Origin of the sequence: Rhodococcus sp. B50, from assembly GCF_013602415.1 — a bacterium.
Lineage (GTDB): Bacteria > Actinomycetota > Actinomycetes > Mycobacteriales > Mycobacteriaceae > Rhodococcus.
On the sequence record NZ_WPAG02000002.1, the window covers coordinates 1,552,666 to 1,609,465 of the forward strand.

General features: G+C 68.3%; 53 protein-coding genes and 6 tRNA genes (2 of these 59 running past the window's edge). 26 read left to right on the forward strand and 33 right to left on the reverse strand.

Going from position 1 to position 56,800, the window contains the following annotated elements:
• The 8 genes from GON09_RS07465 to GON09_RS07500 all read right to left on the reverse strand — a co-directional run.
• Positions 1-564 carry the 5' portion of an NUDIX hydrolase gene (locus GON09_RS07465; RefSeq protein WP_213931255.1) on the reverse strand. The gene continues 495 nt to the left of window position 1, outside the view, so 564 of the gene's 1,059 nt are visible here — the first part of the coding sequence; the start codon lies at positions 562-564; its stop codon lies beyond the left edge, outside the window.
• Positions 561-1,688 carry a glycosyltransferase family 4 protein gene (locus tag GON09_RS07470; RefSeq protein ID WP_213931256.1) on the reverse strand — a complete coding sequence of 376 codons (1,128 nt, stop codon included), beginning with the start codon at positions 1,686-1,688 and terminating at the stop codon, positions 561-563. Before GON09_RS07470 ends, GON09_RS07465 begins: the two co-directional genes overlap by 4 nt.
• Positions 1,689-2,591 carry a phosphatidylinositol mannoside acyltransferase gene (locus GON09_RS07475; protein ID WP_213931257.1) on the reverse strand — a complete coding sequence of 301 codons (903 nt, stop codon included), beginning with the start codon at positions 2,589-2,591 and terminating at the stop codon, positions 1,689-1,691. It abuts the gene before it with no gap.
• Positions 2,588-3,259: a phosphatidylinositol phosphate synthase gene (gene pgsA / locus GON09_RS07480; RefSeq protein WP_213931258.1), complete on the reverse strand. Its 672-nt coding sequence runs from the start codon at positions 3,257-3,259 to the stop codon at positions 2,588-2,590. Before pgsA ends, GON09_RS07475 begins: the two co-directional genes overlap by 4 nt.
• Before the next feature lie 145 nt (positions 3,260-3,404).
• Complete coding sequence (locus GON09_RS07485; RefSeq protein WP_213934335.1) at positions 3,405-3,926, reverse strand: HIT family protein; 522 nt, start codon at positions 3,924-3,926, stop codon at positions 3,405-3,407.
• 59 nt (positions 3,927-3,985) lie between these two features.
• Positions 3,986-6,052, reverse strand: a complete 2,067-nt coding sequence (gene thrS, locus GON09_RS07490; RefSeq protein WP_213931259.1) for a threonine--tRNA ligase — start codon at positions 6,050-6,052, stop codon at positions 3,986-3,988.
• Between the two features lie 142 nt (positions 6,053-6,194).
• The gene (locus GON09_RS07495; protein ID WP_213931260.1) at positions 6,195-6,809 is read right to left on the reverse strand and encodes a DUF742 domain-containing protein; all 615 of its coding nucleotides are present in this window, start codon (positions 6,807-6,809) and stop codon (positions 6,195-6,197) included.
• Between the two features lie 243 nt (positions 6,810-7,052).
• Positions 7,053-7,124, reverse strand: a tRNA-Val gene (locus tag GON09_RS07500).
• 354 nt (positions 7,125-7,478) lie between these two features.
• On the opposite strand from GON09_RS07500, the gene GON09_RS07505 reads away from it, so the two are divergent.
• The 5 genes from GON09_RS07505 to GON09_RS07525 all read left to right on the forward strand — a co-directional run bounded on the left by GON09_RS07505 (position 7,479) and on the right by GON09_RS07525 (position 7,941).
• Positions 7,479-7,551: transfer RNA gene (locus GON09_RS07505), tRNA-Gly, on the forward strand.
• A gap of 25 nt (positions 7,552-7,576) precedes the next feature.
• Positions 7,577-7,647, forward strand: a tRNA-Cys gene (locus GON09_RS07510).
• Between the two features lies 1 nt (position 7,648).
• Positions 7,649-7,723 (forward strand) — tRNA-Val (locus tag GON09_RS07515).
• Positions 7,724-7,773: 50 nt separating this feature from the next.
• Positions 7,774-7,849 (forward strand) — tRNA-Gly (locus GON09_RS07520).
• Positions 7,850-7,869: 20 nt separating this feature from the next.
• Positions 7,870-7,941: transfer RNA gene (locus tag GON09_RS07525), tRNA-Val, on the forward strand.
• Positions 7,942-8,046: 105 nt separating this feature from the next.
• Here the strand turns inward: GON09_RS07525 and GON09_RS07530 are convergent.
• Positions 8,047-8,544, reverse strand: a complete 498-nt coding sequence (locus tag GON09_RS07530) for a 2-isopropylmalate synthase (RefSeq protein WP_213931261.1) — start codon at positions 8,542-8,544, stop codon at positions 8,047-8,049.
• Positions 8,545-8,921: 377 nt separating this feature from the next.
• Between GON09_RS07530 and GON09_RS07535 the strand changes: the two genes are divergently transcribed.
• Positions 8,922-9,473 (forward strand): GNAT family N-acetyltransferase, encoded by a 552-nt coding sequence (locus GON09_RS07535; RefSeq protein WP_213931262.1) that lies wholly within the window; start codon positions 8,922-8,924, stop codon positions 9,471-9,473.
• Positions 9,474-9,517: 44 nt separating this feature from the next.
• Here the strand turns inward: GON09_RS07535 and zapE are convergent, their stop codons facing one another.
• Positions 9,518-10,531, reverse strand: coding sequence for a cell division protein ZapE (zapE, locus tag GON09_RS07540; RefSeq protein ID WP_213931263.1), 1,014 nt, complete (start codon positions 10,529-10,531; stop codon positions 9,518-9,520).
• A 164-nt stretch (positions 10,532-10,695) separates the two neighbouring features.
• Here zapE and GON09_RS07545 point away from each other — a divergent pair, with 164 nt between their 5' ends.
• From GON09_RS07545 to msrB, 3 genes are all read left to right on the forward strand, one after another.
• A complete protein-coding gene (locus GON09_RS07545) occupies positions 10,696-12,255 on the forward strand; it encodes an alpha/beta fold hydrolase (protein ID WP_244865433.1) in 1,560 nt (519 codons plus the stop codon).
• Positions 12,256-12,355: 100 nt separating this feature from the next.
• Entirely contained in the window at positions 12,356-13,591 is a 1,236-nt protein-coding gene (locus GON09_RS07550; RefSeq protein WP_213931264.1) for a glycosyltransferase family 87 protein, read from the forward strand.
• 57 nt (positions 13,592-13,648) lie between these two features.
• Positions 13,649-14,077 (forward strand): peptide-methionine (R)-S-oxide reductase MsrB, encoded by a 429-nt coding sequence (msrB, locus tag GON09_RS07555; RefSeq protein WP_213931265.1) that lies wholly within the window; start codon positions 13,649-13,651, stop codon positions 14,075-14,077.
• On the opposite strand, the gene GON09_RS07560 is transcribed toward msrB, so the two are convergent.
• The gene (locus GON09_RS07560) at positions 14,040-14,765 is read right to left on the reverse strand and encodes an HAD family hydrolase (RefSeq protein WP_213931266.1); all 726 of its coding nucleotides are present in this window, start codon (positions 14,763-14,765) and stop codon (positions 14,040-14,042) included. The genes msrB and GON09_RS07560 overlap by 38 nt on opposite strands.
• Before the next feature lie 103 nt (positions 14,766-14,868).
• Between GON09_RS07560 and GON09_RS07565 the strand changes: the two genes are divergently transcribed.
• Positions 14,869-15,837, forward strand: a complete 969-nt coding sequence (locus GON09_RS07565) for an L-lactate dehydrogenase (protein WP_213931267.1) — start codon at positions 14,869-14,871, stop codon at positions 15,835-15,837.
• Between the two features lie 19 nt (positions 15,838-15,856).
• Here the strand turns inward: GON09_RS07565 and GON09_RS07570 are convergent, their stop codons facing one another.
• Genes GON09_RS07570 through hemE form a run of 4 tightly spaced genes read right to left on the reverse strand, consistent with a single transcriptional unit; the run spans position 15,857 to position 21,351 of the window.
• Positions 15,857-18,142 carry a molybdopterin-dependent oxidoreductase gene (locus tag GON09_RS07570; protein WP_213934337.1) on the reverse strand — a complete coding sequence of 762 codons (2,286 nt, stop codon included), beginning with the start codon at positions 18,140-18,142 and terminating at the stop codon, positions 15,857-15,859.
• A 55-nt stretch (positions 18,143-18,197) separates the two neighbouring features.
• Positions 18,198-18,893, reverse strand: coding sequence for a hydrogen peroxide-dependent heme synthase (hemQ, locus tag GON09_RS07575; RefSeq protein WP_213931268.1), 696 nt, complete (start codon positions 18,891-18,893; stop codon positions 18,198-18,200).
• 5 nt (positions 18,894-18,898) lie between these two features.
• On the reverse strand, positions 18,899-20,257 hold the full coding sequence (locus GON09_RS07580; protein ID WP_213931269.1) for a protoporphyrinogen oxidase: 1,359 nt from the start codon (positions 20,255-20,257) through the stop codon (positions 18,899-18,901).
• Complete coding sequence (gene hemE, locus GON09_RS07585) at positions 20,254-21,351, reverse strand: uroporphyrinogen decarboxylase (protein ID WP_213931270.1); 1,098 nt, start codon at positions 21,349-21,351, stop codon at positions 20,254-20,256. Before hemE ends, GON09_RS07580 begins: the two co-directional genes overlap by 4 nt.
• Before the next feature lie 170 nt (positions 21,352-21,521).
• Here hemE and GON09_RS07590 point away from each other — a divergent pair, with 170 nt between their 5' ends.
• The 3 genes from GON09_RS07590 (at position 21,522) to GON09_RS07600 (ending at position 24,907) form a co-directional block, all read left to right on the forward strand.
• Positions 21,522-22,097, forward strand: coding sequence for a DUF3000 domain-containing protein (locus tag GON09_RS07590; protein ID WP_213931271.1), 576 nt, complete (start codon positions 21,522-21,524; stop codon positions 22,095-22,097).
• A 50-nt stretch (positions 22,098-22,147) separates the two neighbouring features.
• A complete protein-coding gene (locus GON09_RS07595) occupies positions 22,148-23,560 on the forward strand; it encodes a WS/DGAT/MGAT family O-acyltransferase (protein WP_213931272.1) in 1,413 nt (470 codons plus the stop codon).
• 93 nt (positions 23,561-23,653) lie between these two features.
• A complete protein-coding gene (locus tag GON09_RS07600; protein WP_213931273.1) occupies positions 23,654-24,907 on the forward strand; it encodes an HRDC domain-containing protein in 1,254 nt (417 codons plus the stop codon).
• Positions 24,908-24,922: 15 nt separating this feature from the next.
• Here GON09_RS07600 and GON09_RS07605 read toward each other — a convergent pair whose 3' ends face one another.
• A complete protein-coding gene (locus tag GON09_RS07605; protein WP_213931274.1) occupies positions 24,923-25,723 on the reverse strand; it encodes an oxygenase MpaB family protein in 801 nt (266 codons plus the stop codon).
• Positions 25,724-25,972: 249 nt separating this feature from the next.
• Between GON09_RS07605 and GON09_RS07610 the strand changes: the two genes are divergently transcribed.
• Positions 25,973-27,406, forward strand: a complete 1,434-nt coding sequence (locus GON09_RS07610; RefSeq protein WP_307854337.1) for a sugar porter family MFS transporter — start codon at positions 25,973-25,975, stop codon at positions 27,404-27,406.
• Between the two features lie 73 nt (positions 27,407-27,479).
• Here GON09_RS07610 and dxs read toward each other — a convergent pair whose 3' ends face one another.
• From dxs to GON09_RS07635, 5 genes are all read right to left on the reverse strand, one after another.
• Positions 27,480-29,423 (reverse strand): 1-deoxy-D-xylulose-5-phosphate synthase, encoded by a 1,944-nt coding sequence (gene dxs / locus GON09_RS07615; protein WP_213931276.1) that lies wholly within the window; start codon positions 29,421-29,423, stop codon positions 27,480-27,482.
• Between the two features lie 153 nt (positions 29,424-29,576).
• On the reverse strand, positions 29,577-31,178 hold the full coding sequence (locus GON09_RS07620) for an MDR family MFS transporter (protein ID WP_213931277.1): 1,602 nt from the start codon (positions 31,176-31,178) through the stop codon (positions 29,577-29,579).
• Positions 31,175-31,633 (reverse strand): MarR family winged helix-turn-helix transcriptional regulator, encoded by a 459-nt coding sequence (locus GON09_RS07625; RefSeq protein ID WP_213931278.1) that lies wholly within the window; start codon positions 31,631-31,633, stop codon positions 31,175-31,177. The genes GON09_RS07620 and GON09_RS07625 overlap by 4 nt, the downstream gene beginning before the upstream one ends.
• A gap of 152 nt (positions 31,634-31,785) precedes the next feature.
• The gene (locus GON09_RS07630; RefSeq protein WP_213931279.1) at positions 31,786-33,069 is read right to left on the reverse strand and encodes a class I SAM-dependent RNA methyltransferase; all 1,284 of its coding nucleotides are present in this window, start codon (positions 33,067-33,069) and stop codon (positions 31,786-31,788) included.
• Positions 33,066-35,063 (reverse strand): APC family permease, encoded by a 1,998-nt coding sequence (locus GON09_RS07635; protein WP_213931280.1) that lies wholly within the window; start codon positions 35,061-35,063, stop codon positions 33,066-33,068. Before GON09_RS07635 ends, GON09_RS07630 begins: the two co-directional genes overlap by 4 nt.
• 139 nt (positions 35,064-35,202) lie before the next feature.
• Between GON09_RS07635 and GON09_RS07640 the strand changes: the two genes are divergently transcribed.
• Both GON09_RS07640 and GON09_RS07645 read left to right on the forward strand, forming a co-directional pair.
• A complete protein-coding gene (locus tag GON09_RS07640; protein WP_213931281.1) occupies positions 35,203-35,868 on the forward strand; it encodes a potassium channel family protein in 666 nt (221 codons plus the stop codon).
• A gap of 25 nt (positions 35,869-35,893) precedes the next feature.
• Positions 35,894-36,547 (forward strand): potassium channel family protein, encoded by a 654-nt coding sequence (locus GON09_RS07645; RefSeq protein WP_213931282.1) that lies wholly within the window; start codon positions 35,894-35,896, stop codon positions 36,545-36,547.
• On the opposite strand, the gene GON09_RS07650 is transcribed toward GON09_RS07645, so the two are convergent.
• A complete protein-coding gene (locus GON09_RS07650; protein WP_213931283.1) occupies positions 36,544-37,293 on the reverse strand; it encodes a DUF3159 domain-containing protein in 750 nt (249 codons plus the stop codon). The genes GON09_RS07645 and GON09_RS07650 overlap by 4 nt on opposite strands.
• 99 nt (positions 37,294-37,392) lie before the next feature.
• On the reverse strand, positions 37,393-37,767 hold the full coding sequence (locus GON09_RS07655; RefSeq protein WP_016694463.1) for an OB-fold nucleic acid binding domain-containing protein: 375 nt from the start codon (positions 37,765-37,767) through the stop codon (positions 37,393-37,395).
• A 204-nt stretch (positions 37,768-37,971) separates the two neighbouring features.
• Here GON09_RS07655 and GON09_RS07660 point away from each other — a divergent pair, with 204 nt between their 5' ends.
• Positions 37,972-38,721, forward strand: coding sequence for an alpha/beta hydrolase (locus GON09_RS07660; protein WP_244865435.1), 750 nt, complete (start codon positions 37,972-37,974; stop codon positions 38,719-38,721).
• Here the strand turns inward: GON09_RS07660 and GON09_RS07665 are convergent.
• Together GON09_RS07665 and dut are read right to left on the reverse strand one after the other, a co-directional pair.
• Complete coding sequence (locus GON09_RS07665) at positions 38,718-39,566, reverse strand: DUF3710 domain-containing protein (protein WP_213931284.1); 849 nt, start codon at positions 39,564-39,566, stop codon at positions 38,718-38,720. The genes GON09_RS07660 and GON09_RS07665 overlap by 4 nt on opposite strands.
• Before the next feature lies 1 nt (position 39,567).
• Positions 39,568-40,038, reverse strand: coding sequence for a dUTP diphosphatase (gene dut, locus GON09_RS07670; protein WP_213931285.1), 471 nt, complete (start codon positions 40,036-40,038; stop codon positions 39,568-39,570).
• A 126-nt stretch (positions 40,039-40,164) separates the two neighbouring features.
• Here dut and GON09_RS07675 point away from each other — a divergent pair, with 126 nt between their 5' ends.
• Positions 40,165-40,599, forward strand: coding sequence for a DUF3093 domain-containing protein (locus GON09_RS07675; RefSeq protein WP_213934339.1), 435 nt, complete (start codon positions 40,165-40,167; stop codon positions 40,597-40,599).
• A gap of 140 nt (positions 40,600-40,739) precedes the next feature.
• Here GON09_RS07675 and GON09_RS07680 read toward each other — a convergent pair whose 3' ends face one another.
• The gene (locus GON09_RS07680) at positions 40,740-41,042 is read right to left on the reverse strand and encodes a DUF4193 domain-containing protein (protein WP_006551346.1); all 303 of its coding nucleotides are present in this window, start codon (positions 41,040-41,042) and stop codon (positions 40,740-40,742) included.
• A 361-nt stretch (positions 41,043-41,403) separates the two neighbouring features.
• Between GON09_RS07680 and cei the strand changes: the two genes are divergently transcribed.
• Entirely contained in the window at positions 41,404-42,087 is a 684-nt protein-coding gene (gene cei, locus GON09_RS07685; protein ID WP_213931286.1) for an envelope integrity protein Cei, read from the forward strand.
• 86 nt (positions 42,088-42,173) lie between these two features.
• Here the strand turns inward: cei and GON09_RS07690 are convergent, their stop codons facing one another.
• A complete protein-coding gene (locus GON09_RS07690; RefSeq protein ID WP_244865973.1) occupies positions 42,174-43,067 on the reverse strand; it encodes an inositol monophosphatase family protein in 894 nt (297 codons plus the stop codon).
• A gap of 99 nt (positions 43,068-43,166) precedes the next feature.
• Here GON09_RS07690 and ppgK point away from each other — a divergent pair, with 99 nt between their 5' ends.
• Positions 43,167-43,952 (forward strand): polyphosphate--glucose phosphotransferase, encoded by a 786-nt coding sequence (gene ppgK / locus GON09_RS07695; RefSeq protein WP_213931288.1) that lies wholly within the window; start codon positions 43,167-43,169, stop codon positions 43,950-43,952.
• A gap of 134 nt (positions 43,953-44,086) precedes the next feature.
• On the forward strand, positions 44,087-45,454 hold the full coding sequence (locus tag GON09_RS07700; RefSeq protein WP_213931289.1) for an RNA polymerase sigma factor: 1,368 nt from the start codon (positions 44,087-44,089) through the stop codon (positions 45,452-45,454).
• A 66-nt stretch (positions 45,455-45,520) separates the two neighbouring features.
• Here the strand turns inward: GON09_RS07700 and GON09_RS07705 are convergent, their stop codons facing one another.
• Genes GON09_RS07705 through GON09_RS07715 form a run of 3 tightly spaced genes read right to left on the reverse strand, consistent with a single transcriptional unit; the run spans position 45,521 to position 47,617 of the window.
• Positions 45,521-46,735, reverse strand: coding sequence for a cation:proton antiporter (locus tag GON09_RS07705; RefSeq protein WP_213931290.1), 1,215 nt, complete (start codon positions 46,733-46,735; stop codon positions 45,521-45,523).
• Between the two features lie 9 nt (positions 46,736-46,744).
• Positions 46,745-47,227 carry a cation:proton antiporter regulatory subunit gene (locus GON09_RS07710; RefSeq protein WP_213931291.1) on the reverse strand — a complete coding sequence of 161 codons (483 nt, stop codon included), beginning with the start codon at positions 47,225-47,227 and terminating at the stop codon, positions 46,745-46,747.
• A 9-nt stretch (positions 47,228-47,236) separates the two neighbouring features.
• Complete coding sequence (locus GON09_RS07715; protein WP_213931292.1) at positions 47,237-47,617, reverse strand: DUF952 domain-containing protein; 381 nt, start codon at positions 47,615-47,617, stop codon at positions 47,237-47,239.
• A 258-nt stretch (positions 47,618-47,875) separates the two neighbouring features.
• On the opposite strand from GON09_RS07715, the gene GON09_RS07720 reads away from it, so the two are divergent.
• The gene (locus tag GON09_RS07720; RefSeq protein WP_213931293.1) at positions 47,876-48,070 is read left to right on the forward strand and encodes a DUF7455 domain-containing protein; all 195 of its coding nucleotides are present in this window, start codon (positions 47,876-47,878) and stop codon (positions 48,068-48,070) included.
• 105 nt (positions 48,071-48,175) lie between these two features.
• Here the strand turns inward: GON09_RS07720 and GON09_RS07725 are convergent, their stop codons facing one another.
• Positions 48,176-49,903: a DEAD/DEAH box helicase gene (locus GON09_RS07725; RefSeq protein WP_307854338.1), complete on the reverse strand. Its 1,728-nt coding sequence runs from the start codon at positions 49,901-49,903 to the stop codon at positions 48,176-48,178.
• A gap of 211 nt (positions 49,904-50,114) precedes the next feature.
• Between GON09_RS07725 and GON09_RS07730 the strand changes: the two genes are divergently transcribed.
• Entirely contained in the window at positions 50,115-51,389 is a 1,275-nt protein-coding gene (locus GON09_RS07730) for a YihY/virulence factor BrkB family protein (protein WP_213931294.1), read from the forward strand.
• On the opposite strand, the gene GON09_RS07735 is transcribed toward GON09_RS07730, so the two are convergent.
• Complete coding sequence (locus GON09_RS07735) at positions 51,362-51,598, reverse strand: DUF3039 domain-containing protein (protein ID WP_213931295.1); 237 nt, start codon at positions 51,596-51,598, stop codon at positions 51,362-51,364. The genes GON09_RS07730 and GON09_RS07735 overlap by 28 nt on opposite strands.
• Before the next feature lie 73 nt (positions 51,599-51,671).
• On the opposite strand from GON09_RS07735, the gene GON09_RS07740 reads away from it, so the two are divergent.
• The 3 genes from GON09_RS07740 (at position 51,672) to GON09_RS07750 (ending at position 54,678) form a co-directional block, all read left to right on the forward strand.
• Positions 51,672-52,031: a DUF3099 domain-containing protein gene (locus tag GON09_RS07740; RefSeq protein ID WP_213931296.1), complete on the forward strand. Its 360-nt coding sequence runs from the start codon at positions 51,672-51,674 to the stop codon at positions 52,029-52,031.
• 37 nt (positions 52,032-52,068) lie between these two features.
• The gene (locus tag GON09_RS07745; protein ID WP_213931297.1) at positions 52,069-53,547 is read left to right on the forward strand and encodes a DUF7782 domain-containing protein; all 1,479 of its coding nucleotides are present in this window, start codon (positions 52,069-52,071) and stop codon (positions 53,545-53,547) included.
• A gap of 168 nt (positions 53,548-53,715) precedes the next feature.
• A complete protein-coding gene (locus tag GON09_RS07750) occupies positions 53,716-54,678 on the forward strand; it encodes a sigma-70 family RNA polymerase sigma factor (protein WP_213931298.1) in 963 nt (320 codons plus the stop codon).
• A 102-nt stretch (positions 54,679-54,780) separates the two neighbouring features.
• On the opposite strand, the gene GON09_RS07755 is transcribed toward GON09_RS07750, so the two are convergent.
• Positions 54,781-56,800, reverse strand: partial view of a bifunctional acetate--CoA ligase family protein/GNAT family N-acetyltransferase gene (locus tag GON09_RS07755; RefSeq protein ID WP_213931299.1) — the 3' portion only. Its footprint extends 731 nt past the window's final position; only the last 2,020 of its 2,751 coding nucleotides appear in the window; its start codon lies off the right edge, out of view; the stop codon is at positions 54,781-54,783.

Consider the following 56,800-nt stretch of genomic DNA (forward strand, 5'->3'; position numbering starts at 1 on the left):
CGGAATCGGAGAGGTGCGGGCAGCAGGAACGGGAGTGGGAGCGACGGGAGGTGCGGCCGCGACCGCACCCGCGCGCTCGGCGATCTCGAAGTAGGTGGGCAGCGGAGCCGTGCCCCCGAGATGCAGCCAGCGGACCGGCCTACGGGCACGCAACGCCAAGGTGTCGCGCACCGCGTCGTTGTGGAAGCGGCGGGCGATGAGGACCCGTGCCTCCGCGTCCGCGAGTTCGGCTACGAGCTGGGGCCGCAACCGGCCGGTCTCCAGCCGTGCCAGGGCCGCCGACAACGCATTCTCGGCTTCCTCGCGCCGAGTGCGGTCGGCCCGCTCTGCGGTGTCTGCGAGCAGTGCGAGTGCGCGTCCCTCCGGCACCGGGATGGACGCCGCGATGCTCCGTACGACCACCGCGCGCCGGGCCAGGGAGGCGTCGAGTGCGTGCCAGGACAGATCCGAGCGCACGTGGAGGCGGTCGAGGCGGTTGGCGGTGGAATAGGCCCACACGCCGATCGCCACGACGACAGCGGCCACCAGCGACAGGACCAGGATCGTCACCGCGCTGACGGTCACGACCGGACCTCCCGAACCGGACCGGCCCCGACGGTGACGGTCTCGTAGACCCGCAGGATCTGCTCCGCGACCACCGGCCAGTCGTAGGCCTCGACCACCATGGATCCGAAGTCGACCAGTGCCTGCCGGCGGTCGTCGTCGTCGAGGACCTCGAGGATGCCGCGTGCGAGTGCGTCGGCGTCGCCGACCGGGACGAGGACACCGGCCTGCCCGTCGCGCAGCACCCGGCGGAAGGCGTCGAGCTGGGAGGCGACGACGGCCGTCCCCGCAGCCATTGCCTCGACGAGCACGATGCCGAAGCTCTCACCGCCGAGGTTCGGCGCGCAGTACACGTCGGCGCTGCGCATCGCGGACGCCTTGTCGTCGTCGTCGACCTGCCCGAGGAGGCGCAGGTGCCGGAAGTAGCGTCCGGCTTCCTTCCGCAAGCGGTCCTCGTCGCCCCGGCCGACCACGAGGATCTCGATGTCGGGGTGACGCGCGACGAGTGCGGGCAGCGCGCCGAGCAGAACATCCATGCCCTTGCGGGATTCGTCGTACCGGCCGAGGAACAGCACGGTGCGGCCCGCTCGCGGGTAGCCCGGCAGCAGCGGGGCGTGTCGGAAGAACGGCACGTCGACGCCGTTGGGGATCTCGACCGCGTCGGCACCGAGGGATGTGACCTGCCACCGCCTGGCCAGTTCGGACACCGCGATCCGGCCGCTGATCTTCTCGAGATAGGGCTGCAGGACACCCTGGAAAGTGCTGAGCACGAGCGATTTCGTCGTGGAGGTGTGGAAGGTCGCCACGATCGGTCCTTCCGCCACCTTGAGCGCGAGCATCGACAGGCTCGGCGCGTTCGGTTCGTGGATGTGGAGGACGTCGAAGTCGTTGTCGTTGATCCAGCGGCGGACCCGCGCGTAGGAGACCGGCCCGAAGCTCAGTCGCGCGACGGACCCGTTGTAGGGGATGGCGACGGCGCGGCCCGCGGAGACGACGAAGTCGGGCAGGGCCGTCGTCTCCGACGCGGGTGCCAGCACGCTCACCTCGTGCCCGCGGCCGATGAGGACCTCCGCGAGGTCCACGACATGTGCCTGTACTCCGCCGGGAACGTCGAAGGAGTACGGGCAGACCATCCCGATCCTCACCTACGCCTCCATCCGGGCCCGGCGGGCTTCCGACAGGTCGTCGAGCCACAACGGTTGCAGCATGTGCCAGTCCTCGGGGTGTGCGGTGATGTTCGCGGCGAACCGGTCGGCGAGAACCTGCGTGGCCGCGTCGATCCCGACGCTCGCGTCGATCTCCGGATCCACACGGAACCCCCAGCCGTCCTCGGTGAACCAGCAGTGCACCGGCAGCAACGCCGCGCCGGTGTCGATGGCAAGTTTCGCCGGTCCGGCAGGCATCCGGGTCGGTTCGCCGAAGAAGGTGACCGGGACTCCCTTGCGGGCGAGGTCGCGTTCTCCGAGCAGGCACACGATCCGGTTGTCGCGCAGCCGCGCGGCCAGCTCCCCGAAGGGGGGTGTCTCGCCGCCGCTCGACGGGAAGATCTCGAACCCGAGCCCCTCGCGGTACTCGAGGAAACGCCGGTAGAGGGATTCCGGCTGCAAGCGTTCCGCGACCGTGGTCAATCCGCCGAAGTAGCGGACGCACCACACCCCGGCAAGGTCCCAGTTCCCGCTGTGCGGCAGGGCGAGGATCACGCCGCGACCGGCGGCCAGCGCGGCCTCGATGTGCTCGCGACCCTCGATGGACGCATCGATCGACGCCGCCATCGCGTCGAGATCCATCGACGGCAGGCGGAACGCCTCACGCCAGTAGCGCGCGTAGGACCGCACCGAACTCCGGATCAGCTCGTCGGGCACCTCGTGCGGTTGTACCCCGAGCACCCGTCCGAGATTGCGTCGCAGTTGCTGCGGTCCGCCGCCGCGGCGTGCCGCGAGGTCGGCGCCGGCGTCGAACAACCGTCTCGCGACGCCGTCGGGTAGTGCCCGGACCAGGCGCCAACCGCCCGCGTACGCCAGATCGGACGCGTTCTCGGTGAAGCTCACTGCGCTCCCTCGTTGTCCTGGGGTGCGGTGCCACTGTTCCCGGCCGGTGTGATGGGGAGTAGTTCGCGCGCTCCTGCGGAGTTGCGGACGGCGAGAACCCGCTGGAAGACGGTGATCACCGATCCGACGACGAGCAGCCACATCGCGATGTGGATCGCCCAGTCGAGGCCGAGTCCGGTGAGGCCGGCTCCCACCAGCACGATCACGAGCCGGTCGGGACGCTCGATCAGACCGCCGTCGGCGGACAGTCCGCTCGCCTCGGCACGCGCCTTCGCGTACGAGATGACCTGCGAGGTCACCAAGCAGATCAGGGTGGCGACGAACAGCGGACGGCTCTGCTCGTGATAGACCGCCCACCACGCGAGACCGGCGAAGATCGCGCCGTCGGCGATCCGGTCGCAGGTCGCGTCGAGGACCGCGCCGAACCGGGTCCCACCACCGCGGGCCCGTGCCATCGCGCCGTCGAGCATGTCGAACATCACGAACAGCCAGATGACCATCGCGCCCCAGAACAGGTATCCCATCGGGAACAGGGTCACGGCGGCGGCAACCGTGGCGACGGTGCCGACCAGGGTGACCGCATCCGGAGTCAGGCCGGTACGGATCAGGGCCTTACCGAGCGGCGCGGTGACCTTCGACACCGACGCACGCCCGAAGAAGCTCAGCATCCCGCGACCCCTGTCTTCCTGTCCGACCGTTGTGTCCGGAATCCGATCCTGCCACGAGTCGGGCCGAAGATGCGCGGGTGGCTCGCGGCAGATCTGCGGGCGGCACCGGGCGTGCGCTGCGATCTCGTCGGCTCGGGACGCGCTCTCACTCGTCCCATGCCGAGGCGAGCAGCGCACGGGTGTCGCGCAGCAGCTGCACCATCACCTTCGACCCGCCGAGGACCGTGATGAAGTTGGCGTCGCCGCCCCAGCGCGGCACGACGTGCAGGTGGAGATGCTCGGCCAGCGAGCCTCCTGCCGCGGCACCGAGGTTCAGGCCGACATTGAAGCCGTGCGGACGCGACACCCGCTTGATGACACGAAGCGCACGCTGGGCGAACTGCATGAGCTCGGCGCTCTCGTCGGGCGTCAGGTCCTCGAGATTGGCGACCCGGCGGTACGGCACCACCATCAGGTGTCCGGGGTTGTACGGGTACAGGTTGAGCACCGCGTACACCAGTTCGCCGCGAGCGACGACGAGGCCTTCCTCGTCGGACATCTTCGGGATGTCGGTGAAGGGTTCGTACGGCTCTTCGCGACCGCGCGGGGACTCGGTGATGTACGACATCCGGTGCGGCGACCACAGGCGCTGCAGGTGGTCGGACTCCCCCACACCGCGATCGACCATGGAAGCGGGACTGTCGTCGGTCGCGGGGATGTCGGCCGGCCCCGGAGTGCGGTCGCCTGTCACGACGAGCTGCCTTCCCCACCGGACCCGACGAGCTCGGCGGTGGGCGAGGCATTTTCGCGGCGACGGACCCACTCGGTCACGATCCGCACGGCCTCGTCGACCGGCACGCCGTTGACCTGGGTGCCGTCGCGGAAGCGGAAGCTGACCGCGCCGGCCGCGACGTCGCGCTCGCCGGCGAGCAGCATGAACGGCACCTTCTGCGTGGTGTGGGTGCGGATCTTCTTCTGCATGCGGTCGTCGGAGACGTCGACGTCGGCCCGGATCCCCTGCGCCTTCAGCTTGCCCACGACGTCGAACAAATGGTCTTCGAAGTCGGCGGCGACGGGAATGCCCACGACCTGTACGGGTGAGAGCCACGCCGGGAAGGCACCGGCGTAGTGCTCGGTGAGCACGCCGAAGAACCGCTCGATCGATCCGAAGAGCGCGCGGTGGATCATGACGGGCCGGTGCTTCGCCCCGTCGGTGCCGGTGTACTCGAGTTCGAACCGCTCGGGCAGGTTGAAGTCGAGCTGGATGGTCGACATCTGCCAGTTCCGGCCGAGAGCATCCTTGACCTGCACCGAGATCTTCGGACCGTAGAAGGCGGCGCCGCCCGGATCCGGGACGAGGTGCAGACCGGAGGCCTCGGCGACCTCGCGCAGGGTGTCGGTCGCGACGTCCCACAGCTCGTCGCTGCCGACGAACTTCTTCGGGTTCTTCGTCGACAGTTCGAGGTAGTAGTCGTCGAGCCCGTAGTCCTTCAGCAGGTCGAGGATGAAGTTCAGGACGCTGGTGAGCTCGTCGCGCATCTGCTCCGGGGTGCAGAAGATGTGCGCGTCGTCCTGCGTCATGCCGCGCACCCGGGTGAGCCCGTGGATGACACCGGACTTCTCGTAGCGGTAGACCGAGCCGAATTCGAACATGCGCAGCGGCAGTTCACGATAGGAGCGCCCGCGCGACCGGAAGATCAGGTCGTGCATCGGGCAGTTCATGGGCTTGAGGTAGTAGTCCTGCCCCGGCTTGCGCACGGTGCCGTCCTCATCGAGCTCCTCGTCGATGTGCATCGCGGGGAACATGCCGTCGCGGTACCAGTCGAGGTGGCCGGAGACCTCGTAGAGGTGGCCCTTGGTGATGTGCGGGGAGTACACGAAGTCGTATCCGGCCTCGACATGCCGCTGGCGCGAATAGTTCTCCATCTCCTGGCGGATGATGCCGCCCTTCGGATGGAAGACCGGCAATCCCGAGCCGAGCTCGTCGGGAAACGAGAACAGGTCGAGTTCGGTGCCGAGCTTGCGGTGGTCGCGGCGCTCGGCCTCGGCGAGGAGTTCGAGGTGCTCGTCGAGCGCCTCGGTGGACTCCCAGGCCGTGCCGTAGATGCGCTGCAGGCCCGCGTTGTCCTGGTCGCCGCGCCAGTACGCCGCGGAACTGCGCGTGAGCTTGAACGCCGGGATGAACTTGGTGGTGGGCACGTGCGGGCCGCGGCACAGGTCCTTCCAGACGAGCTCACCCGTGCGGGGGTTGAGATTGTCGTAGATGGTCAGTTCCTTGCCGCCGACCTCCATCACCTCGGGGTCGTCGATGCCCGACTTGTCGTCGATGAGTTCGAGTTTGAAGGGTTCGTCCTTCAGTTCCTCGCGGGCGTCCTCGAGGCTGTCGACGACACGGCGCGAGAAGCGCTGGGCGTCCTTGACGATCTTCTTCATCCGCTTCTCGAGCTTCGCGAGATCCTCCGGCGTGAAGGGACGCTCGACCTGGAAGTCGTAGTAGAAACCGTCGCGGATCGGCGGGCCGATGCCGAGCTTGGCGTCAGGGAACTCCTGCTGGACGGCCTGCGCGAGCACGTGGGCGGCCGAGTGGCGGATGACGCTGCGGCCGTCCTCGGTGTCGGCGCCGACGGCCTCGACCTCGACGTCCGATTCCGGCGTCCAGGAGAGATCGCGCAGCGCGCCTTCGGAGTCGCGGACGACCACGATCGTGTCGGGTCCCTTGGTGGGCAGACCCGCGTCACGGACCGCCGCGCCCGCAGTGGTCCCCGCGGGCACCCGGACGATCGTGGCTGGTTTCGCGGATGCGGGCGTGGTCACTGTGACGGACTCCTCGGCTCGATGCCTGATACGTGGTCGTCGCCGGGCACGTGCTGCGGTCGACGATCGCGAGCACACGGCAACTTCATCATGCTATCGACATCCGCCCGGGCGGCGAACACAGGGAGCCGACCGGAGAAGCTCAGAGGTGGTTCAGACCCGTCAGCACCCGTTCGAGCAGTTCGACGTTCGGTCCCACCTTGTCGGCCGTGCGGTGCACGGTGATCTCACCGGTCGCCGCGAGGTCGCCGACCAGCACCCGAGCGACACCGAGCGGGATCCGGGCGAGTGCCGCGATTTCCATGATCGATCGGGGTTGAGCACACAGCCCCAGGACGAGTCGGTGCTCGTCCATGGCCGGACCGGACTCACTGCCCATCGCGGAGGGGACGGCCGACACGAGCGCTTCGAGAGGTAACTCGACCTCGGCTCGGGTGCGTCCCCCGCTCCGCACGAACGGGCGCACGAACGACGACGTCTCTGGCTGGTTCATGTCCTCGATTCCCACACTGGTCCCGGTGCCCGCATCCCGGCCGGCCGGCTGCGCTGCGTAGGTCTGCTGCGCTGCGTCGGCCGGCTGCGCTGCGGGTCGGTTCACCTCGGTGGCCGCGACCTCGTCGACGACGAGGTCCGGCTCGTGGTGATCCCGTACCGGCACGGCGTGATCCGCCGGCCGCCGACGTCGACGGGACCGGCCGGATCCGAATCTCGCCCCGGTCGCCCCCACGACCGGCCATTCGCTGTCCGCAACGCTCATCCGGACGTGTCCTCCTCGACGACCACGATCCTGCCATCACTACGCGCACTTCGGCCACAAGCACCACAGCTGTGCCCACACGCCACCTGTGGACGAGCCCGACGCGGGCCGGTTGCGGTTCGAAGGAAACATGCGCTCGCGGGCGTCCCGCCCGACCGGGCGCCGCGCACGCGCTCAACGATGTCATCACGGTACGAAAAAAGGCACCCCGACCGGGGTGCCTTTCGTCACTGTCTCTCTCGGTGGTCCCGGCTGGGATCGAACCAGCGACCTCCCCGGTGTGAACGGGACGCTCTTCCACTGAGCCACGGGACCGGGCCGCATCGCAGCGGCTCGAACGAGATGGAACACTAACACGCTCCCGCCATGAAGACGAATCGCCTGGTCGCAGCGTTTCCGGCCGCAACCTCGCGCGCGTGTACGCGAGCGGGATGTCGGCCTCGGAGACCCGAGGTGGCCGAACGGACCACTCCCCGGACCGGGAGACCACAAGTGCCCGACAGCCCTCCCCGACGGCCCCGCGGGGCGCCTCCCGAGGGGACATCAGCCGGTCACCTTCGCGAAATCTGCCGGTTTTCTGCCGTTGACCTGCGGATTTGTGCGTTTCGTAGATGCTCGGCTACTGTTTTGAACCGCACCACGGAGAGCAAGACGCCGAGCGGTGCGAATGCGGATGTAGCGCAGCTGGTAGCGCATCACCTTGCCAAGGTGAGGGTCGCGGGTTCGAATCCCGTCATCCGCTCGAGAGGTTGGACTCGACCTTTTACGGTGGAGTGGCCGAGTGGTGAGGCAACGGCCTGCAAAGCCGTGCACACGGGTTCGATTCCCGTCTCCACCTCGCGCGATTAGCTCAGCGGGAGAGCGCTTCCCTGACACGGAAGAGGTCACTGGTTCAATCCCAGTATCGCGCACCAGGTTCGACCAGCACGTGGGTCGGATCGGTTCACCGAAAGAACGTGCACTTGCGGATGTAGCGCAGCTGGTAGCGCATCACCTTGCCAAGGTGAGGGTCGCGGGTTCGAATCCCGTCATCCGCTCCACTCCGGCGATTACCGTGCCGGCGCGATTAGCTCAGCGGGAGAGCGCTTCCCTGACACGGAAGAGGTCACTGGTTCAATCCCAGTATCGCGCACCGAAGATGAAGGCCCCCTTCGAATTTCGAAGGGGGCCTTCATTCGTTCGTTCCAGGATCCGTGCGATCCGGTGCGGAGGCACTCCCCGCACCGGACCGGACGCGTCATGCGCCGAGCTTGTTGATCCCCGCGATCATCGCCCGCAGCGACGACTCGATGCCGGTCTCGCCCGTGCCCATCACCCATGCCGTGTGCTCGCCGGAACGGCACAGCAGGAAAGTCGCAGACATCTCACCGAGGTCGTGCCGATGGAACGACAGGATCTCGATGTTCAGCCCGAGGTCGTACAGCATCGCGGTCATCGCGGCCATCGGTCCGCAGGTCGTGGCGGATGCGGTGTGGATCGTGTCGCCGATCGCGATGGTCGCCTCGAATGCGCTGCGACCCGCCCCCAGGGCGGTTGCCGACCAGCCACCGAGCCGGACGGGGCCGGGACGGCCGCCGTAGGCGGATTCGAACTCCGCCCAGGTCATGCCGGCGGCTTCCTCGCGCAATCCCCGAGGAAGTGCACGCCCGTATCGGGCGAGGAACGGATCGGTGGCGCCCGCAGCGCCGAAGGGGAACATCGGAGCAGAACCGGAGAAAGAGGTGAAGGCGTTCATCGTTCGTAGTGGTCTTCCACGAGGAGGGAGGACCGACGCGTAGCTCAACGACCCGCAGCGAGGGGTCGGTCCGAATCAGACCCCGCTACGGCGGTGAACTACGAGTACGCGCTTCATAGCCGCGACGGTACAACGCACCGACATTTCGTGCAAGTCGCACGCACGAACCCGTGTGACGCAACCGTGACCGCGGTGGCTGGAACCTGAGGGATCCCTCATGTAGCGTGGATGTTGCCATCCCCCCGATGGTGTCGAACCCCAGCCATGACCCCCCATCCAAGGCTGGGGTTCAGCCATTTTCGGACCTTTTCACCGCATCGCATCGGTACTCGGGGGCGTGTGCCGAATCGTGTCGTCCGAGTGCTTCACTGGTGTGCATGTCCATGCCACCACTCGAAGAAGCGGTCTCCGTCGACGAGGCGGGCATCTGGGATGCCGAAGCGATCGCCCAGGTCGCCGCGGCCACCTTCCCTCTCGCCTGCCCTCCGGACGCCGCCGAGGACGACATCGCCGAGTTCATCGAGCGAACCCTCAGTGCCGAGAAGTTCGCCGAGTACCTGTCGTCGCCCGAACGCATCGTCCTCGAGGCGCGTGCGGGCGGCGAGATCGTCGGTTATCTGATGGCAGTGGACGCCGCACCCGAGGATCCCGAGATCGACGCCGTGATCACGGCGCGGCCGGCGATCGAGATCAGCAAGCTGTACGTGATGCCGGGTCATCACGGTGCCGGAGTGTCCGTGGCGCTCATGGAAGCGATCGTTGCGCGGGCTCGCACGCTCGGTCGGGCCGGACTGTGGCTCGGAGTCAATCAGGAGAACACGCGCGCCCGTCGCTTCTACGAGAAGCAGGGATTCGTGGCGGTCGGCACGCGCACGTTCGTGGTGGGCGCACAGACACACGACGATTTCGTCATGCAGCGCACCCTGTGATCGGGTGAGGGGACCCGGCGGGCATGTGCGCGCCGGATTCCCGATCAGCCTGCGGCGACCTCGAAGCGGGACAATGCCAGCAGGCGGGACGTCGCGCGCAGGTACTTCTTGCGGTAGCCACCGGCGAGCATCTCAGGCGTGAAGATCTCGTCGAGCTTGGCTCCGGAAACCGTCACCGGGATGCTCGCGTCGTACATCCGGTCGGCGAGGACCACCAGGCGCAGAGCCACCGACTGGTCCTTCGCGGGGTGGACGCCCTCGAGGAAGACTGCGGGCACACCCTCGACGAGCTTGCCGTAGCGGGACGGATGCAGGGTGCTCAGATGCGCGCACAGCTCGTCGAAGTCGTCGAGCGTGGCACCCGGGATCGCGTCGGCGCGCTCCACGAGCTCGGCCGACTCGACCGGGTCGGGCGCGGGCGGCAGGTCGCGGTGACGGTAATCGGGGCCGTCGACGCGGATCGTCTCGAAGATGGACGAGAGCTTCTTGATCTCGCGGAGAAAGTCCTGGGCCGCGAACCGGCCCTCGCCGAGCTGGCCGGGCAGCGTGTTCGAGGTTGCGACGATCGAGACGCCACGAGCCGACAATTCGGTCAGCAGACGGGAGACGAGCATGGTGTCGCCCGGATCGTCGAGTTCGAACTCGTCGATGCACAGCACGCTGTGGTTCGACAGTTCTTCGACGGCCTTGTTGAACCCGAGAGCACCGACGACGTGGGTGAGCTCGACGAAGGTGCCGAAAGCCTTGGGCGCGGGTGCGCTGTGGAAGATCGAGGCGAGCAGGTGGGTCTTGCCCACACCGAAGCCGCCGTCGAGATAGAGACCGGCACCCTGCGGCTGGGAGCGGCGGCCGAACAGCCCCCGTTTGCCGCCACGGATCTTCCCGATCCTGCCGACGAATTCCGCCGCAGTCTTCACCGCGGCCGCCTGGCTCGGTTCGTTGGGATCGGGGATGTACGACTCGAAGCTCACCTCGTCGAACATCGCGGGGGGCACCATCTGCGCCACCAACTGGTCTGCAGGCACCACCGGATTGCGATCGACGAGACGTTCGTGCATCAGCCCAGGGTACGACCGCATCATGCTCGAATCCTCACCCGAATCCGGAATGCGACCTACTTCACACGGCGTTCACCCCGCTGTCACGCTGCGGGAGGACACTTCCGTCGGCCCGCCCACCACCGGCTGCACGCCGTCGTCACCGAACCTGGCAGGCTGTGCGCATGCGCAGATCGGGAGTGATCGCCGCGATGTGGATCACGGTTGCCGCGGTGTCGACCGCGTGCGGAGCAGGACCGTCGATACGTCCCGACGTCGCCGTCGTGCGAGACGATCCCGGCGTCGCCGGGGACCGGCCCCAGCAGGACGAGACGACGGTGCCCGAGCTTCCGGTGCCGTCGACCGAACCCGCCTGGCGGGATTGCACGGGCGAGACGCTGTCCGCCTTCGACGCACCCCCGGGTCCTGCAGGTCTCGTCCTCGAGTGCGCGGAGGTCGTCGCACCGATCGATGTGGCCGGCACCGTGACGGGCACCTTCCCCTTGGCCGTCATGCGCGCGCGGCTGGCGGACACTCCCCCCGACGCGGCTCCCCTGGTTCTCACGACCGGTGCCGATACGGCGTCGACACGCGCACTCACCGGCATGGCGACCGGCCCCATGTCCGGTGCACTGGCGATGCGCCCGATCGTCGCGGTGGATCGTCGCGGAATCGGCAGCTCGCTCGCGATCGACTGCATCTTTCCTGCGGATCGCCGCGGTCTCGGCGACCTCGGCCAATTCGGCCGCACCGGTGATGCACCCGAGCGCGTCGCCGAGCTCGGCCGTCAGGCGACCGTCTCGTGCACCGACTACCTGCAGCCCCAGCAACTGATGTTCGGCGCCTCGCACGCCGCCGACGACATCGAGCGTCTCCGCCAGGCGTGGGGGGTGGACCGGATCGGTCTGCTCGGAGTGGGGAACGGTGCGACCGTCGCACTCGCCTACGCTGCCGCGTATCCCGGCGCGGTCGGCCGTCTCGTCCTCGACTCCCCCGCCGCGGCCACTGCGGACGCTGAGCTCATGGCCGAGTCGCAGGCCCGCGGCGCAGAGGCCGCCGTCGACGCCTTCGCCCGGCAGTGCGCCGCCCTGGACTGCGCTCTGGGAGACGATCCCCGCGCGGCGATCGAGGAGCTGCACGAGCAGGCGACCGCGGGCGAGCTCGCGCCCGTCTCGGCCAACTCCTTGCTCACCGCGCTGACGGGAGTCCTCGGCACTCCGCGTGCCGATCTGCAGGCCCGCGTCCGCGATGTGGCGGACGTCCTCGCGGCGGCGCGGGACGGTGACGTCATGCCGCTCATCGACCTGGTGGGCGCGGCCGAGGAAGCGCTCTCGACGGACGGCCAGTTCGTCGCGCGGTGCAGCGACGGGCAGCGGTGGCCGACCCCGACCCACGCGGGCGATCTCGCGAAGAGCTGGTCGACGCTGTACCCGCTGTACGGAGCGGATCTCGCGACGGGCCTCACCGCGTGCGCGGCCTGGCCGAGCCTGCCTGCTCCGCCGCTGCCCGCGGCCCTCGACGTGCCCGTGCTCGTCTCCTCGGGCGCGGCCGACCCGATCGTCGGCAACGCCGGGGTGGAATCGGTGACCGGTGTCCTCACGGCGGGTGGCATCGCCTGGGCGTCACTGTCGTGGCAGGGCGCCGGCTATTCGGCGGTCCTGCACTCGGGATGCGTGCAGGCCCGGGTGGAGAGCTACCTCTCCGACGGGGAACTCCCACCCAACGGGAGCCTGTGCCCCGCATGACGTCGCCGGGCGGGTGTCCCCCGGCCCGGGGCATGCGCGGGGCGCCGTGCACACCAGGGCGTGTGCACAGGCCGGCATCTGCGCGGGGTACCGTGCCGTAGTGTTCCTCAGAAGTCTCGAACCCCGTACCGCACGCACGACCGCCGAGGTGGTCAAGGCTGTGGTGTGGCCCCTCGCCGTACTGACGGTTCTGCACCGCGTCGTGATCAAAGCGGTCAACGGGTTTCGAACGGACGACTTCACCCCGGTCTACAACGCGGCGCTGGCCTTCCTCAACCGCCGGCCGGTGTACACCGCCGAGTTCCAGTGGGTCGACCCCCACTATCTCTACCCACCTTCCGGAACCCTGCTGATCGCACCGATCGCGGTGATCGACCCGGAACGCTCGCGGTGGCTGTTCATCCTGGCCAATGCGATCGCGATCCTCATCGCGCTGTACCTGCTGCTGCGCATGTTCGGTCTGCGACTCGATTCCCCGATCGCGCCGGTGCTGGTCTTCGCCGCGTTCGCGTCCGAGACCGTGACCAACACACTCGTCTTCACGAACATCAACGGTCTCGTCCTCCTCGGCGAGATAGCGTTCCTGACGCTGCTGCTCAAACGGCGCGACCTGTGGGCCGGAGCGGCGCTCGGCCTGACCTTCGCCGTCAAACCGATCCTCGCGCCCCTGCTGTTGTTGCCACTTGTCCGCGGCCAGTGGAAGGTCTTCGTCACCGCTGCCGGCGTCCCGATCGCGCTGACGATCATCGCCTGGCCCCTGTCGGTCGACGCATGGCAGTTCGTGGAGCACACCGTGCCCTATCTGCTCGAGTCCCGCGACTACTTCAACAGCGCGATCGTCGGCAACGGCATGTACTACGGGCTTCCCGGATGGCTGATCTTCGGTCTACGGGCGGTGCTCGCGGTGATGGTGGCGGTTTCGGTGTGGCTGCTCTACCGCTACTGCCGTCACGACGAGGTGTTCTTCGTATGCACCGCCGGGGGCGTGTTGCTCGCGGCGTCGTTCCTGCTCTCGTCGCTCGGTCAGATGTACTACTCGATGATGCTGTTCCCGCTGCTGATGACGGTGCTGCTGCCGAACTCCGTGATGCGGAACTGGCCTGCCTGGCTCGCCGTCTACGGTTTCCTGAGCTACGACTCGTGGCTGTCGAGCCGCTGGGTGGAGGCCGGACGGGCCGCGGAGTACATGAAGACCACTTTCGGCTGGTCGCTGTTGCTCATCGTCGTCTTCGCCGTCCTGCTCGACCGGTACCTCGCGGCGAAGCGCGAAGGACGCTTGGCGGACGGCATCGAGCCGTCGCACCTGCTCGAGGAGAAGCAACCGGCACGCACGTGATCCGTCCGTGCCGGTGCAGACGTGACGGGCGCGCCGACCGCGGTTAGCGTGGAGATCATGACGTCTGCTCCTCGATCCGAACCCGCACCCAAGGTCGTCCACAGCGACGAGGAATGGCGCGCGAAGCTCACTCCCGCCGAATTCGCCGTGCTGCGGCAGGCCGGCACCGAACGTCCCTTCGTCGGCGAGTACACCGACACCGAGACCGAGGGCGTCTACGAATGCCGCGCGTGCGGTGCCGAACTGTTCCGCAGTACCGAGAAGTTCCACTCGCACTGCGGGTGGCCGTCGTTCTTCGATCCTTCCGCCTCCGACGCCGTGATCCTGCGCGAGGACAACTCGCTGGGGATGCGGCGTGTCGAGGTGGTGTGCGCGACGTGCCACAGCCATCTCGGGCACGTCTTCGAGGGCGAGGGATACCCGACCCCCACCGACAAGCGGTACTGCATCAACTCGATCTCCCTGCGCCTGGTTCCGTCGGAGTGATCCCGGCTGCGGCCAGTGCGGTCCACAGCGCGTCGTGCCGCTCGGCGGTCGGTGACGGTTCGACGAGTTCGAACGCGCATCCGATCGACCGTGCGGCGCCGTCCGCCTTCTCGCTGTCGCCGATCATCAGCGTGCGCTGCGGGTCGACGCCCAGCGCGTCGACGGCGTAGCGGAAGATCTCCGGCTCGGGTTTGACGGCGCCCACCTCGAAGGACAACGCGAACACCGACACGAGGTCGTCGATGCCGAGCCGCGCGAAGGCGGGCCGCAGGTCGAACGCGATGTTGCTCACCACTCCCACGGCGATCCCGTCGCCGGTGAGCGCCTCGATCACGGGGACCGTGTCGGGATAGACCGTCCAGCAGTCGGGGTCGGTCACCTTCCGGTACAGCGCCTGAGCCTGTTCGGGGTCGGCGAGTCCCGACTTCCTCAGCACCGTCAGATAGGCCTCGCGGTGCCATCGGGGTTCGCGGTCGCGGTTGGTCCATGCGTGGTGCTCGTCGGCATCCATCTCGACGGGTTGGCCGGTGGGCGCGGTCAACCGCCGCATGAGTTCGGCCTGCCGGTGTACGTCGAAGGGTTCACCCGCCTCGTCGGTGACGTCGGCGAGCCAGCTCTCGTCCTCCTCGAGCCGGAACAACGTGCCGGAGAAATCGAACAGGACGGCGTCGAAAAGTGTCGTGGCCATGCAGTCGAGGCTAGAGCCCGCACCGCCCGCCGGTCGGGCAACTGCCGCGCCCCGTGCCGGCCCTGCGCTCGCGCACGTCCGTCGGGTGGGCGAGAATCTGCCCATGGCCGCAACTCGTGCGAGTGCCGGAAGCAGTACGAAACTGTCCGTCGTCGGTGCCGGCAGCGTCGGGACTGCGGTGGCCTACGCGTGTCTGTTGCGGGGGTCGGCCGACGCGATCGCATTGTTCGACACGAATCCCGCGAAGGTGCGCGCCGAGGTCCTCGATCTGAACCACGGCACCCAGTTCGCGCCGTCGTGCCGGATCGAGGGCGGCGACGACGTCGCCGTCACCGCGGGTTCGGATCTGATCGTCGTCACGGCGGGCGCCAAGCAGCATCCCGGTCAGTCGCGCCTCGAGCTCGCCGCCGCGAACGTCGCCCTGGCACGGGATCTGACGCCCCGCCTGCTGTCCGTCTCCCCCGACGCGGTGATCGTATTCGTCAGCAATCCCGTCGACATCGTGACCCGTGCCGCGATCGCGGCAACCGGCATCACGGACGGTCGGATCTTCGGATCGGGAACCGTGCTCGATTCCGGTCGGCTGCGATATCTGCTGGCGCACCGCGCCGATGTCGCGATCGAGAACGTCCACGCGTTCGTCGTCGGGGAGCACGGCGACTCGGAGGTCGCTCTGTGGTCCGGTGCGACGATCGGCGGCGTGCCGGTGGACTCCTTCACCTTCGACGGACGACCGGTCTTCGGTGCCGACACCCGCGCCGAACTCTTCGACGAGGTGGTGCGCAGCGCCTACGAGATCATCCGCGGCAAGGGCGCCACGAATCTCGCCATCGGCCTGTCGAGTGCCCGCATCGTGGAGGCGGTCCTGCGCAACCAGCGCCGGGTGCTGGCGGTCTCGACGCTGCAGACCGGCCTGCACGACTTGCAGGACGTCTGCCTGTCGCTCCCCACCATCGTCGACGCGCGCGGCGCGCACACCGTGCTCGAGGTGCCGCTGTCGTCGGAGGAGAAATCGGGGCTGGCCGCCTCCGCGGCCACCCTGCACGACGTACAGTCGTCCCTCGGCTTGTGACGGCCCCGCAGCGGAGAACTCAGCGTGGCCGGACGACAGGCGGGTCGTGGGCCCGGATGGGCGGCAGGTCGCCGTCGAACAGCTCGACGTCGACGAGCACGTGTTGCCCCGTGCATCCGTGGGACAGCGACGAGGTCCCGACGTCGGGGGTGAGCACGTTCGCATTCCCGTGCACGCACATCGATCCCGGATCGGACGGGTCCAGCGGGTCGTACCAGGCACCCGTCGCGAGCTGGACGACGCTCGGCAGCAGCCCGTCGTCCACGACGACCCCGGCGAGGCAGGACCCCCGATCGTTGAACACGCGGACGATGTCGCCGGCTTCCAGACCTCGCGCGGCGGCGTCGTCGGGATGCATCCGGATCGGTTCGCGGCCGCGGATCTTCGACGCCTGGCTCACGGAACCGTGGTCGAGTTGCCCGTGCAGGCGCGTCGCCGGCTGGTTGGCGATCAGATGCAGCGGGAACCGTTCGACCCGTGGGGAACCGAGCCATTCGTCCGGCTCGTACCAGGTGGGGTGACCGGCACAGTCGTCGTACCCGAACGAGTCGATGTCGGCGGAGAATATCTCGAGGCGTCCGCTGGGGGTCCGCAGCGGGTTCCCATCGGGATCGGACCGGAAGTCCTCGAACAGGGTGAGATCGTCCTCGGTCCGCATCCGTACCGGTCCGCCGTACCAGAAGTCCTCGAAGGGCGGTGGATCCTCCACCCGCCGGGCGTCGGCGAGGACGAAACCGCGCCACTGCTCGTAGAGGTGTTCCAGCCACTGCCGGGAAGTCCGGCCCTCGGTGAACTTCTCGCCGAATCCGAGACGGTGGGCCAGAGCGGTGAAGGTGTCGTAGTCGTCGCGGGCGTCGGCGAAGCGCGGGACGGCGGCCTGCATCGCGACGAGCAGCGGATCGTTGCGCGTGCACGTGAGGTCGTCGCGCTCGAGTGCCGTGGTCGACGGCACGACGATGTCGGCGTGCTTGGCCATCGGCGTCCAGTACGGGTCGTGGACGACGATCGTGTCCGGTCGCTGCAGGGCGCGACGGAGCCGGCCGATGTCCTGGTGGTGATGGAAGGGATTGCCGCCTGCCCAGTACACGAGCCGGATGTCCGGGAAGGTCAGGCGACGACCGTCGTAGTCGAACTGCTCCCCCGGCCGCAACAGCAGGTCGGAGATCGCGGCGACGGGGATGAAGTCCTCGACGTCGTTGTTGCCCTGGAACAGGGTGGGCAACGGATACGGGACGGGCGCGAGGCCGGGTTCGTTCATCGAACCGTAACCGTGACCGAATCCGCCGCCGGGAACGCCGAGTTGACCGAGCATCGCGGCGAGGGTCACGCCCGCCCAGGGAGCCTGCTCGCCGTGGCGGACGCGTTGCAGCGACCAGGTCACGGACACCAGGGTGCGACCGCGGGCCATGCGCCGCGCGAGGTCGACGAAGGTCTCGACGGGCAGCCCCGAGAGCGTGGCCGCCCACTCGGGGGTCTTGGGGACGCCGTCGGTGCGGCCGAGCAGATAGTGCTCGAACCGGTCGTAGCCGGTGCAGTAGCGGTCGAGGAACTCGCGGTCGATGAGGCCTTCGGTGGCCAGGACGTACGCAAGGGCGAGCATGATCGCGACATCGGTGCCCGGCCGGGGAGCGAGCCACTCGTGCTCGCCGTGCACGTCGCTGCGGATCGGGCTGAACGAGACGATCCGGCCGCCGCGGGCCCGCATCCGGTCGAGGGCGTCGCGGGTGGGGTGATCGCTCGTACCGCCGTCGTTGACGGCGGTGTTCTTGAGCGGGATGCCGCCGAAGCACACCATCAGGTCGGTCTCGCGGGCGATGACCTCCCAGGAGGTGGAGCGCGCGAACAACTTCCAGTGGGTGCCGACCACGTGCGGCATGATCACGCCGGTCGCGCCGAGCGAGTAGGAGTGCACCGAGCGGGTGTAGCCGCCGAACATCTTCAGGAAGCGGTGCACCTGGCTCTGCGCGTGGTGGAACCGGCCGGGCGCCGACCAGCCGTAGGAGCCGCCGAAGATCGCCCGGTTGCCGTGCCGGTCCTTCACGCGCTGCAGTTCGCCCGCGAGGATCTCGGTGAGCTCGTCCCACGACACGGCCACGTACTCGTCGTCGCCGCGTCGCGTGCTCGGTCCCGGTCCGTTCTCGAGCCAGCCGCGGCGAACGGCCGGTCCGGCGATGCGAGCACGGTGCCGCACCGATCCGGGGATGTTCCCCAGAATCGGTGAGGGGTCGCGGTCCCCGGCGTAGGGATGCACGGCGACGACCTCACCGTCGCGTGCCTGCGCCGAGAACATCCCCCAGTGCGCCATCTGGGAGAACAGCGGACCGTTTCCCTCGGGTGGCACCGCGCTCGTCGAGGTCACGTCAGGGCAGCGACGCGACGAGCGCATCGACCTCGACACGCGGTCCGGTGAAGAAGGGGGTCTCCTCGCGGACGTGCAGACGCGCATCGGTGGCCCGCAGGTCGCGCATGAGGTCGACGATGCGGTCGAGCTCCGGCGCTTCGAAGGCCAGGATCCACTCGTAGTCGCCGAGGGCGAAGGCCGGCACCGTGTTGGCGCGCACGTCCGGATAACCGCGGCCGGCCTTGCCGTGATCGGCGAGCATCTTGCGACGCTGCTCGTCGGGAAGCAGGTACCACTCGTAGGACCGCACGAAGGGGTACACGCAGATGTAGTTGCCCGGGTCCTCACCTGCGATGAATGCCGGGACGTGGCTCTTGTTGAACTCCGCCGGACGGTGCAGGGCGGTGTTGGACCAGACCGGGGTGCTCGCGCGACCGAGAAGCGTGGTGCGACGGAAGTCGGCGTACAGCTTCTGCAGGTCCTCGAGGTGCTCGGCGTGGGTCCAGAGCATGAAGTCGGCGTCGGCGCGGGTGCCGGCCACATCGTAGAGACCGCGCACGATCACGTCGGTGTCGTCGAATCGCGCGAAGAATGCCTTCGCGTCCTCGATCGCGGCGGTGCGGTCGTCGCCGAGAACACCGGGCCGGACCTGGAAGACCGACCACATCGCATAGCGAAGAGTGGAATTGAGCTTGTCGTAGTCGAGACGTGCCATGCCGTTCATCCTGCCATTCGTGCAGCCAGTCGTGCGGCCGCGGCCGTGCCTGACGCGACACATGCGGGTACGCCCACTCCGTGCAACATCGCGCCTGCGACCTCGAGTCCGTCGAGCCCTGCGATCTCGGCCTCGAAGGCGGCGACGATCTCGCCGTGGTGTTCGCGGTACTGCGGCAGCCCGCCGTGCCACCGCTGCACGAAGGTGTCCACCGGTTCGGCGTCGACGCCGGTGACGGTCGCGAGATCGGCACGGGCCAGTGCGATCAGCTCGGCGTCCGACGCGTCGACGAGCGCATCGTCGCCGAACCTGCCGAACGAGGCGCGGGCGAGCGCGACGGGTCGTTCCGCGAGGTGCGGCCACTTACGGCTCGACAGCGTGAACGCTTTCGCGGACAGCTCCTCCCCCGTCGCGACGAGGATCCCGGAATTCTGCGGCAGCCCGGCGTCGTGTGGGAACGCGAGCGCGACCACCACCGACGAGGCGAGCGGGATCTGCGCGGCGCACTGCGCGGCGGACCTCACGCTGTCGGCGAGCAGCCGGGCGGCGTCCGGCGCGGGCACGGCGAGTACCACGCCGTCGACCTCACCGAGCGGATCGATCGCCCACCCGTCGCCGTTCCGCTTCAATCCGGATGCCGCGGTGCCGTACAGGAATTCCGCGTCTGCCTCGCGCACGAGGGACTCGAGCAGGACACCGTAGCCCTCACGCAGCGTCCCGAAGACCGGCGCGTCCGACGGCGGGGGCAGGGCCCGGGAGACGGCGTCGCTCAGGCTCGTCGCGCCGGCATCGAGGGCGGCGGCAAGGGTCGGGACGGTGGCGCGCACACCGGCGGTGTCGGACAGCCCCGAGTACACCCCGCCGAGCAGCGGGTCGACACTGCGCCGTACCACCTGCTCGCCGAAGCGTGATCGGACGAGCTCCGCGACGGAGACGTCCGATCCCCGATCCCAATGCAGAGGAACGGTCGGTTCGGCGGCGATGCGGGCGAGAGTCTCGTCGTCGACGAGTCCTTCGACCGACTGGGCGGACGCCGGGATGCCCATCAGCGTGCCCGCGGGCAGCTGATGCAGCCGCGCGCCGGCATACAGGAGCGGTCGCGCGCTCGAAGGGTGAACGATGTGGTCGCTCAGCCCCAGTTCCTCGGCGAGTGCGAGCACCTCGGGCCGGCGTGCGATGAACGCCTCGGCTCCGACGTCGACCGGGTCGCCGGCGAGTGGGACCGTGCGGAGCTTGCCACCGAGCCGCGAGGATCGCTCGAGCACGACGATCCGTGCGGCGGCGCCGAGCGAACGACGCAGCCGATACGCGGCGACGAGGCCGCTGATTCCACCACCGACGACCGCGACCGTCGGCGGGGTCACAGCGAATGCACCAGCTCGACCACTCGGGTGATGACGTCGGGATCGGTGTCGGGCAGGACCCCGTGACCGAGGTTGAAGATGTGGCCGGTGGCGCCGGCAGCGAGCGCACGGTCGGCCTCGGCGACGATGCGGCGCACCTCGCGTTCGACGACCTCCGGCCCGGCGAACAGGATCGCGGGGTCGAGATTGCCCTGCAGGGCCTTGCCTGCCCCCACGCGCGTCGCGGCGACGTCGAGCGGAATACGCCAGTCGACGCCGACGACGTCCGCACCGGCCTCACCCATCGCACCGAGGAGTTCTCCGGTGCCGACGCCGAAGTGGATGCGCGGTACACCCGCATCGGCGACCTCGGCGAAGACGCGCTCGGAGTGCGGCAGGACGTACTCGCGGTAGTCGGCGAGCGACAGGGCACCGGCCCACGAGTCGAAAAGCTGGACGGCGTCGACACCGGCACCGATCTGGGCGCGCAGGAAGGCGATGGCGACATCGGTGAGCTTGCCGAGGAGGGCGTGCCAGGTCTTCGGGTCGGCATGCATGAGCGCCTTGGTGCGCTCGTGGTTGCGGCTCGGACCGCCCTCGACGAGATAGGACGCCAACGTGAAGGGTGCACCCGCGAATCCGATGAGCGGGGTGTCGCCGAGCTCGCGGGTCAGCAGACCGACAGCGCGGGCGACCGCTCCGACCTCCTCGGCTTCGAGGGACGGCAGCGCGGCGACGTCGGCGGGGGTGCGGACGGGGGTCGCGACGACCGGGCCCGTCCCGGCGACGATGTCGAGGTCGATACCGGCGGCCTTGAGCGGGACGACGATGTCGGAGAACAGGATGGCGGCGTCGACCTTGTGGCGCCGCACCGGCTGCATCGTGATCTCGCAGACGAGCTCGGGGTCGAAGCACGATTCGAGCATGCCGACACCGGCGCGGATCTCCCGGTACTCGGGCAGGGAGCGACCGGCCTGGCGCATGAACCAGACGGGCCGGTGGACGGGCTGCTCGCCGCGCGCGGCCGCCAGCAGGGGCGCATGCGGCAGGATCCTCCGCGCGGGGTACTCCGCGGGCACCGCAGAGCCGACGTTCGTGTTCTCCAAGCCGGTCATCGATCCTCGTTCTTCGGGCACTGCGCGTCGTCGCGCAGGGCAGCGTCTGTCGGGTCCCGGACCGACGCGTGTGGTGCGGACCCGTTGCCCCATGCTGCCACGACCGCGCCACCCACCGGAATCGGCGCGCCTCCCGCGTGCGGTGCGTCACCGGCACTAACGTCCGCTCGGTGACCACCTCGCCCGCCGAGCCGGCCCGCTTCCGTTCCGCAGTCGATGCGATGAACGCGGCTACCGTGCGCCCGGAGATCGAGGTCGGGCCGATCCGACCACCGCAACGACTCGCTCCCTACAGCTATGCACTGGGCGCCGAGGTCCTCCACGACGAGACCGACCGGGTGCCCGAGCAGTCCGAGGGCGACGCGTTCGGCCGCCTCATCCTGCTCTACGACCCCGACGGCGACGAGGCCTGGCACGGGACCACCCGGCTCGTCTCGTACATCCAGGCCGACGTCGACGAAAGCCTGGCAGCCGACTCGTTGCTGCCGGAGGTCGCGTGGAGTTGGCTCGTCGACGCACTCGCCGCGCACGGCGAACCGCTCACGGCCCTGGGCGGGACGGTGACCTCGACGACCTCCGTCAGGTTCGGCGACATCGCGGGCCCGGGCCGCGCACACCAACTGGAACTGCGCGCCTCGTGGACTCCGCAGTCGGACATGCTGGCCCCGCACGTCGAGGCGTTCTGCGACGTCCTCGCCTATGCCGCCGGCCTGCCTCCTGCGGGGGTCGCACGACTGCAGCGGTGAGAATCGGCGCAATCCGGCCCGAGTTCTAGAACCTGTTCTACCCTGGTTCCATGCAGCGTCTCAGCGGGCTCGACGCGGGTTTCCTCTATCTCGAGACCCCCAGTCAGCTCCTCCACATCTGCGGGCTGATCGTGCTGGATCCATCCACCGTGCCGGGCCGCCACGACTACCCGAGCCTCCGCAACGAACTCGAGGCACGACTCGCCGCCGTACCCCAATTTCGGATGAAACTGGCCGACAGCAAGTTCAACCTCGACCATCCGGTCTGGGTCGACGACCACGATTTCGACCTCGACCGGCACGTCCACCACGTCGGCGTGCCCGCACCGGGAAGCCGGGTCGAACTCGCCGAACTGTGCGGCCACATCGCCTCGCAGCCCCTGGATCGCTCCCGACCCCTGTGGGAGATGTGGTTCGTCGACGGTCTCGACGACGGCCGGATCGCCGTCATCGCGAAGATGCACCACGCCGGCGTCGACGGAGTGTCGGGTGCGGCCCTCATCGCGCAGTTGTGCAGCCTCGACCCGGCCGACCCGCGCCCGGAACCGGTGCCGTGGGGCGCGGGCGACGCGAACGACCTCGCCATCGCCGTCGCCGGGGCCCTCAACGTCGCCCGGCGGCCCCTCCACCTGCTGCGGATCCTGCCGGCGGCCGTGACGTCGGTGGCCTCATGGATCGCCCGCGCACGACGCGGCGACGCCATGCCCGCGCCGTTCACTGCGCCGCGCACACCGTTCAACTCCACCATTACCGGACACCGCAACGTCGCCTTCGCCGAACTGAACCTCGACGACGTGAAGCTCGTGAAGAACGTCTTCGAGGTCACCGTCAACGACGTGGTGATGGCCGTGTGCGCCGGTGCGCTGCGCCGGTATCTGGAGCGGCGCGGGGAGCTTCCCGATTCCCCGCTCATCGGGATGATCCCGGTCTCGGTCCACGGCAGGTCGGATCGGGCGGGACGTAACCAGGTCTCGGCGATGTTCGCCGACCTCCACACCCACATCGCGGATCCGGCCGAGCGACTGCGTGCCCTCGCGGAAGCGAATGCGGTGTCCAAGGACCACAATGCCGACCTCGGCGCGAACCTGCTGCAGGACTGGTCGCAGTTCCTCGGCGCGGCGGTGTTCGCGCCCGCGATGCGCGCCTACGCCGGGCTCCGCCTCGCCGACCGGCATCCGGTGATCCACAACCTCGTGATCTCCAACGTGCCCGGACCACCCGTCCCGCTGTACTTCCTGGGTGCGCGCATGACGGCCATGCACCCCTTCGGCCCGATCTTCCACGGCGCGGCTCTCAACGTGACGGTGCTCTCCCTCGACAGCAGGCTCGACATCGGTCTGATCTCGTGTCCCGATCTCGTTCCCGACCTGTGGGAGCTCGTCGACGACTTCTCCCCCTCCCTCGACGACTTGATCCTCGCGGCCGGCGCGGAGAGCGACGAGGCCGTGTCGCAGGAGGGGTGAGGCGGTGCCCGGGCGAGCCCGCGGTCCCGCCGATCGCGCGCGTAGGAGAAGAACGGAATTGCGCACGGGAAGGACACGGCTAGAGTCACGCCCATGCCGGCACAGAACGACGAGGACGAGCAGAACAGCACGAGCGTGACGACGGTGCCGCTCCTCGAACCCCGCGACGGCGTCCCGGAGGTCGTCACCACGGCGCGCGGGGTCGCCGATGCGGCAGCGATGCTCGCGCAGGGCCACGGCCCGCTGGCCGTCGACGCCGAGCGCGCGTCAGGCTACCGCTACTCCGCGCGTGCCTATCTCGTACAGCTGCGCCGCGAAGGCGCCGGCACGGTGCTGCTCGATCCCATTCCGACGCGGGACGACCTCGGACCTCTGGCCGAGGTGATCAACGACCTCGAGTGGGTTCTGCACTCCGCCGACCAGGACCTCCCCGGCCTCGCCGAACTCGGTCTCCGGCCGGCCACGTTGTACGACACCGAACTCGCCGGTCGCCTCGCCGGTTTTCCTCGCGTCGGTCTCGCCGCGATCGTGGCCGAGACCCTGGGCCTGGAACTGCGCAAGGGCCACGGCGCTGCGGACTGGTCGACTCGGCCGCTGCCGGAGTCGTGGCTCAACTACGCCGCGCTCGACGTCGAACCGCTGGTCGAGCTCCGTGAGGCGATGGCGCGTGAACTCGAGCGGCAGAACAAGACCGAGTGGGCCGCCCAGGAATTCGAGCACATCCGCCTCGCCGGACCTCCGGCCCCGAAGCCCGATCGGTGGCGACGTACATCGAAGATCCACGCGATCAAGGACCGGCGTCGCCTCGCGATCGTCCGCGAACTGTGGACCACGCGCGACGAGATCGCTGCCCGACGCGACATCGCCCCCGGGCGGATCCTGCCCGACTCCGCGATCATCGCTGCCGCGGAGGCGAACCCCACCACCGTCGAACAGCTGCAGGCACTTCCGGTCTTCGGTGGTCCACGCCAGCGTCGTTCCTCGCGTGCCTGGCTGAACGCGATCGAGCGGGCCCGTGCGCTGCCCGAGGACCGGCTGCCACCCCTCACGCCGCCGCTGACCGGGCCTCCCCCGGCCGGCCGCTGGTCGCGCCACCACCCCGAGGAGGCCGAGCGTCTCGCCGCAGCGCGCGGCGAACTCGCCGCCCTGAGCGAGGAAGTCGCCGTTCCCGTCGAGAATCTGGTGAGTCCGGAACTCGTGCGGCGCCTGTGCTGGGACTGGGACGTCGCGGCCGCGGACGACGTCGAGGAGTACATCGACGGTCGTTTCACCGAGGGTGGGGCACGGCCGTGGCAACGCGCGTTGACCGTACCGCGACTGGCGAAGGCACTCACTGCGGAGAACTGATCTCCGCAGCTCCTCCTATGCTGCGGCGTGCGCGGGCGCGGCGGAGAACCGCCGTCGCGCGTCGCGCAGGACGAGCTTCATCGGTAGGTGCCGCGCCGCCGCGGGCAGTGCCCGATAGGCGGGCGCCGCGATCCGCATCAGGCGGTCGAACCATCGCTGGTGAGTGTCGGTCCACGTGAAGCCGTAGGCCTCACGGATACGGCGGTCGAGCATCCCCAGGGTGAAGAACCGGTTGAGCGCCATCGCCGGACGGGCGACGATCGGCAGGTCGCCGCCGGAGAGTAGCGCGCGAGCATAGGAACGGACGGTGTCGTCGATCTCCAGATCGTCGACGACGCTGTGCCAGTAGGCATCGAACGCGTCGAGATCGGCGGGCCACATGTCCTCCGGCACCTGCAGCGACGTGCCGTAGACCGCGAATTCGCGGTACAGCCGCTCGGCCTCGGCGCGGTCGAGGCGGCCGAAGAACCGTTCGTACACGTCCCGGCCGCCGTGGAACATCACCGCGGCGATCCACACCTGCAGCTTCGGATCGAAGGCGTTGTATCCGTCGGCCCGGACCGGCGCGTGGGCACGGTTGACGAAGCGTACGACCCTGCGGCGTTCCTCGTCGTCACCGAACGCCACCAGGAAGATGTACGCGCTCGTGTTCCGGAATCGCGTGACGGGATCGACGAGGGCCTTGCTGTGTTCCACTACACCGTGCCCTATCGGGGGCAGCGCGATCTCCATGAGAAACCGCCGGGGTGAGGTCAGCAGGAACGCCGCCTCACCCACCACGCCTCGTACCGTCGCGTCCGGTCGTCGCCGAGTCATGGAGGAAGACTGTATTCCCTGATCACACCATGTCAAGCGACAACCCTCACAGATAGGAGCGCCGCAGGCAGGCATGCAGAACGCGGAGAATTCTTCCTAACTTGGAGGCGCCGCCCAGAAGTCCGCACCGGCGGGGGATCGCCCGCGCGAGGCGCGGCCTGTCGTCGAGTTCTCGCCGGAAACGTCGAGTCGGCAGTTCGGCGCGGCGTAATGTTCCCCTGAAGAAAACACAGTGTGTCCAGCCCTTTCGTGCCCATGCAGCCAGTCTCATCCAGGAGTTCCTCGGTGACCCAACCATCGACCGCACACGCCGCGAAAGTCATCGCCGTGACCGTCGCGGCGGCCGTGGGCGGTTTCCTGTTCGGCTTCGACAGCTCGGTCATCAACGGCGCCGTCGACTCCATCCAGGACAACTTCGCGCTCAGTTCGTTCGTGACCGGCTTCGCCGTCGCCATCGCCCTGCTCGGCTGCGCCGTCGGTGCGTGGTTCGCCGGGCGCCTCGCCGACAGCTGGGGCCGCAAGCGCGTGATGCTCCTCGGCTCGGCCCTGTTCGTCATCTCCTCGATCGGATCCGGCCTGGCCTTCAGCGTTCCCGACCTGATGCTGTGGCGCGTCCTCGGCGGGCTCGGCATCGGTATCGCGTCCGTCATCGCGCCGACCTACATCTCCGAGATCGCCCCCGCGCGCTACCGCGGCGCGCTCGCGTCGCTGCAGCAGCTCGCCATCACCCTCGGCATCTTCGCCGCCCTTCTGTCGGATGCGGTCCTGCAGAACGCCGCCGGCGGAGCGTCGAACGAGTTGTGGTGGAACCTCGAGGCCTGGCGGTGGATGTTCCTCGTCGGTGTGGCGCCCGCAATCCTCTACGGCGTACTGGCGATGACGATCCCGGAGTCGCCCCGATATCTCGTCGGCAAGGACATGGACGAAGAGGCCGCGGCCGTGTTGGCGAACGTCACGGGTGAACTTCGGCCCGACGAACGTGTCCGCGAGATCCGGCTCACGCTGCGCCGGGAATCGAAGGCGTCCTTCGGCGACATCCGCGGCCCGGTCTTCGGTCTGCAGCCGTTGGTGTGGGTCGGCATCACGATGGCGGTCTTCCAGCAGTTCGTCGGTATCAACGCGATCTTCTACTATTCGACGACGCTGTGGAAGTCCGTGGGTTTCACGGAGAATCAGTCGTTCACGACCTCGGTGATCACGGCCGTGATCAACGTGCTCATGACGTTCGTCGCGATTCTGTTCGTCGACAAGATCGGTCGGCGGCCGCTGCTGATGACCGGTTCGATCGGCATGTTCGTCAGCCTGCTGCTGGCAGCGATCGCCTTCTCGCAGGCGGTTGGCAGCGGTGAGGATGTCGAACTGCCGGCACCGTGGGGTGCGCTCGCGCTCGTCGGAGCGAACGCCTTCGTGATCTTCTTCGCCGCCACCTGGGGTCCGATCATGTGGGTGATGCTCGGCGAGATGTTCCCGAACCGCATGCGCGCGGTGGCCCTCGGCATCAGCACCGCGGCCAACTGGATCGCGAACTTCACAGTCACGCTGGCGTTCCCGCCGCTCACCTCCGCGGTCGGCCTGTGGTTCCTGTACGGACTGTTCGCATTCTTCGCCCTGCTGTCGTTCTTCTTCGTCAAGGCGAAGATCCCCGAGACCAAGGGCATGGAACTCGAGGAGATGCAGAGCTAGTCGATACACGTCAGGGGCGGTATCCGGTGATCCGGATACCGCCCCCTGACATGTATGCCTCGTGTCGACCGACTCAGCCGGCTTCGCGATCGGACTGTTCGACCGCCGAGGGGCGCGACCGCTCCTCGGGTTCGCTGTCGAGGCCAGCGACCCAGCCGGTGACCTGACGTGCCACGTCCTGGGCCGTCAGACCGAGCTCGGCATGGATCTCGTTGCGGGAGGCGTGATCGAGGAACTTCTGCGGCACCCCGACATCGCGCGTGGGCATGTCGACATCGCTGCGGCGCAGAGCAGCGGAGACCGCCGAGCCGACACCGCCGTGCAGGCCGCTGTCCTCGACCGTGACGACGATCCGGAAACCGCGCGCGAGGTCGACCACCGCGTCGGACACGGGAAACACCCACCGCGGGTCGACGACCGCGGCATCGATCCCCTGCCGGGAGAGACGGTCGGCGACGTCGAGCGCAAGACCCGCGAACGCTCCGACCGCGACGATCAGTGCGTCGCCGCGACGCGAAGGCGGCATCCGCAGCACGTCGACCGTGCCGTCGATCCGTTCGATCGCGGGGATGTCCTCTCCCACGGAGCCTTTGGGGAATCGGAGGACGGTGGGGCCGTCCGAGACGTCGAGCGCCTCGCCCAGTTCCTCACGCAGCGTCGCCCCGTCGCGCGGAGCGGCAACCCGGATACCCGGCACGATGCCCAGCAGGGACAGATCCCACATGCCGTTGTGGCTGGCACCGTCCGAGCCCGTCACTCCCGCACGGTCGAGGACCACGGTGACCGGCTGCCGGAGCAGCGCGACATCCATGAGCAGCTGGTCGAACGCCCGGTTCAGGAAGGTCGAGTACACCGCGACGACGGGATGCATCCCGCCGAGCGCCAGACCCGCCGCCGACGTCAGCGCGTGCTGTTCGGCGATCCCCACGTCGAAGGTGCGCTCGGGGAACCGTTCGCCGAACTTGGCGAGGCCCGTCGGTCCGGGCATCGCGGCGGTGATGGCCACGACGTCCTCTCGCTGTTCCCCCAGCGCGATGAGTTCTTCGGAGAAGACCGACGTCCAGTCGGGTGCGGAGGCTGCCTTCGCCCGACCCGTGCGCGGATCCATGACGCCCGTGGCGTGCATCTGATCGGCGAGGTGGTTCTCGGCAGGCGCGTAACCGGCGCCCTTGCGGGTGACGGCGTGGACGAGGACCGGACCGCCGTACGCCTTCGCGCGGCGCAACGCGGATTCCATCGCCTGCTCGTCGTGCCCGTCGACCGGGCCGAGGTACTTGATCCCCAGGTCGGTGAAAAGCACTTGCGGGCTGACCGCGTCCTTCACACCGGCCTTCATGCCGTGCAGCACGGAGTAGGCCGCCGAGCCGATCCACGGGATCCGCTTGACCATGCGCCGGCTGTTGTCGAGCACCTTCTCGTAGCCCGGCTTGAGGCGCAGCGCCGCGAGATGATCGGCGAGACCGCCGATGGTGGGCGCGTAGGACCGGCCGTTGTCGTTGACGACGATCACCATCGACCGGTTCTGGCCGGCAGCGATGTTGTTGAGCGCTTCCCAGCACATGCCGCCGGTCAGGGCACCGTCGCCCACGACCGCGACGACGGTCCGATCGGACTGTCCGGACAGCGAATAGGCCTTGGCGAGCCCGTCTGCGTAGGACAGCGCGGCCGATGCGTGCGACGACTCGATCCAGTCGTGTTCGCTCTCCGCGCGGCACGGGTAGCCGGACAACCCGCCCTTCTGCCGGAGGCTGTCGAACTCGCCGCGACGACCGGTGAGGATCTTGTGGACGTAGGCCTGGTGACCGGTGTCGAAGAGGATCGGGTCGCGAGGCGAATCGAACACCCGGTGCAGAGCGATGGTCAGCTCGACGACGCCGAGATTGGGCCCGAGGTGACCGCCGGTCGCCGCGACCTTCTCGACCAGGAATTCCCGAATCTCCCCCGCGAGCTCGGTGAGCTCCACAGGGGAGAGTCGACGTAGATCGTCGGGCGACTGGATGCGGGACAGAACACCCAACTGGAACAGCTCCCTCCGGCTCGTGCCTCGCGCTCGTCGCGCGAGTGATTCCCTCAGTCTACGGAGCGCGGGAACGGAGCGTCTCCCGCTACCGCCTCGGTTCCGCATGACCTCCTGGTCACCGGCGAGCGGATCGCCCGGCCGTGATCGAGGTCACCCTCCCGAGGAGATGTCGGCGCGATCGGCAGGCGACTTCTCCTCGACGAGGTCGATGGTGGTGCGCAACGCCCGGTTCGGAATCAGCACCACGGATACCAGAGTAATGACTGCGAACGCCGCCGCCACGAGGAAGAGCGTCGCCGTCGCGTCGCCGTAGGCGGCGCGGATGACCTCCGCCACAGGCCCGGGCAGCCGGGAGAAGTCGAGACTTCCGCCGGTTCCGCCACCGGAGGTGTCCACACCGAGCTTCGCGAGACCGTCGGCGGAGAGCGTCGCGACGCGGGAGGCGAGGATCGAACCGAGCACCGACACACCGATCGCGCCACCGAAGGTGCGGAAGAAGGCCACGGAGCTGCTCGCAGCACCGATGTTGCGCACGCTGACGGTGTTCTGCACGGCGAGCACGAGATTCTGCATCAGCATGCCCGTGCCCAGGCCCACGATGGCGATGTACACGCTGATCAACGTCAGCGACGTGAGGTGATCGACGGTCCCGAGCAGGCCGAAACCGATCATCTGCAGAAGCGCACCGCCGATCAGGAAGCCCTTCCACTTGCCGAAGCGCGTGATGAGCTGACCCGAGAGCATCGACGAGATGAGCGTGCCCACGACCATCGGGATGGTGAGCAGACCGGCGACCGTCGGGCTGTAGGCACGCGAGGTCTGGAAGTACTGGCCGAGGAAGGTGGTGGCACCGAACAGGCCGATACCGACTGCCACCGACGCGATGATCGCGAGGGCGGTGGTGCGTTCGGTGACGATCTTCAGGGGGATGATCGGATCGGCCACCTTCGACTCGACGATCAGCGTCGCGGCGAGCAGGACGATGCCGGCTCCGACGTACAGGGCGGACTCGACCGAGAACCACTCGTAGTAGCCGGCCTTACCGGCGAAGGAAACCCAGATGAGCAGGACGCTCACGGCGGCGGTGATGAGGGTGGCGCCGAACCAGTCGATGCTCACGTTCTCCTTGCGGACGGTCGTGACGTGCAGCGTGCGCTGCAGCAGGACCAGTGCGACGACGGCGATCGGCACGCAGACGTAGAAGCACCAGCGCCAGCCGAGGAGGTCGACGATGACGCCCCCGAGCACGGGCCCACCCGACATGGCGACGGCCATGACGGCACCCATGTAGCCGGAATACCGACCGCGTTCACGGGGCGGGATGATGCTGCCGATGATCGCGACGACCAGAGCCGTCAGACCGCCCATGCCGATGCCCTGGATCACGCGGGCGGCGAGCAGGACCGGCACATTGTGTGCGAGGCCGGCCAGCACCGATCCGACGACGAAGACCAGGATCCCGAGCTGGACGAGCAACTTCTTGTTGAACAGGTCGGCGAACTTGCCCCAGATGGGCGTCGACGCGGCGTTGGCGAGCAGCGCCGTGGTGATGACCCAGGCGTACTGGGTCTGGGTGCCGTTCAGATCGGCGATGATCGTCGGCAGGGCGGTCGAGACGATGGTGCTGCTCAGCAGCGCTGTGAAGAGAGCGGCAAGGAGGCCCGACAGCACGACGAGAATCTCGCGGTGCGTCATCTGCTCCTCGGCTGCGGGAGCAGCCGGTTGCGCTCCCGATCCGGAGACTGTGGTCATGGATTGGTCCTTCGTGTATCGATAACGAGCGGAGCCAGGGACGAGGTGAGGCGCTCGAGCGTCGTGATGGCGCCCGCGATCTCGTCCTCGTGCCAGTCCGCGAGTTCTGCGGAGAGACGTTCGGTCCGGCGCTTCTTCACGAGTTCGAGGATCTCGATTCCCGCGACCGAACAACTCACCCGGTGAGCACGACGATCGTCGGGATCGGGATGTCGATCCACGAGGCCACGCTCGACGAGTTCGGCGATCTGTCTGCTCAACGACGACTGGCTGACGCACATCTCGACGGCGAGTTCGCTGGGACGGCACTCCCCCATCCGTGCGAGCACGAACAGCACCGCGACGAGCGCGGGGGGAAGCACGTCGGTGTCGTGGTGAACGAGTGCACCGCGCAGCGTGCGACCGAAGAGGAAGATCGCGTCGGCGAGTTCGTGGGCCTGGGCCTTGTCCGACACAGCGAACCTCCGTCGGGTGAATTAATTGATTACGTCATGCAACTATACAGATTACTTGCGTACTACAAGCAATCTCTTTCTCACGTCACACGACCCACCACGACGCGATTCCCGTCACACCCGGTCTCCTACAGGTGTGACGGGAATCCGGATCAACGGGTGAACAGACCGATGCACTCCACATGATGGGTCGACGGGAACGCTGCGAACGCCCGCACGTCGGCCAACTCGAACCCGTGATCGCGATACAGACCCACATCACGACCGAACGAGGCGGGATCGCACCCCACATGGACGATCCGGCGCGGACCCGCCTCGGCGACGGCCGCCACCACTTCCCTACCGGCCCCCGCCCGCGGCGGGTCGAGCACGACCACCTCGGGCGCCGGGAGGTCGGGGATCATCCGCTCCACCCGACCGTGACGGAAGGACACCTGGCCGAGATCGGCAAGTGCCTCCATCCCATCGTCGACGGCGGTCTTCGACGACTCGACCGACACCACCTGCCCGGACGGACCCACCTGCTCGGCGAGCACCGCGGCGAACACCCCCACCCCGCCGTAGAGATCCCACGCCGTCGCACCCGCGGACGCCTGCGCCCACTCGCCCACCACCGCCGAATAGGTGGTCGCAGCGCCGCGGTGCGCCTGCCAGAACCCTGTCGGCGCCAACCGCCACTCACGCTCACCGACCCTCTCGAGCACACGACCGGGACCCTCGATCACCTTCTCCGGACGGGGCGCGTTCACTGCCGCCCGCCGTGACGCCGCGCCGCGGCGACCCTGCCGCCGCGCACCACTCGCGACGACGGGCGGCGCGATCTCCACCACGTGCCGACCACCGTCCGCGTCGAGCACCACCTGCAACTCGGCTCCCGGCTGCCACACCCGGTCGGCGAGACCGACATAGGCATGCGGATCGATCTGCGGGCAGGCCAGCTCGGGGACGACCTCGTTGCTGCGGTAGCGCCGGTATCCCGGGTTCCCCGCCACGTCCACCGCGAGCCGGACCCGGGTGCGCCACAAAGTCCCGTTCGAGGCACCGCCGGGCACCTCCTCGACGGTCACCTCGCGGTCCACGCCTCCCAGCCGGCGAAGCTGCTCGACCACCACGGCGCCCGTGAAACGGCGCTGCGCCGCAACGGTCATGTGCGACAGATCGCAACAGCCCGCTCCCCCCGGACCGGAGATCGGACAGACCCGATCGACGCGATCCTCGGACGCCTCGAGCACGTCCTCCACGTCGGCGAAGCAGAACGACCCGCCTCGATCCTCGGTGACGCGAGCGAAGACCCGTTCCCCCGGCAGTCCGTGCCGCACGAAGACGACCCGACCCTCGAACCGCGCGACACACGCACCGCCGTGGGCGGGATTCCCGAGGATCACCTCGATCCGCCGGCCGGACCATTCCGTACGCGGGTGTGCCTGACGATTCACCGGGGTTCCTCCTCGTTGTCGAACTGTCGTTCCTGTCCGTCCGGGACGGCCCGCCCCATCGCACCCGCCTCCGTGGACGAGCGCAGCTGCCAGGGCACACTCGTCACCATCACTCCCGGCTGGAAGAGGAGCCGGCTCTTGAGTCTCAACGCACTCTGGTTGTGGAGCAGTTGCTCCCACCAGTGACCCACCACGTACTCGGGAATGAACACGGTCACGACGTCCCGGGGAGAATCGCGCCGGACCCGGCGCACGTAGTCGAGGACGGGCCGCGTGATCTCCCGGTAGGGAGACTCGACGACCTTCAACGGAACCGTCAGATCGCTCTTCTCCCATTCGATTACGAGACGCCGGGTGCTCTCGTCGTCGACGTTGACGGTGATCGCCTCGAGCGTGTCGGGACGGGTCGCCCGCGCATAGGCGAGCGCACGCATGGTGGGCAGGTGCAGGGTCGAGACGAGCACGATCGAATGCGTGCGGCTGGGCAGCACCCCGTCCCAGTCCGCGCTCTCGAGTTCCGCGGCGACCGTGTCGTAGTGTCGCCGGATCGCCTTCATCAGTACGAACGCCACCACCATGGTCACGACCGCGATCCACGCCCCGGCGGCGAACTTGCCGGTCAGCACGACCAGCAGCACCAGCGTGGTGGAGACGCACCCGACCCCGTTGATCGTCCGCGACCGCGCCATGCGGCCCCGGACGGCGGGATCCGCCTCGGCGCGCAGCTCCCGGGTCCAGTGACGCACCATGCCGGCCTGTCCCAGGCTGAACGCGACGAACACACCCACGATGTACAGCTGGATGAGCCTGGTGACCTCGGCTTCGAAGACCCACACGAAGACGACGGCGATACCGGCGAGGAAGAGAATGCCGTTGCTGAAGGCGAGCCGGTCGCCACGCGTGTGGAACTGACGCGGCAGGTAGCGGTTCTGCGCGAGAACCGAGCCGAGCACGGGGAATCCGTTGAACGCCGTGTTGGCGGCGAGCACGAGGATCACGGCGGTGACGACCGTGATCAGGACGAACGCGGCCGGTATCCCGTCGAAGACGGTATGGGCCAGCTGGGCGAGCAACGTCTTCTGCTCGTAACCCTCGGGTGCACCCCGCAACTGGGTCTCGGGGTGCTCGGCCACCACGACCCCGAGGCGTTCGGCGAGGAAGACCACCCCGAGGAACAGGGTGACGGCGATACCTCCGAGCACGAGCAACGTCGTCGCGGCGTTGCGCGCCTTCGGCTTCCGGAAGGACGGCACACCCGTGCTGATCGCCTCGACACCCGTCAGCGCGGCGCACCCGGACGAGAATGCGCGCGCGACCAGGAGGACGAAGGCGAGGGCCGTCAGGTCGGTCTGCTCGGCGACGAGCTCGAGATCGGCCGACTCGGCGCGCAGCTCGTCGCCCAGGACGAAGATCCGGAACAGTCCGGCCCCGAGCATCACCAGCATGCAGCCCACGAAGGTATAGGTGAGAACGGCGAAGGCGCGTCCGGCCCGCCGGAGACCACGCAGGTTCACCGCGGTCAGCAACACGATCGCGAGGATGACGAAGAGAACCTTGTGCCGGGCCACGAACGGGACTGCCGATCCGACCGTCGCTGCCGCGGACGACAGCGACACCGCGACCGTCAGCACGTAGTCGACGAGCAGTGCACTGCCCACGGTCAGTCCGGCGGTGGGACCGAGATTCTTCGTGGCGACCTCGTAGTCGCCGCCGCCCGACGGGTAGGCGCGCACGGTCTGGCGGTACCCGGCGATCACGATCACGAGCACGAAGGCGACCGCGAGACCGATCCACGGCGAGAACGCGTAGGCCGACAGTCCCGCGACGGAGAGGACGAGGAAGATCTCCTCGGGCGCGTAGGCGACCGACGACAGGGCATCGGAGGCGAACACCGGCAGCGCGGTGCGTTTGGGCATCAACTCGTGCCCGAGAGTGTCGCTGCGGAACGGACGACCCAGCACGAGCCGCTTCGCCGCGGTGGAAAGCTTGGACACGCGCAAAGCCTATGCGGTTCGGGCCCGGAAGTACCCCTCGGCCGGGTCACGACCGCTCGAGGATCGTCACGCGGTACCGTTCGGTTCGGCGGTCCGCTGCGGTCCGTCTCGGAAGGATCGACCGGAACGGAGTCCACGGGTGTACGTGGTGGTGATGGGGTGTGGTCGAGTCGGTTCGGCGGTGGCCACCGCTCTCGTCCGGCTCGGTCACGAGGTCGCGGTCATCGACCGAGACGAGACTGCGTTCGGGCGACTCGGCGACGACTTCCCCGGACATACAGTGCTCGGTATGGGCTTCGACCGGGACGTGCTGATCTCCGCCGGTATCGAACGCGCCGACGCCTTCGCGGCGGTCTCCTCCGGCGACAACTCGAACATCATCTCGACACGTGTGGCCCGCGAGACGTTCGCCGTCGAACGTGTCGTCGCGAGGATCTACGACGCCAAACGTGCGGCGGCGTACGAGCGGCTCGGCATCCCCACCGTGGCGACCGTGCCGTGGACCACCGATCGCTTCCTCCACGCGCTGACGCACGACAGTGAGACCGCCCGGTGGCGCGATCCCACCGGATCCGTCGCGATAGCCGAGGTGAACGTGCACGAGGGATGGGTCGGGCGACGCGTCACCGACCTCGAGGAGGCCACCGGATCGCGCGTGGCTTTCCTGATCCGGTTCGGCAGCGGTCTGCTACCCGACCGCAGGACGGTGCTGCAGGCCGACGACTCCGTCTACATCGCGGCGGTGTCGGGTTCCGTCTCGGAGGCGATCACACACGCCGAGAACCCACCGGTCGACGAGAACTGACCCGCCCACCCGAGAGGAAGCTCACATGAAGGTGGCGATCGCCGGTGCCGGCGCGGTGGGACGCTCGATAGCGCGCGAACTGCTGCGCAACGCCCACGAGGTGATGCTCATCGAACGCAAGCTCGAGCACGTCGAGCCGGACGCCGTTCCGGACGCGACATGGGTCCACGCCGACGCGTGCGAACTCAGCTCGCTCGAATCCACCGGACTCGAACAGTACGACGTGGTGATCGCGGCGACGGGCGACGACAAGGCCAACCTGGTTCTCAGCCTGCTCGCGACCACCGAGTTCGGTGTCCCGCGGGTGGTTGCGCGCGTCAACGATCCGCGCAACGAGTGGCTGTTCGACGAATCGTGGGGCGTGGACGTCGCGGTGTCCACGCCGCGCATGCTCGCGGCGCTGGTCGAGGAGGCCGTCACGGTCGGCGATCTGGTGCGGTTGATGACGCTCCGCAAGGGCGCGAACCTGGTGGAGGTCACCCTGCGGGACACCACCGCCCTGGCCGGGAAACCGGTTCGGAAACTGGAACTGCCCCGCGATACGGCGCTGGTGGCGATCCTGCGCGGCGGACGCGTGATCGTCCCGCAGCCGGACGATCCGCTCGAAGGCGGGGACGAACTGCTGTTCGTCACGGCGGAGGACGTCGAGGACGATCTTCGGCAGGCGGTGAACCGCTAGTCGCGCGAACCGTGCCGGTCGCGGAGACGGTGCCGGCCGTCGAGTCCGTGCCGGTTCTCGGTGCCCGACTCGTCGTGGGAGCCCGACGTCTCGTGGGAGCCCTCGGTCGAAGGGTCCTCGAGGGTCTCGGCCTCGGCCGGCGGGGGTTCGACGATTCGGTCCGCGCGCCGGACCGCCCAGAGAGTGACCAGCAGGGCGAGCGCGGTCAGCGGCCAGCCCATTCCGATCCGTGCGACCGCGAGCCACCCGGTGCGGTCCTCGTCGTAGAGGTGGTTCTGCACGAGATAGCGGCCGAGGAAGACCAGGGTCCATGCAAGGGTGGCGACATCGTAGGCACGCACCGCGGTGGGATGCGACCGCCACCGCGAACCCTGGCCGTTGAGCATCCCCCAGATCACGCCCACCAGCGGCCTACGGACGAGCACCGACAGAAGGAAGGCGCCCCCGTAGACCAGGCTCGCGTAGATCCCGAAGAGGAAGTATCCCTTCGCGTCGCCGGTGCGGTGAGCGATGAAGGCGCACAGGGCGACTCCGAAGAAGCCGGAGATCGCGGGCTGGATCGGCGTGCGCTGGATCAGGCGCCACACGAGCACCGCCAGTGCCACGCCCAAGGCCGTCCAGATGGCCGCCGTGAGCCCCCACACGCTGTTGACCGGCACGAACACCAGCACCGGCAGCGTCGAATAGATCAACCCGCTGATCCCACCGAGTTGTTCGAGCATCGTCTGCTGGTTGGTGTCGCTCACTCCTACGAGGGTGCCACATCGGGCACAGCGGTACGACCCCGCGTATTCGGGGGAACCACTCCGCGTACGCAGGGGCCGGTCACCCCCGGCGCGCGCCGGTCAAGCCGGTTCGCGCAGCTCGTAGTACGGGTTGTAGATCACCTTGCGTCCGTCGCGTTCTCCCACGCGACCGCGTACCGTCAACGTACGCCCGGGCTCGATCCCGGGGATGCGCCGACGACCGATCCACACGAGCTGGATCGAATCGGTCCCGTCGAAGAACTCCGCCTCGACGACGGCGGCAGCGGCACGCGAACACGACTCGACACTGCGGAGGCGTCCGTACATGGTCACTTCCTGACCGCGGGCGCATTCGACGACGGGTAGGGCGCCCGTGGAGTGCGAGGATTCGGCCATCTCCTCGGCATCGAGTTCTTCGATGTCCTCGGTGAGCCGCCGTGTGAGCCGACGCAGATAGCCGGCCGGGGAAGCCATAACACGCTCCTGTACGGAAGGGCACGGATCACGTGCCACCGGACTCTTCTTCGACCGCCACTGTAGACGCATTCTCGCCGGATACAAGTTGCACGGTGCACACCACCGTGCAGGCACCGTCGACCTGGTGTGCAGGCACCGCCGGCACGACCGTGTGGGCAGGTGAGCGTGGTTTCCGGGGACCGATGGTGCAGGATCGTCCGCATGTCCCGCAACGAATCCCCGGTCTCCCCGGACGCCGGTCCGTCCCGGCCGGTCGCCCGCACCGCGGTCGTGCTTCCCGGCACGGGTTCGGACGCATGCTTCGCCGAGAAGGCGTTCGGCCCCGAACTCCGACGCCGCGGCATCACGCCGATCACCGTCGATCCGGACCCTCGCGGTGTCGTGGCGAGCTACGTCGCGGCGCTCGACGATGCCGCGGCGGACGGACCGATCCTCGTCGGTGGGGTGTCGATCGGTGCGGCCGTCGCGCTGAGGTGGGCGTTCGACAATCCCGACCGTGTCGTCGGCGTCCTCGCGGCCCTACCGGCGTGGACCGGCGATCCACTGGAGGCCCCGGCGGCTGCGAGCGCGCGGTGGACGGCGACCGAGCTACGCACTCACGGACTCGAAGCGGTCACCGCGGCGATGGCGGCCTCGAGTCCGTCCTGGCTCGCAGGGGAGCTGACCCGCTCGTGGAGCGCCCAGTGGCCCGACCTTCCGTCCGCGCTGGACGAGGCCGCGCGCTATCGGTCGCTCGACGTCGACGAGCTCCGGGCCGTGAGGGCGCCGGCCGGTGTCGCCGCGGCGGTCGACGACGCGGTTCATCCGCTGGAGGTGGGGCGGCAATGGGCACGCGAGATCCCGCGGGCGGAACTCGCGACGGTGGAACTCGCGCAGGTCGGGAGCGATCCCGCAGTGCTCGGCACGCTCTGTCTCACAGCCCTCGACCGGATCGTTGCGGTATCGCCCTAGAAGCCGAGTTGTTGCATCGCCGAACCGGATTCGCCGCGGCGCGGCGGAGGGGTCTGCTGGGTGGGTCGGGGCTGCTGAGTCTGCTGGGTGGGCGGGGCCGGCCGCGCCGTCCGAGGGGCGGGCTGTGCCGAAGCAGGTCCGGGCTGCTGCTGCTGCTGCGCCGCCTGCTGCTGTTGTTGCTGTTGCGCTGCGACGAGCTGACGGGTGAGCGCCTCGGGGAGCACGATCGGCAGCGGCGTACGGACCGGATGGGGGTCTGCTCCTCGCCGGACGACGGTTCCGGAGATCACCGAGCGTGCGATCCCGACGAGTTCGGAATCGGCTCCCGCATTCCCGGGAGGCGCCGCCACGACACAGCGGATCATCCAGCGGAAACCGTCGACACCGATGAATCGCAGATCGGCGTTCGCGGCCCTGCCGTGCAGTTCACGGCCCCACGGGCCCGATTCGATGCTGACCTCTGCGTTGTCGTTACGCAGGGTCTCCGCGAGTTCGGCGGCGACCTCGCGCCACTGTCCCGGCGACTTCGGCGCGGCGTACGCGGAAACCGTGATGCGTCCGAACTGGGTCACCAGGTGGACGTTCTGAGGCGTTCCGTTCGGCGCCATCTCGACCTGGATCTGGCCGCCGGCCGGCAGCGGGACGAGCACGGATCCGAGATCGAGACGGGAGGCGGCCATCGTCTCCTCGTCGACCTCGTCGATGTCGTACGGACCGGAATCGGCTGCGCTGCCGGTGGCGTATTCGTCGTATGCCTCGTCGGAAGGCTCGTCGTATGCGCCGAGATCGCCGCCGGGTGCAGCGGCGTCGGTCGCCTCGCGGTTCTTGCGGCGTCGTCCGAACATGTCAGGAACCCTCCTTCACGAGGCCGGCGTGTCCGCCGCTCGATCCGTATCCGCCGCTGCCCCGCGTCGTGTCGTCGAGCTCGTCCACTTCGACGAAGTCGACGAGTTCGACGCGCTGGACGAGCAACTGCGCGATGCGGTCGCCTCGGCGGAGTTCGACGGCGCGCTCGGTGTCGTGGTTGATCAGGCACACCTTGATCTCTCCACGGTAGCCCGCGTCGACCGTCCCGGGTGTGTTCACGACGGACAGTCCGAACTTGGCGGCGAGGCCGGAACGCGGGTGGATCAATCCGACCGTTCCCACGGGCAGTGCCACGGCGATGCCGGTGCCGACGAGCGCTCGCTCCCCCGGACCGAGGGTCACGTCGACCGAGGTGCACAGGTCCACGCCGGCGTCACCGGGATGGGCGCGAGTGGGCACGGGAAGCTCCGGATCGAGCCGGCGCAGCGGTATCGGGGGAAGATCGGTCACGTCGACCGAGACTACTCGCGTGCCGGGCCGCTCCCCCGAGGCGACTATCCTTACGGTGTGTCCCGATCTTCGCGCACCTCAGCGACAACACCCCCGACGGCCGACGCTCCGACCTTCTCCGAGCGGATGTGGGTGCCGTGGTGGTGGTGGCCTATCGGACTCGGGGTGGCCGCTCTGCTCGCGGCGGAGCTGCACATGGGCGCACCGGGGATGTACGCGTGGCTGCCCTACGTTCTGCTGCTTCCGGTGCCGATCTGGGTCCTCACCTGGCTCTCACGCAGCAGGGTCGAGGTGGTGGGCGGCGAACTCGTCGTCGGTCGCGCACATCTGCCCGTCGATGTGATCTCGCGGGGGGTGGTGGTTCCGCACTCGGCCAAGAGCGCCGCGATGGGACGTCAGCTCGATCCGGCGGCGTTCGTCCAGCACCGTCCCTGGGTGCGGACCATGGCACTCGTCGTGCTCGACGACCCGGAGGATCCGACACCGTACTGGCTGGTCAGCACGCGGCGTCCGGCCGAACTGCTCGCGGCACTGGGTTGTGACGAGTCGGGCGGCAAGTAGAGGCACAGAAGCGGGGGCACAGAAATAGAGCTCCGGACGCAGAGTGCAGCGGGAGCCGCCCCAGCGCCGGGGTCGTACCGAGGAGACACGGGTGACCACGGCGCACCGTCATCACCCGGCCTCGTATCGCACCTATGTCCTCACGCCGCGCAGTCCCGGCAGATCATGACTCCGTTCTCCTCGCTCGCGAGCCTGCTCCGGTGGTGCACCAGGAAACAGCTCGAGCAGGTGAACTCGTCGGCCTGCTTCGGGACGACCCGCACCGACAGTTCTTCTCCGGACAGATCCGCCCCGGGCAGCTCGAAGGACTCGGCGGTGTCCGATTCGTCGACGTCCACCACTGCGGACTGGGCCTCGTTACGCCGGGCCTTCAATTCCTCGAGTGAATCCTCCGACACATCGTCGCTGTCGGTCCGCCGGGGTGCGTCGTAGTCAGTCGCCATTTCCTCTTACCTTCTAGTACTCGTACCGGTAGCCGGCCGGGACACGGACGGTGCTCCCGGCCAAGGCAACGCACGACCGCCCGTTGGAGTTCCCGACGGGTGTGTCACCGGGGTGACATACCCGAATTCACTCTGATTCCACGCCGAACCGCTCGTTCTTGGACGGTTCGGCCGCCGAACAATAGCCGACCTTGCGCACGAATATGCAATCGATGCGTGGAAACGCGCGAAATTGTCCGGCAATCGTCATCAACAACACAACGATCCGTGACATTTCCTCGGGTCGGTGGTTCCGCCGACGCAGTCTCCGACCTCTACAGTGAGTGCGACGATCCCGGCAGTAGACGAGAGGCAGGGCCGCGTGGTTTCCCTGATCACCGAAGGAAGCGCAACCGATCGCCGCGGCCGCCCGTTCCGCCGGCGCCGGGTGGTCCCGGCCGCGGTGGCCGGCGCCGTTCTCGCTGCGGCCACCATCGTCGTATGGACCTCGGTGATCAGTTCCTCGGAACCCGTCACGACCACCGTGGCGTGCAATGCTCCGCCGACCGAGGCGACCGATCCCGAAGGCCCGCAACCTGCTCCGCTCGGCGAGGTCGTGGACCGGTCGGCGCTGCTCGAGGTCGAACCCGCTCCCCTGGCGGCCACCCGGGTGCGCGTGTTCAATGCCAACGGCGAACGCGGTCAGGCGACGCATGTGGCCGCGCAGTTGAGCGATTACGGCTTCTCGAGCCCACCCGACGTGCAGGCCGGCAACGATCCGGTCTATGTCGACCAGAACATGCAGTGCCAGGGGCAGATCCGGTTCGGTGAGGCCGGGCGTGCAGCTGCGTCATCGGTGTGGTTGCTCGCTCCGTGCGCCGAGTTGGTGCAGGACACACGCGAGGACGACACGGTCGATCTCGCGCTCGGGACCTACTTCCGCGAGGTCTCTCCCGGGGCGGATGCAGAGGAGGTTCTGCGGGCGCTGCGCGAGGTTCCGGCGGGCGAACAGACGGCTCCGCTCGACCTCGATCTGCTCACGGCCGCACGCAATGCCCGATGCTGAAACCGTTTTCACAGACCGTGCATCCTGTTTTTCGTCACTCTCTCCGTAAATGGTGACCTACGACAATTTCCGACGTGACGAAACGGTCAATTCGGAATTGCGTCGAACGCTCCGATTTCGGCGAGGAGAGTTTCGAAATCGGCGGCGAGTCCCGGCGCGACCGCAACGGTGAGTTCGCCGTCGTCTCCGGTGCCTGTCGGGACACGCACCACCGCGCCGGCTTCCGCGGCGACGAGAGCCCCCGCCGCCCAGTCCCACGGGCCGAGCCCGTGTTCGTAGTGGGCGTCGACCCGACCGGCCGCCACCATGCACAGGTCGAGCGCGGCCGCTCCGACACGCCGGATGTCGCGCACCCTGGGCAGTAACGCCGCCACCAACTCTCCCTGACGCGCACGCCGTTGCGGGGAGTACGAGAAGCCTGTCGCCACGAGCGCCATCCGCGGCTCGGTCACCGGATTGCAGCGCAACCGGACCCGTGTGCCACCCGTCTCCAGGTATGCACCGAGGCCCTCCGAGGCGGAGAACGTCTCCCCGGAGGAAATGTCGACGACGGCACCGGCCACCGAACGTCCGTCGACCTGTGCGGCCACCGAGACCGCCGACGCCGGGAGCCCGTACACGAAGTTCACGGTGCCGTCGATGGGATCGACAACCCACACGACCTCGCTCGCGGTCGTCGATGTCACACCGTCACCGCTGGTCTCCTCCCCCAGGAAGGCGTCCTCGGGCCGCAGTTCGGCGAGTCTGCGCCGGATGAGCTCCTCACTCTCGGTGTCGGCGGCTGTGACGGGATCGGTCGCCGTCGACTTCGTCCCGACACGGGCGGCTTCCCCCGATCCCGGAGGGCCGAACAACTCGGCTCTGCGTGCACGGACATAGCTCGCGGCCTCACGTGCGACGGTCACGGCGACGTCCCTCAACGCGGACGACTCGGATTCGGAGAGCGTTCTCTGGGCATGCACGATCCGATCCGAACACAGTGCCGAAGGTTTTGCCACCGAGCGCCGCACCGGGCGGCACCGGGCATTATCGTTGCCACACGAGCGGTGCAGCCGGCCCCCAGCGAGAGGAAGTGCACGATGGCACAGGACGTCCCCACGGACCGATCGAATCCGGGCAACCACGGATTCGGTGTCGACATCGGGGGAAGTGGCGTCAAGGGTGCCGTGGTGGACCTCGATACGGGTCGCCTGGTCGGCGATCGGATCAAGCTTCTCACTCCGCAACCGTCCACTCCGGAGGCCGTGGCGAAGACGGTGGCACAGATCGTCGAGCAGGCGGGCTGGTCGGGCCCTGTCGGCGTGACCCTGCCGAGCGTGGTCACCGGGGGTGTGGCCCGGACCGCCGCCAACATCGACAAGTCGTGGATCGGCACCGACGCTCGTTCCCTCTTCTCCCACGTACTCGACGGCCGGGACGTCTCGGTGCTCAACGACGCGGACGCCGCCGGCATCGCCGAGGACCGCTTCGGTGCCGCCAAGGACACCGACGGCGTGGTGATCCTCCTGACCTTCGGAACCGGGATCGGTTCGGCCGTCCTGCACAACGGTGTACTTCTGCCCAACACCGAGTTCGGGCACATGGAGGTCGACGGCAAAGAGGCCGAGCACCGCGCCGCCTCGTCCGTCAAGGAACGCGACGACCTGTCGTACAAGCAGTGGGCCAAGGAGGTCTCCCGCGTCCTCGTACGCTTCGAGGATCTGCTCTGGCCCGATCTGTTCATCGCAGGGGGTGGGATCAGCCGCAAGCACGAGAAGTGGATCCCGCTCCTGACCAACCGCACGCCGGTGGTCCCCGCCGAACTGCGCAACGCGGCAGGAATCGTCGGGGCTGCTTATGCTGCGAAAACAGGTGTCACTCCCTGAGTCCGGCGCATCGGCCGCCCGAGGGATCGTTACAATGGTCCCCAGCAGGCCGGAACCGGCCCTCATCCCGACAGACCTCTCCGCCGGAGCACCTCTGGCGCGACGCCGCACTACCTCGTCACGAAAGGGCGTACGTGGCAGCCACCGACATCCACACCGCTGATTCCGCCAACGAATCGGCACCCGTTGCGGACGCTTCCAGCGTCGCAGGCGCTGCGGACCCCGCGGAGGGCACCGCACCCGGTGCGAAGCCGCCGGCGAAGAAGACCGCTGCGAAGAAGGCTCCCGCGAAGAAGGCAGCCGCCAAGAAGGCTCCTGCGAAGAAGGCAGCCGCCAAGAAGACCACTGCGAAGAAGACGGCCAAGAAGGCCACCAAGGGTGCGGGTGAAGAGGACTTCGACGGCGCCGAGGAAGCGGATCTCGCCGACCTCGAGGTCTCGGAGGGTGATCTCGCCGGCGCCGAGGATGTCGTGGTCGACGACGACGAGCCCAGCGAGAAGGACAAGGCCTCGGGCGACTTCGTCTGGGACGAAGAGGAGTCCGAAGCGCTGCGACAGGCACGCAAGGACGCCGAGCTCACCGCGTCGGCCGACTCCGTGCGCGCCTACCTCAAGCAGATCGGTAAGGTCGCCCTCCTCAACGCGGAGGAAGAGGTCGAGCTGGCCAAGCGCATCGAGGCCGGTCTCTACGCGACGCACATGCTGCAGCAGCTGGCAGAGAAGGGCGAGAAGCTTCCCGTCGCCCAGCGCCGCGATCTGAACTGGATCTGCCGCGACGGCAATCGCGCCAAGAACCACCTGCTCGAGGCGAACCTCCGTCTCGTCGTGTCGCTGGCGAAGCGCTACACCGGCCGCGGCATGGCGTTCCTGGACCTCATCCAGGAAGGCAACCTCGGTCTGATCCGCGCGGTCGAGAAATTCGACTACACCAAGGGTTACAAGTTCTCCACCTACGCGACGTGGTGGATTCGCCAGGCCATCACCCGCGCCATGGCCGACCAGGCCCGCACCATCCGTATCCCCGTGCACATGGTCGAGGTCATCAACAAGCTCGGTCGTATCCAGCGAGAGTTGCTCCAGGACCTGGGCCGCGAGCCCACGCCCGAAGAGCTCGCCAAGGAAATGGACATCACGCCGGAGAAGGTGCTGGAGATCCAGCAGTACGCGCGTGAGCCCATCTCCCTCGACCAGACGATCGGCGACGAGGGCGACAGCCAGCTCGGCGACTTCATCGAGGACTCCGAGGCGGTCGTCGCCGTCGACGCGGTGTCCTTCACACTGCTGCAGGATCAGCTGCAGTCGGTGCTCGAGACCCTGTCCGAGCGCGAAGCGGGCGTCGTGCGTCTGCGCTTCGGTCTCACCGACGGCCAGCCGCGCACCCTCGACGAGATCGGTCAGGTCTACGGCGTGACGCGCGAACGCATCCGCCAGATCGAGTCGAAGACCATGTCGAAGCTGCGCCATCCGTCGCGGTCGCAGGTGCTGCGCGACTATCTCGACTGATATCTGTCACGGCAACGAGGGCCACCCGTCCGGGTGGCCCTCGTTCGTCGTTCCGGACCGCGGCCGCTAGAGAAGCTCCGGTTCGTCCCCGGGAAGACGCTGCCGACCGTCTCGTCCCGGGAGTCGTGCGGATGCGAACCGCATCACGGGTTCGACGACCCGCGCGGCCACCGGACCGAGGACTGCGGTGATCATCACGTAGGCGGAGGCGATCGCCGCGAGACGACTGTCGACCTGCCCCGAGGCGACGGCCAGTCCGGCGATCACGATGGAGAATTCGCCCCGAGCGATCAATGCCGCACCGGCGCGCGCCCGGCCCATCACGGCGATGCCGTGGTGCGCCGCCGCGATCCATCCGGTAGCGAGCTTCGTCAGCGTGGTCAGCACGGCCAGCAGGATCGCCCAGCCGAGCACCGGCGGTATCTCCGTCGGGTCGGTGTTCAGTCCGAAGAAGACGAAGAAGATGGCGGCGAAGAGATCACGGAGTGGTTCGAGGACGCGTACCGCGTTGTGTGCCGTGGAACCGGAGATGGCGATACCCAGCAGGAAGGCGCCGACGGCCGCGGACACCTGGAGGGCGGACGCGATCCCGGCCACCAGCAGCGCCGCGCCGAGCAACTTGAGCAACAACGTTTCCCTGTCGGGACTGTCGAGGACGACCGAGATGTAACGTCCGTATCGCACTACCAGTACCAGTACCACGGTGACGAGACCGAGCGAGATAGCGACGGCTTCGAGGCCGCCGAGCAGACTCACGCCTCCCAGGATCGCGGTGAGGATCGGGAGGTACACAGCCATCGTGAGGTCCTCGAAGACGAGAATCGACAGGACCACCGGCGTCTCACGGTTGCCGAGGCGCCCCAGATCCGCGAGGACCTTTGCCACGATCCCCGACGACGAGATGTAGGTCACGCCTGCGAGCACGAGTGCGCCGACAGGTCCGAGACCCAAGATCAACGCGACCGCGGCTCCGGGTACCGCGTTCAGGGCGAGATCGAGCAGACCCGCCATCCGGGAGCGTCGCAATCCGCTGATCAACTCGTTCGCGGTGTACTCGAGCCCGAGCAGCAACAGCAGCAGGACCACGCCGATCTCGCTGGCGATATGACTGAACGCGCCGATGTCACCGAGCTGGATGAGGCCACCATTGCCGAAGCACAGGCCGCCGATCAGATAGAACGGGATCGGCGACATGCCGATCCGCGCCGCCAGCCGACCGAGGATACCGAGCCCGAAGAACACCGCACCCAGTTCGATGAGTGCGAGTGTCGTGGTATCCATACCGCCGGATCAGCCGTTGCGCAGGATCCTGGCGGCAGCGTCGAGACCGTCCGCCGTGCCGACCGCCACCAGGATGTCCCCACCCGTGAGGACGAAGTCCGGTGCTGGAGAAGGCATGACCTGGCCCGCACGCATCACGGCCACGACCGACACGCCGGTGCGGGTGCGCAGGGCGGTATCGCCCAGCACCGCTCCGTCGAATCGGGAATCCTCGTGGACGTGGAGCTGGCGGGTGAGGATTCCGGGCATATCCCGGTGGTCCTCACTCAACTGGGCGACGAGCTGAGGCGCACCGAGCAGGTTGCTGAGCGTCGCTGCCTCCTCGACGGTGAGGGGAAGGGAGGCGGCACACGCATCGGGGTCGTCGGCCTTCGAGATGATGAGGTCGCTGTGACCATCCCGATGCGTGATCACCCCGATGCGGCGGCCGGACGCCAGTTCGAAGTCCTTGCGTACACCGATCCCGGGGAGCGGCGTCACGTCGACGATCATGCCGAAAGACTAGTCCTCCGGACCGACGGCGTCCGCCCGCCCAGGTCCGACGGGTGCGAATCGGCCGTCCGGCCCCGGGAGGAAGGGGGTGACCCCCACCACTGCCTCCACGGGCAACGGCCCGTAGAGGTGCGGGAACCGCATCGACTGGGGGTCCTCCGGTACGCCGGGTTCGAAGCGGAGAGGGTCGGCGAGCCGCGTCGGATCGACATGCAGCAGCACCAGATCCGTGCGCCCGGAGTACAACCGGTCGGCAGGAAGATGGACCTGCTGCGGCGTGGACAGGTGGACGAAACCCTGGGAGTCGAGAGAGGCCGGAACGACAGCCCCCAGGGGTCGGGCGCGCTCCCAGTCGTCCCGGGAGATGATGTGCAGCAGGGTCTCGGTCATGGCGTCATTGTGCGTCGGAAAGCGGATCCGAGGCGTCCGCAGCGACCCGACCCTCTGCGCTGTGAGCGAACACACTGCACGGAAAACCGGCATGTCGCAGCGTTTTTGCTGCTCGATGCGTGAAACGCGCCACCTTTGGGCATCCAGGGGAACAACGCGTGAATACGAATCGTCTGTCAGAGTAGATCCACCGCGCCGGCCGGTGCGGCGGACCAGACCCCGGCACCCGATATGAGCGGTGGCCAGTTTGGAGGAGTCATGCCCGGTACGTTGACCAGCCCGAAGTTGACCGCTGCAGATCGCTGCGATCGGTGCAATGCTGCCGCTCGTGTCCGCGCCGTCCTTCCGACCGGCGGAGAACTGTTGTTCTGCGGGCACCACGCCAACGAGCACACCGACCGCCTCCGTGAACTCGGAGCGACGATCGCGAGCGAGTCCGACGCCACCGTGTGATCCGCCGTCCGGAACCAACGTTCTGTCACAGGAGCGAACCTTCGGTTCCGAGACCCGACCGAATGAACGGGCGACCACCTTCGAGGTGGTCGCCCGTTCTCGTCGTCACCAGCTGCGCAGGATGGCGATCCGGTCGCGCAGCTGCTCGGCGGTCGCCATCGCTGTCGGCGGACCGCCGCACTGCCGACGCAGCTCGCCGTGGATCACCCCGTGCGGCTTCCTGGTCCGATGGTGGACGACCGCGACGAGCGAGTTGAGTTCGCGACGCAGCTGCGCCAGAGTGTCGGCGGTCTCGACGCGCTCGGTCACCTGGGGCGGCGGGGTAGGCGCAGGCTCGGTCTTGGGCTTGTTCAGCTGCTGTTCCTGACGCTGACGCAGCAGCGCCCGCATCTGGTCGGCGTCCAGCAGGCCCGGAAGTCCCAGATAGTCGGCCTCCTCGTCGGACCCGGCGAATGTCGCGGTGCCGAACGAGGATCCGTCGTAGATGACCTGATCGAGTTCGGCTTCCGCACCGAGCGAGTGGAAGGCCTTCTCGTCCTCGCCGGGCTCGTCCTTACGCCGGTTCGCGTCGGCGAGGAGCTCGTCGTCGAAACCTTCCTTGACCCGGTGCGGCTTGCCGAGCACGTGGTCGCGTTGCGCCTCGAGCTGGCTGGCGAGCTCGAGCAGCACCGGCACGGACGGCAGGAAGACACTGGCGGTCTCCCCTTTGCGCCGCGACCGCACGAAGCGACCGATCGCCTGCGCGAAAAACAACGGGGTCGAGGCGCTGGTCGCGTACACGCCGACCGCGAGTCGAGGAACGTCGACGCCTTCGGACACCATGCGCACGGCGACCATCCACCGCTGGTTTCCCTCGCTGAACTGCGAGATCCGCTCGGACGCCGTGGGGTCGTCCGAGAGCACGACGGTGGGCATCTCGCCGGTGACCGCCTCGAGGATCCTCGCGTAGGCCCGGGCGGTGGTCTGGTCGGTCGCGATCACGAGGCCACCGGCATCCGGCATCCCGCCGGCGCGTAGCTGCTGGAGCCGGGTGTTCGCTGCCCCCAGAACCGCAGGAATCCAGTCGCCCTCGGGATCGAGGGCCGTCCGCCACGCCCGGGCCGTGTGCTCGGCGCTGAGGGGTTCGCCCAGCCGCGCCGTGAACTCCTCCCCCGCGCTGGTGCGCCAGCGCGCCTCACCCGAGTACGCGAGGAACACGACGGGCCGCACGACGCCGTCTGCGAGGGCGTCGGCGTAGCCGTAGGCGTGGTCGGCCTTGGACTGCATCAGACCGTCGTCGTTCGGCTCGTAGGTCACGAACGGGATCGCGCTGTCGTCGCTGCGGAAGGGCGTACCGGTCAGCGCCAGACGGCGGGTCGCGTCCCCGAACGCCTCGAGGATGCCCTCACCCCAGCTCTTCGCGTCGCCGCCGTGGTGGATCTCGTCGAGTATCACCAGGGTGCGCCGCGCCTCCGTGCGTACGCGGTGCTTGAACGGGTGCGAGGCGATCTGCGCGTAGGTGACCACGACGCCCTGATAGTCGCTCGACGTCTGTCCGGTCGAGTTCGTGAAGTTCGAGTCGAGGGCGATACCGATCCGGGCCGCCGCGCCCGCCCACTGGTGCTTGAGGTGTTCGGTGGGTGCGACGACGGTGATCTGGTCGACCGTCCGGTCGCGCAGCAGTTCCGACGCCACCCGGAGGGCGAAGGTCGTCTTACCCGCGCCGGGGGTCGCGACCGCGAGGAAGTCGCGCGGTTTCGTCGCGAGGTACTTGGTGAGGGCGCGGCGCTGCCAGGCGCGCAGCTGGGCCACAGGGGCGGAGGTCGTAGCTTGTCCGACGGTTTCGGTGCTCACCGGTTTCTCGTGCTCCTTGTCCGCTTCGCTCGGGCCGGTCCCACCGCACTCGTCCGGGTCCCGACCGTCATGCAGCCTATCGTCTCGGAAGCCGCGGACCCGCCGAAGTCGCGGCGTCGGCGGGTCCGACGAGGGCTGCGTGGCAGAATTCGATGCACCCTCACCTGCCTGAGCGCGCACGCGAGCGTGTCATCAGGAATTCTGGAAGTAGATGAACGACACACCACGACCCCACGCACCGGCGCCCCGCGGCCGCATACGGCACGCGGTGGGTAAAGGGTGGGAGGTGGTCGCACACACCGCGTCCTCGGCCTGGGACCATTCGATCTTCAGCAAGGCCGCGACCGCGGCTTTCTGGCAAACTCTGTCGCTGCCACCGCTGGTGCTCGGCCTGCTCGGCAGCCTCGGTTACGTCGGTGGCTGGTTCGGTCCGGACACGGTCGAGATCATCACGTCCAAGACCGTCACCTTCCTCCGCTCGGTCTTCAGCGACAGCGTGGTCGACCAGATCATCGAACCCACCGTCGCGGATGTCCTCGGCCGCGGCCGCGCCGACGTGATGTCGCTCGGCTTCGTGTTGTCGCTGTGGGCCGGCTCGTCGGCTATCTCGACGTTCGTGGACTCGATCGTCGAAGCGCACCACCAGCAGGACCACCGCCACCCGGTGTGGCAGCGGATCTTCGGTCTGTTGCTCTACGTGGTCTTCCTGATCCTTGCGGTGTTCACCCTGCCGCTCGTCGCACTCGGACCCACGCTGATCGGCCGACTGTTACCCGATGCGTGGTTCGATGTCGGCTCGCAGATCATCGACACCTTCTATTTCCCCGCCGTGGGTCTGCTGCTGCTGATCGGATTGACAACCCTGTACAAGGTGGCGCTGCCCAAGTCGCTGCCGTGGCACCGACTGCTCGGCGGCGCGGTGCTGGCAGGCGTGTTCTTCCTCGCGTCGAGCGTGATCCTGCGGTGGTACCTGACCTGGATCGCCGCCACGGGCTATACCTACGGTGCGCTCGCCGCTCCGATCGCGTTCCTGCTGTTCACATTCTTCCTGGGATTCGCGGTGGTCCTCGGAGCCGAATTCAACGCCACGGTGCAGCAGTTCTGGCCCGCACGCGCCACGCGTCTGGAGCAGTGGCGGGTGTGGCTGGCGGAGCAGGCGGCGCGCGATCCGTCGCCGGACAGCGGGCCTATGACGAACCTCACGCGCCGACTGGCAGGCTCCACGACGATCCGGCTGTCCGATCTGATCCGGCCCGGAGAACGCGAACCCGAGTCGTGGCCGATCGACGGGAGACCTGCCGAGTCGGAGCCGGCCTCGCACGCCGACCGTGCATCCCACGACGACAAGGCCGGGGGATCCGAAGTTCCCCCGGCCGAGACCGATCTTCCGCCGGTAGAGAGACCGGCGCCGGAATCACCCGACGCCGCGGTGGACGACGAGTCGTTCCACCCGGTGCCTCAGTCGCCCTTGCGCAAACCGTCGTAGACTTTCTTGCATTCGGGGCACACCGGCGAGCCGGGCTTCGGCGACCGGGTCACCGGAAAGACCTCACCGCACAGCGCAACCACGTGGGTACCCATGACCGCACTCTCGGCGATCTTGTCCTTCTTCACGTAGTGGAAGAATTTCGGGGTGTCGTCCTCGGTCGTCTCGTCGGTGGTGGTATCCGGCCGTTCCTTGATATCCGTGCTCACGTGTCCATGATGCCGCACGGAGAGGCCGGATGCGTATGTGCGTGCGACGGTTCGTCGTGGGAAGGTGGAAGACATGGCGAGAACTCACGGTTTCGGCGGATCCCCCGAGAACGGATCGCCCGACAACCCGGTTCTGATCACAGCGGCGGAGACGTCGCTCGAGGATCAGCACCGAGCACGGGTTCGCAAGTACCTCACGATCATGTCGTTCCGCATCCCCGCCCTGCTCCTGGCGGCGATCGCGTACGGCGTCTGGGAGAATCCCTGGATCTCGATGGCGATCATCGGGGTGTCGATCCCTCTGCCGTGGATCGCGGTCCTCATCGCCAACGACCGGCCGCCGCGCCGGAAGGACGAGCCGAGCCGCTGGGACGGTCGCTTCGACGACGCTCCGGCAATCGAGTCGTCGCCCCACCGCGTCATCGACGGCTGACGGGGAGGGCGAGCGGAGAGCTTGCGAGAATGTCGTGGTGGACCGCGACCTTCTCCTGTCTCTCTGCCCCGCTCTGCGCACCGCACTGATCAGGTGCCGCTACGACCTCGACACCGTGCGGGAACTGCTCGGCCCCGAGGCGCACGCCGCGCTCGGGCGCAGCGAACCCGTCCCCGCCCGGCGCATCGCGCGCGGTGCCGGTGATCTCGGCGTGCTCGTCCGACTGTTCCTCCTCCAGGACACCTGCCCCGAGGTGGAGGTGGCTCGCGCCCTCGATCCGGTGACGCCGGAACAGGCCGTGCGAGCGGGACTGCTCGAACACGACGGCGACGGCGTGTGCGCCGCACTCGATCTGCGACCCCTCGACGCCGGTACCGGAAGTCGCTGGGTGTTGTCGGATCTCGACGGTTCGATCCGGTCCGTCCCGACCCGCCCCGATCACGTTCTCGGCGTCGGGCAGGCCTCCTTGTCGCTGCTGCAGGCGACCCCCAGCGATCGGGTCGGCACCGTGCTCGACCTGGGTACGGGCTGCGGAGTGCAGGCGATCCGGGCCTCGGATCACGCGGAGAAGGTCACCGCCACCGACATCAATCCCCGGTGCCTGGCCCTCGCCGCCGCGAGCGCAGCGCTCAACGGGATCGACATCGATCTTCTCGAGGGATCCTGGTTCGAACCGGTTGCCGGCCGCACCTTCGACCGGATCGTCGCGAATCCGCCGTTCGTGGTGAGCGCGGGACATGTCGAACACAGCTACCGCGACTCCGGTCTCGACCTCGACGGCGCCAGCAGGCTCATGATCTCGCAGGCAGCCGAGCACCTGAATCCGGGAGGCACCGCCGCGATGCTCGCGTCGTGGGTGCACGTCGAGGGTGAGGACTGGCGGGCCCGGGTCGCGTCGTGGTTGCCGCCGCAGGGCGTGGATGCCTGGATCGTGCAGCGCGATGTCGCCGATCCCGCCCTCTACGTCGGCACGTGGCTGAGGGACGGCGACGCCGACCAGCGCGAGCCGGAGGTAGCGGTGCGTGCCGAGCAGTGGCTCGACCACTTCGCCGAGCACGGTGTCGAAGGAGTCGGGTTCGGATTCGTCTACCTGCGCCGCACCGATCTGCCGTCCGATGTGATGGCCGAGGATCTGCGGCACGCGTTCACCGATGCCCTGGGCGACGAGGCGATCGACTACTTCCGGCGCCTCGACTGGCTGCGTACGCACGAGGTTCTGGACGCCCGGTTCGTGGTACGTCCCGACACGGCACTCGAGCGGGTCCACCTGCCCGGCGCGGAGGGTTGGGAACAGGTGGTCGTGCGGGTGCACCGCGGTGGAGGTCCGGCCTGGCAGCACGAGGTGGACGATCTCGCTGCCGCCCTGCTCGGAGGGATGCGCGCCGACGGCCTGCCCCTCGGAGATCTCGTGTCGCTGCTCGCGGCCGCGCACGGTGAGGACGAGGACGATCTGCTCACGCGGGCAGTGGGCCTCGTGCACGGACTCGTGCGTCACGGGCTGATCGAGCCCGCCTGACCCTCGTCGGGGTGTGCCTGAGGTTCCACGATTCGGTTCTCTCAGCAACTTCTCAGGAGCTCATCGGGTTAGCGCAGGTCAGCGCGGTGGTACTCGGAGACCGACGGGAACTCCACGGCTTCGCCGCTCGTTGAACCTTGTGAGACACCACCGATGAGGAGGCACGTCATGGCACGCCCCGAAACCACCGCTCGCTTCGATTCCGACCTCGACGGTCAGAGCCCCGCAGCCGATCTCGTTCGCGTCTACCTGAACGGCATCGGACGGACCGCTCTGCTCACCGCAGCCGACGAGGTGGAATTGGCAAAGCGGATCGAGGCCGGCCTGTATGCCAAGCACCTGCTCGAGACGAAGAAGCGCCTGTCCGCCGCGAAGAAGCGCGACCTCGCAGTCATCGTTCGTGAAGGACAGGCCGCTCGCAGCCACCTGCTCGAGGCCAACCTGCGTCTCGTCGTCTCGCTGGCGAAGCGTTACACCGGACGCGGGATGCCCCTGCTGGACCTCATCCAGGAGGGCAACCTCGGCCTGATCCGCGCGATGGAGAAGTTCGACTACGCGAAGGGCTTCAAGTTCTCGACCTACGCGACGTGGTGGATCCGTCAGGCCATCACTCGCGGTATGGCCGACCAGAGCCGCACGATCCGGCTCCCCGTCCACCTGGTCGAACAGGTCAACAAGCTCGCCCGCATCAAGCGCGAACTGCATCAGCAGCTCGGCCGCGAGGCGACCGACGAGGAACTCGCCAACGAGTCCGGCATCCCCGTCGAGAAGATCGCCGACCTGCTCGACCACAGCCGCGATCCGGTGAGCCTCGACATGCCTGTCGGTAACGACGAGGAGGCCCCGCTGGGCGACTTCATCGAGGACGCCGAGGCGACATCCGCCGAGACCGCCGTCATCGCCGGCCTCCTGCACAGCGACGTCCGCAGCGTCCTCGCGACACTCGACGAGCGCGAACAGCAGGTCATCCGCTTGCGCTACGGCCTCGACGACGGCCAGCCGCGCACCCTCGACCAGATCGGCAAGCTCTTCGGGCTCTCCCGTGAGCGTGTCCGCCAGATCGAGCGCGAAGTGATGTCCAAGCTCCGCGAGGGAGATCGCGCCGAGCGCCTTCGCGCCTACGCCAGCTGACCGGGCGCGTCAGCGGTATCCGATCCCCGAGAACCGGGCTGGGTTCTCGGGGATCGTTGCTGTCCGGGACCGTTTCCGGCGAGTCGTCTCACCGGTCTGCCGTCAGCGCAGCCGGCGTGGGCCGAGGTCCAGCGGGTGCGGTTCGGGCCCGATCCGCACGTGCGCATCAGTGAGCTCGGCCCCTACCACCGAGGCCAGCACCGGCTCGCACACCAGCTCGCGCACCTCGGGGATATCGTCGGCGAGCGCCGAGATCCGCTGGACGAAATCGACCAGCGCCGGCTTGTTCACCGGTGCCGCGTTCCGGTAACCCGAGAGAAGCGGGGCTGCCTTCGGCGCATCGATCAACTCGACCGCCTCGTCCTCCGTGAGAGGAAGGACACGATAGGCCCGATCGCCGAGCAGGTCGGAGATCACACCGGCGAGACCGAACGAGATGAGCGAGCCGAACGACGGGTCGTCCTGCACACGGATCGCGCAACCGATGCCCTTGTGGGCCATCTGCTGCACGTGCATCAAGGGCTCACCCGATGCCGCGGCCAGGTCGCGGTACGCGATCCGCACCGAGTCGGCGTCCACGAGATCGAGACGGACACCGCTCAGGTCCGGCCGGTGCCGCCACTGCGCGCCGGTGGCCTTGACCGCCACCGGGAATCCGATCTCCTCCGCCGCCGCCACCGCCTCGTCCTCGGTGGTCACCGCCCGGAAGTCCGCGACCTCCACCCCGTAGCAGGACAGCAGCAGGGCCGCTTCGGTGTCCGACAGGTACCGGCCTTCGGGAGTCGTCTCGAGCCATCCGTCCACGAGCCCCCGGGCACGTTCGGGATCGATTCCGGCCGGCCGCACGACCTGCGAGGGCGGCCGGCTCCGCCACTTCGCGTACCGCCACGCCCGTCCCAGCGCCAGCGCAGCCCGTTCCGGACCGGGATAGGACGGCACGGACCCGCGGGTCGGATTGCCGTCCGATCCGCGCACGGCGAGGACGTCGGGGATGCCCTCGGTCGCCAGGAAGGTGGTCACCACGGGCTTCTCCGACCCGGCGACGGCGTCGCGCAGGGCCTGGGCGTAGGGCTGGACGTCGACGGCGACCGGCGGGACGAACACCGCGATCACGGAGTCGACGTCGGGTGATTCGAGCGCCCGCGCGACCGCCCCGGCGAACTCCTCCGGTGACGCCTGCGCACCGAGATCCACCGCATCCGGGGCCTGCAATCCCTGTCCGCGCGCGGCATCGACGGCAAGCACTCCGAGTGCGGTGGAGTTGCCCACCACCGCGACCCGCGGTCCCGCCGGCAACGGCTGATAGCCGAACAGCAGTGCGGAGTCGAAGAGCTGACCGATCGACTCGACCTGCACCACACCCGCCTGTTCGAAGAGGTAGCGCACGATGGTGTCGTCCATCTCGCCGGTCCGCGCGGCGAGCGCCGGCGGAACCGCGTGCCGGCCGCTCTTGACCGCGACGATCGGCTTGCTGCGCGCCACCCGGCGGGCGATGCGCGAGAACTTGCGCGGATTCCCGAAACTCTCGAGGTAGAGCAGCACCACCTCGGTCGCGGGGTCGGTGTCCCAGTACTGCAGCAGGTCGTTGCCCGACAGGTCGGCGCGGTTGCCCGCCGAGACGAAGGACGACAGTCCGACCCCGGTCTTGGCGGCCTCGTCCAGAATCGCGATGCCGAGCGCACCGGACTGGCAGAAGAAGCCCACGTTGCCGGCGGCCGGGAGCACGGGCGCGAGGGTCGCGTTGAGGCGGAACGTCGCGTCGTTGTTGGCCACACCGAGTGCGTTCGGGCCGATGAGCCGCATGCCGTGCGACCGTGCGGCCAGGGCGAGGCGGCGCTCGGCGTCGCGGCCCTCCGGTCCGGTCTCACCGAAACCCGACGACACGACGAGCAGCGCCTTGACACCCTTCGCGAGACAGTCGTCGAGCACCGAGTCGATGGATTCGGCCGGCACTGCGGCGATAGCGAGGTCGATTTCGTCCGGGATGTCCCGGACGGTCGGGTACGCGCGGACACCCCGGACCGACCGGTTCTCGGCGTTGACGGGATAGACCGGGCCGGTGAATCCGCTGCGCAGCATGTTCACCAGCACGGCGTTGCCCACCTTGCGACTGTCGGTGGAG

Excerpts from the sequence above, each read along its gene's own strand:
- pgsA (WP_213931258.1), bottom strand. The coding sequence starts at position 3,259 with ATGCTGAGCTTCTTCGGGCGTGCGTCGGTGTCGAAGGTCACCGCGCCG.
- GON09_RS07485 (WP_213934335.1), bottom strand. The coding sequence starts at position 3,926 with ATGGTCGATCGCGGTGTGGGGGAGTCCGACCACCTGCAGCGCCTGTGG.
- GON09_RS07495 (WP_213931260.1), bottom strand. The coding sequence starts at position 6,809 with ATGAGCGTTGCGGACAGCGAATGGCCGGTCGTGGGGGCGACCGGGGCG.
- GON09_RS07530 (WP_213931261.1), bottom strand. The coding sequence starts at position 8,544 with ATGAACGCCTTCACCTCTTTCTCCGGTTCTGCTCCGATGTTCCCCTTC.
- GON09_RS07535 (WP_213931262.1), top strand. The coding sequence starts at position 8,922 with ATGTCCATGCCACCACTCGAAGAAGCGGTCTCCGTCGACGAGGCGGGC.
- zapE (WP_213931263.1), bottom strand. The coding sequence starts at position 10,531 with ATGCACGAACGTCTCGTCGATCGCAATCCGGTGGTGCCTGCAGACCAG.
- GON09_RS07545 (WP_244865433.1), top strand. The coding sequence starts at position 10,696 with ATGCGCAGATCGGGAGTGATCGCCGCGATGTGGATCACGGTTGCCGCG.
- msrB (WP_213931265.1), top strand. The coding sequence starts at position 13,649 with ATGACGTCTGCTCCTCGATCCGAACCCGCACCCAAGGTCGTCCACAGC.
- GON09_RS07560 (WP_213931266.1), bottom strand. The coding sequence starts at position 14,765 with ATGGCCACGACACTTTTCGACGCCGTCCTGTTCGATTTCTCCGGCACG.
- GON09_RS07565 (WP_213931267.1), top strand. The coding sequence starts at position 14,869 with ATGGCCGCAACTCGTGCGAGTGCCGGAAGCAGTACGAAACTGTCCGTC.
- GON09_RS07570 (WP_213934337.1), bottom strand. The coding sequence starts at position 18,142 with ATGGCGCACTGGGGGATGTTCTCGGCGCAGGCACGCGACGGTGAGGTC.
- hemQ (WP_213931268.1), bottom strand. The coding sequence starts at position 18,893 with ATGGCACGTCTCGACTACGACAAGCTCAATTCCACTCTTCGCTATGCG.
- hemE (WP_213931270.1), bottom strand. The coding sequence starts at position 21,351 with ATGACCGGCTTGGAGAACACGAACGTCGGCTCTGCGGTGCCCGCGGAG.
- GON09_RS07595 (WP_213931272.1), top strand. The coding sequence starts at position 22,148 with ATGCAGCGTCTCAGCGGGCTCGACGCGGGTTTCCTCTATCTCGAGACC.
- GON09_RS07600 (WP_213931273.1), top strand. The coding sequence starts at position 23,654 with ATGCCGGCACAGAACGACGAGGACGAGCAGAACAGCACGAGCGTGACG.
- GON09_RS07605 (WP_213931274.1), bottom strand. The coding sequence starts at position 25,723 with ATGACTCGGCGACGACCGGACGCGACGGTACGAGGCGTGGTGGGTGAG.
- GON09_RS07620 (WP_213931277.1), bottom strand. The coding sequence starts at position 31,178 with ATGACCACAGTCTCCGGATCGGGAGCGCAACCGGCTGCTCCCGCAGCC.
- GON09_RS07645 (WP_213931282.1), top strand. The coding sequence starts at position 35,894 with ATGAAGGTGGCGATCGCCGGTGCCGGCGCGGTGGGACGCTCGATAGCG.
- GON09_RS07655 (WP_016694463.1), bottom strand. The coding sequence starts at position 37,767 with ATGGCTTCCCCGGCCGGCTATCTGCGTCGGCTCACACGGCGGCTCACC.
- GON09_RS07660 (WP_244865435.1), top strand. The coding sequence starts at position 37,972 with ATGTCCCGCAACGAATCCCCGGTCTCCCCGGACGCCGGTCCGTCCCGG.
- GON09_RS07665 (WP_213931284.1), bottom strand. The coding sequence starts at position 39,566 with ATGTTCGGACGACGCCGCAAGAACCGCGAGGCGACCGACGCCGCTGCA.
- GON09_RS07675 (WP_213934339.1), top strand. The coding sequence starts at position 40,165 with ATGTGGGTGCCGTGGTGGTGGTGGCCTATCGGACTCGGGGTGGCCGCT.
- GON09_RS07680 (WP_006551346.1), bottom strand. The coding sequence starts at position 41,042 with ATGGCGACTGACTACGACGCACCCCGGCGGACCGACAGCGACGATGTG.
- ppgK (WP_213931288.1), top strand. The coding sequence starts at position 43,167 with ATGGCACAGGACGTCCCCACGGACCGATCGAATCCGGGCAACCACGGA.
- GON09_RS07705 (WP_213931290.1), bottom strand. The coding sequence starts at position 46,735 with ATGGATACCACGACACTCGCACTCATCGAACTGGGTGCGGTGTTCTTC.
- GON09_RS07710 (WP_213931291.1), bottom strand. The coding sequence starts at position 47,227 with ATGATCGTCGACGTGACGCCGCTCCCCGGGATCGGTGTACGCAAGGAC.
- GON09_RS07715 (WP_213931292.1), bottom strand. The coding sequence starts at position 47,617 with ATGACCGAGACCCTGCTGCACATCATCTCCCGGGACGACTGGGAGCGC.
- GON09_RS07720 (WP_213931293.1), top strand. The coding sequence starts at position 47,876 with ATGCCCGGTACGTTGACCAGCCCGAAGTTGACCGCTGCAGATCGCTGC.
- GON09_RS07730 (WP_213931294.1), top strand. The coding sequence starts at position 50,115 with ATGAACGACACACCACGACCCCACGCACCGGCGCCCCGCGGCCGCATA.
- GON09_RS07740 (WP_213931296.1), top strand. The coding sequence starts at position 51,672 with ATGGCGAGAACTCACGGTTTCGGCGGATCCCCCGAGAACGGATCGCCC.
- GON09_RS07750 (WP_213931298.1), top strand. The coding sequence starts at position 53,716 with ATGGCACGCCCCGAAACCACCGCTCGCTTCGATTCCGACCTCGACGGT.